Genomic DNA, 55,359 nt, shown 5'->3' on the forward strand with positions numbered 1-55,359 from the left:
CCGGCTCGCCGGCGCCCGGGCCGCCCCCGAAGGAACCCATTCGATCACGTCGCCGGTTGATCACCGTCCGAACAGGGTGGGGAATTTTACTTCGACACTTCTGGGGAAATTACGGCCGAGGTTGACACCTCTGGCGCTATCGGATACAGCAGAGCATGAGCCGTCGAGGAAATTGTTGGGATAACTCCCCGATGGAGAGGCTGTTCCGCAGCTTCAAGACCGAATGGCTACCGTCAGTGGGCTACATGTCGGCGCAGGAGGCACACCGGGACATCAGCCACTACCTGATGCACCGGTACAACTGGATACGGCCGCATCAGTTCAATGACGGACTGGCGCCGGCGGTTGCGGAAGAAAAACTTAACGCAGTGTCCGGGATCAGTTGACCACTACATCGGGCCGCGATCTACGCTTGAGTCGCGGTCGACGGTCCGCCGAGCCGTGTGCGTATCGCGGGGCCAAAGACGATCAAAAAGCGGTGCGATTCTTCTCGACGGTCACCCCTTGATCGTTCGGTAACGCGTAAATTTCCCCGATAAGCGGATAGGTAGCCTCACCTCCGTGGCCTAGGCCTTTTCCCATCGATGTGAAGGATGTGCTGTCGGCGTCGACGCCTAGAGCGCGTTTTGTGCGTACCGTATTCGGATCGCCGGGCAGAGAGTCTCCCGCAGATGGAGGCTGCAGTGTCGTGTTCCGGTCGTGAGTCCGGGGCAGCTCGAACACTGCCGGGCAGCGCACGTCGGATGTCGACGCTCCTGCGCCATCTATTCGCTTTCCAATGTCTTTGGGAGCGTGTGGCGTGACGGCGGCTCATCCGTGGAGCGCGGCGCCGACATTGGGAGCGCAGCTGGACGTGGCGGGCACCGTACGAACAGTTGTGATGTCTCGATGTACGCCGAAGATTCGCCGCGATGCCGATTCGATGCTGATGCTGAGCGGTTTGCACGACGAGACACAGCGATGCCGGCCGGCGGAACGTTCGACGCGGCGGTAGCAAGGCCAGAGAGAGGCTTGGACCAGGGCACGCGTCGCCAGCAGCGCGCGCAAGCAGGGCAGCGGGACGTGCAGAACCGTCGCGTTCATCCCTCGAGACGGCATCGAGCCATCGCTTCCCGATTCCGCTGTTGTGCCGCGAGAGAGCCGGCGCGTGCCGACCCACACATCAAGGAATCGAGCGCGGGCTGCAATCGTTGATGCTCCCCAACCGCGGAGCACGGCGCCGGTAACGGCGGTGCAGCCGAGAGTCATGCTGGCTGTCGAATCGTCCTGATCGGCCTCGAGCGGGCACCAAGCGTCTGCCGAAGCCGCGGCATGTCGCTGCATCACAAAGGAATGCCGTTACAGAGCAAGCGCGGCATATGAAGGAAGCAGGCTGGCGCGTGGAGATGGGCACCGGAGGGAGGCCGGCGATTCGGGACGATATCGTGCCCCCGGGAAAGTCGTCGAACGCAACAGGGTGATCGAATTCGGCAATGTGAGGCCGGTTCGCCCCGATTGCGGAAGGGGGCGCGAAAGCATTTGTCCCCATGTTGGCCTGGATCGGGGCAGGCAGCCTGCAGTGCCCGCTGCAAAGCCGCTATTTCCTGCAAGAAGCGCTGACGAACCTCCCGTGAACCCCCGACGCCCGGCTGGCCGAACACGCCCGGCACGAAATTTGCCGAAATTTTGTGTCTACCCGCTTGGCATTGTGCGAAAGAGGCCGTATGATGGCGGTCTTTCGTTTTTAGCGCAGATGCAGATCCGCGCTGAAGGCGGAGTCTGACGAAGATGTGGCGCCGGTCGGCAACATCTCGCGCTTGCCTTAGCCGGGCAAGGGCGGGGATCGGCGGGAAGCAGGAGTCGGGAAGAAAGTGAAAATAATCTTCCGGATGTGCTTGACAGGAGTGCGATGCACCCCCATAATCGTCAGTTCTCTACGGAGGGGTGCCCGAGTGGCTAAAGGGGGCAGACTGTAAATCTGTTGGCTTACGCCTACGTTGGTTCGAATCCAACCTCCTCCACCAAGATATCAGCGCAGTGAGCGGTAAGGAATCGTTAGTGGCCCGTGCGGGTGTAGCTCAATGGTAGAGCAGAAGCCTTCCAAGCTTACGACGAGGGTTCGATTCCCTTCACCCGCTCCAGACCGCTAAGTTGAAGCGTAGCGCCCATGTGGCTCAGTGGTAGAGCACTCCCTTGGTAAGGGAGAGGTCGGCAGTTCGATCCTGCCCATGGGCACCAGCAGTAAAAAGTCAGTGTCTTGTTTGCGCGCGGCGCAACCTGTGAAATTCCTTTTGGGAGTTGAAAATGGCCAAGGAAAAGTTTGAGCGGACCAAGCCGCACGTGAACGTTGGTACGATTGGTCACGTTGACCACGGCAAGACGACGCTGACGGCAGCGATCACGACGGTTCTGACGAAGAAGTTCGGCGGCGAAGCGAAGGCATACGACCAGATCGACGCGGCACCGGAAGAAAAGGCGCGCGGCATCACGATCAACACGGCACACGTCGAGTACGAAACGGCTAACCGCCACTACGCACACGTCGACTGCCCGGGCCACGCTGACTATGTGAAGAACATGATCACGGGCGCGGCGCAGATGGACGGCGCGATCCTGGTTTGCTCGGCAGCAGACGGCCCGATGCCGCAAACGCGTGAGCACATCCTGCTGGCGCGTCAGGTTGGCGTTCCGTACATCATCGTGTTCCTGAACAAGTGCGACATGGTGGACGACGCTGAACTGCTCGAGCTGGTCGAGATGGAAGTTCGCGAACTGCTGTCGAAGTACGACTTCCCGGGCGACGACACGCCGATCGTGAAGGGTTCGGCGAAGCTGGCGCTGGAAGGCGACACGGGCGAGCTGGGCGAAGTGGCGATCATGAGCCTGGCCGACGCGCTGGACACGTACATCCCGACGCCGGAGCGTGCAGTTGACGGCGCGTTCCTGATGCCGGTGGAAGACGTGTTCTCGATCTCGGGCCGTGGTACGGTGGTGACGGGTCGTGTCGAGCGCGGCATCGTGAAGGTCGGCGAGGAAATCGAAATCGTCGGTATCAAGCCGACGGTGAAGACGACCTGCACGGGCGTTGAAATGTTCCGCAAGCTGCTGGACCAAGGTCAGGCAGGCGACAACGTGGGTATCCTGCTGCGCGGCACGAAGCGTGAAGACGTGGAGCGTGGCCAGGTTCTGGCGAAGCCGGGTTCGATCACGCCGCACACGCACTTCACGGCTGAAGTGTATGTGCTGAGCAAGGACGAAGGCGGCCGTCACACGCCGTTCTTCAACAACTACCGTCCGCAGTTCTACTTCCGTACGACGGACGTGACGGGCTCGATCGAGCTGCCGAAGGACAAGGAAATGGTGATGCCGGGCGACAACGTGTCGATCACGGTGAAGCTGATCGCTCCGATCGCGATGGAAGAAGGTCTGCGCTTCGCGATCCGCGAAGGCGGCCGTACGGTCGGCGCCGGCGTCGTCGCCAAGATCATCGAGTAAGCCAGTTATTCGTTGATCGACAGTTTTGGGGCTGGCATCAGCCGGCCCCAACATGGTTTAGGGGTATAGCTCAACTGGCAGAGCGTCGGTCTCCAAAACCGAAGGTTGGGGGTTCGATTCCCTCTGCCCCTGCCAAAAATCGCCACGTGTCCCACGTGGCATTTGTTTTAAGGTGTTATGGCGAATCCATCCGTCGAAACTGTAAATACCTCCGGCGATAAGCTGATGCTGGCCCTGGGCGTATTGCTGGTGTTGGCCGGATTCGTGGGCTTCTTCTGGCTGTCCAATCAGCAGTGGTATGTCCGCGGTGCCGCGTTGGCGGTAGGTATCATCGCCGGCGTGGCCGTCGGGCTGATGTCCGCCCCTGGCAAGAGCCTCATCGCGTTTGCCAAGGATTCGTACAAGGAAGTCCGGAAGGTCGTATGGCCCACCCGCAAGGAAGCAACGCAAACCACACTCGTCGTGTTCGGTTTCGTGCTCGTGATGGCGATTTTCCTCTGGTTGAGCGACAAATCGATCGAATGGGTGATTTTCTCGGCGATTCTGGGTTGGAAATGATATGAGCGATACTCCGGCATCCCCGAGCGGAAAGCGTTGGTACGTCGTGCACGCCTACTCCGGTATGGAGAAGAGCGTGCAACGTGCGCTTCAGGAGCGCATCGAACGTGCTGGCATGCAGGACAAATTCGGTCAGATCCTGGTCCCGACCGAAGAAGTGGTCGAAGTCAAAGGCGGCCACAAGGCAGTGACCGAGCGTCGTTTCTTCCCCGGCTACGTGCTGGTGGAAATGGAAATGACGGACGAAACGTGGCACCTCGTGAAGAACACGGCGAAGGTCACCGGTTTCGTCGGCGGTGCGCGTAACCGCCCGACCCCGATTTCCCCGAAGGAAGTCGAGAAGATCATGTCGCAGATGCAGGAAGGCGTCGAAAAGCCGCGCCCGAAGACCCTGTTCGAAGTCGGCGAGATGGTGCGCGTCAAGGAAGGCCCGTTCACGGACTTCAACGGCACCGTCGAAGAAGTCAACTACGAAAAATCGCGTGTGCGTGTGTCGGTCACGATTTTTGGCCGATCCACCCCGGTCGAACTCGAATTCGGCCAGGTCGAAAAAGTTTGATCCCGATTCGGTGGGCAGCCTCGGCTGCCCACCTTCGCGCTTACGGCCCGCGTCATGGTCGTTGAGGAGCGTCAGTAGCCAGCGGCGAAAGCGCGTTATCACTCACCGAACGCCTTCTCCGGCGTTCCAATGAGGTTTCAAATGGCAAAGAAGATTATCGGCTTTATCAAGCTGCAGATCCCTGCAGGTAAAGCCAACCCGTCGCCGCCGGTCGGTCCGGCACTGGGCCAGCGCGGTCTGAACATCATGGAGTTCTGCAAGGCGTTCAACGCGCAGACTCAAGGCATGGAGCCGGGTCTGCCGGTGCCGGTGGTCATCACGGCATTCGCTGACAAGAGCTTCACGTTCGTGATGAAGACGCCGCCGGCGACCGTCCTGATCAAGAAGGCGGCGAAGGTGGACAAGGGCTCGAGCAAGCCGCACACCGACAAGGTCGGTTCGATCACGCGCGCTCAAGCCGAAGAAATCGCGAAGACCAAGATGCCGGACCTTACGGCAGCTGATCTGGACGCAGCCGTTCGCACCATCGCTGGTAGCGCACGCTCGATGGGTATCACTGTGGAGGGCGTGTAAATGGCTAAGATCTCCAAGCGCCGTCAGGCATTTGCCGCCAAGGTCGACCGTCAGAAGCTGTACGCGATCGAAGACGCACTGAGCCTCGTGAAGGAATGCGCGAGCGCGAAGTTCGACGAGTCGATCGACGTCGCAGTCCAGCTCGGCATCGATGCGAAGAAGTCGGACCAGGTCGTTCGTGGTTCGGTCGTTCTGCCGGCAGGTACGGGCAAGTCGGTTCGCGTTGCCGTGTTCGCGCAAGGCGAAAAGGCCGAGCAGGCTCGTGCAGCAGGCGCGGAAATCGTCGGTATGGAAGACCTGGCTGAGCAGATCAAGGCTGGCCAGATGGACTTCGACATCGTGATCGCTTCGCCGGACACGATGCGTATCGTCGGTACGCTCGGCCAGATCCTCGGCCCGCGCGGCCTGATGCCGAACCCGAAGGTCGGTACGGTCACGCCGGACGTCGCCACCGCCGTCAAGAACGCGAAGGCTGGTCAGGTGCAATTCCGTGTCGACAAGGCCGGTATCATCCACGCGACCATCGGCCGTGCATCGTTCGAGCCGACCGCGCTGCGTTCGAACCTGTCGGCGCTGATCGAAGCGCTGCAGAAGGCAAAGCCGGCAACGAGCAAGGGCGTGTACCTGCGCAAGATCGCACTGTCGAGCACGATGGGCGTCGGCGTGCGTGTCGACCAGGCTACGCTGGCAGCACAGTAAGCAAGTATTCGGACCGTTTCGTTCGCGAAGCGGCCCACATGGGCTTTGGGCGGTTGTTCGTGCAGCAGGGCGGACAACCGGTTATCAAAGACCGTTGGTGGGGCGCAGCAGTCGGGTGATCCCCTTAATTCAAGCCAACGCAGATGGCGAACCCGAAAAAGTTTTGCAGTGGTGAAGCCGCAGGCCGCGAAGCGATTCGCGGCGTGAGGTGGAAATACTCCTAACGAGGTCGGACGCCGTTGTTGAACGAGGTACGTGAGGTTTCGGCCATGCCGGCCATGCCGAACGTATCGTTTCTGGAGGCTAACCGTGCCGCTTAATAGAGAAGACAAGCAAGCCGTCGTCGCTGAGGTTTCCGCGCAAGTCGCGAAGGCCCAGACCGTTGTGCTGGCTGAGTATCGTGGAATTGCGGTTGGCGATCTGACCAAGCTGCGCGCGCAAGCGCGTGAGCAAAAGGTTTACCTGCGCGTGTTGAAGAACACGCTGGCGCGTCGCGCCGTCGAAGGTACGCCGTTTGCTCCGCTGGCAGAGCAGATGACTGGTCCGTTGATCTACGGCATCTCGGAAGATGCAATTGCTGCTGCTAAGGTCGTCAACGACTTCAGCAAGAGCAATGACAAGTTGGTCATCAAGGCTGGTTCGTTCGATGGCAAGGTGATGGACAAGGCTGGCGTGCAAGCGCTGGCAAGCATCCCGAGCCGCGAAGAACTGCTCTCGAAGCTGCTGTTCGTTATGCAAGCGCCTGTTTCGGGCTTCGCGCGTGCTCTGGCCGCGCTGGCCGAGAAGAAGCAAGCGGAAGCTGCATAAGCGAACGTGCATCAGCGTTACTGATCGCTGGCTGTATCCGAATTCAATTTAGGAGTATTTCAAATGGCAATCGCAAAAGAAGACATCCTGGCAGCAGTCGAAGGGATGACCGTTCTGGAACTGAACGAACTGGTCAAGGCGTTCGAAGAGAAGTTTGGCGTGTCGGCAGCTGCAGTGGCAGTCGCTGGCCCGGCAGGCGGCGGCGCTGCTGCTGCTGCAGAAGAGAAGACCGAATTCACGGTCGTCCTGGCTGAAGCCGGCGCCAACAAGGTTTCGGTCATCAAGGCCGTTCGCGAACTGACGGGCCTGGGCCTGAAGGAAGCGAAGGACCTGGTTGACGGTGCACCGAAGCCCATCAAGGAAGGCGTCGACAAGGCTGCTGCTGAAGAAGCCAAGAAGAAGCTGGAAGAAGCTGGCGCGAAGGTCGAAGTCAAGTAAGTTTCGGCGCGCTGTGCGAAGGCTGGCGGTATTTTCACCGCCGGCCTTTTTGTGCTTTGTGGGGACGTTATTCTGGCACTCATTCGGGAGCCCGAATAATCGGCCCCAGAAGCCAAAGAAAACCGCCTGATCGTTGTGATGAATCACGCACGATTGGCGGTTCTCTTTGTCTTCTGAAGCGACTGCAGAAGGCAAGTTTGGTCGGGTAGCGGGCAACACAGGCATCCGCTGCCGTCAGCCAGCGGTTGGTAGCGGCCAACCACCAAGCTTCTCGGCTCGTTCAAGCCGTCGAACGGCCATCGGGTCTCAGTCGGTGAACACTCGGGTTTGAAACGTCCAGGTATTCCGCCTCGATAGCACCCGCCGTGATTCGGAGATCGTATGCAATATTCCTTCACCGAGAAGAAGCGCATTCGCAAGAGTTTCGCGAAGCGCCCCATCGTTCACCAAGTTCCGTTCTTGCTGGCTACTCAGCTTGAATCATTCAGCACGTTTCTGCAAGCCGATGTGCCCGCGACGCAACGTAAGCCCGAGGGTTTGCAGGCCGCGTTCACGTCGGTATTTCCCATTGTTTCGCACAACGGTTTCGCGCGCCTCGAGTTCGTGAGCTATGCGCTGTCCTCGCCGGCATTCAACATCAAGGAATGCCAGCAGCGAGGCCTGACGTACTGCTCCGCGCTGCGCGCGAAGGTCCGCCTCGTCATCCTCGACAAGGAATCGCCGAACAAGCCGGTCGTCAAGGAAGTGAAGGAGCAGGAAGTGTACATGGGCGAAATTCCGCTCATGACGCCGACGGGCTCGTTCGTCATCAACGGCACCGAGCGTGTCATCGTCTCGCAGCTGCATCGTTCGCCTGGCGTGTTCTTCGAACACGACAAGGGCAAGACGCACAGCTCGGGCAAGCTGCTGTTCTCGGCACGGATCATTCCGTACCGCGGTTCGTGGCTCGACTTCGAATTCGATCCGAAGGACATCCTGTACTTCCGCGTCGACCGTCGCCGCAAGATGCCGGTCACGATCCTGCTGAAGGCCATCGGCCTGACGCCGGAACAGATCCTCGCGAACTTCTTCGTGTTCGACAATTTCACGCTGATGGACGAAGGCGCGCAACTCGAGTTCGTGCCCGAGCGCCTGCGTGGTGAAGTCGCGCGTTTCGACATCACGGATCGTGATGGCAAGGTCATCGTCCAGAAGGACAAGCGGATCAACGCGAAGCACATTCGCGACCTCGAAGCCGCGAAGACCAAGTTCATCTCGGTGCCGGAAGACTATCTGCTCGGCCGCGTGCTGGCGAAGAACGTCGTCGACGGCGACACCGGCGAAGTGATCGCGAGCGCGAACGACGAAGTCACGGAAAGCGTGCTCGAGAAGCTGCGCGAAGCGGGCATCAAGGACATCCAGACGCTCTACACGAACGATCTGGATCAGGGCCCGTACATCTCGTCGACGCTGCGTGTCGACGAAACGACCGACAAGACGGCCGCGCGCATCGCGATCTACCGCATGATGCGTCCGGGCGAGCCGCCGACCGAAGAAGCGGTCGAGGCCCTGTTCAACCGTCTGTTCTACAGCGAAGAAGCGTACGACCTGTCGAAGGTCGGCCGCATGAAGTTCAACCGCCGCGTCGGCCGTGACGAGATCGTCGGCCCGATGACGCTGCAGGACGACGACATCCTCGCGACGATCAAGATCCTCGTCGAGCTGCGCAACGGCAAGGGCGAAGTGGACGACATCGACCACCTCGGCAACCGTCGCGTGCGTTGCGTCGGCGAACTGGCGGAAAACCAGTTCCGCGCCGGTCTCGTGCGTGTCGAGCGCGCGGTCAAGGAACGCCTCGGCCAGGCCGAAAGCGAAAACCTGATGCCGCACGACCTGATCAACTCGAAGCCGATTTCGTCGGCGATTCGCGAGTTCTTCGGCTCGTCGCAGCTGTCGCAGTTCATGGACCAGACCAACCCGCTGTCGGAAATCACGCACAAGCGCCGTGTTTCCGCACTGGGCCCGGGCGGTCTGACGCGCGAACGCGCAGGCTTCGAAGTCCGCGACGTGCACCCGACCCACTACGGCCGCGTGTGCCCGATCGAAACGCCGGAAGGTCCGAACATCGGCCTGATCAACTCGCTCGCGCTGTACGCGCACCTGAACGAGTACGGCTTCCTCGAGACGCCGTACCGCAAGGTCGTGGACAGCAAGGTGACCGATCAGATCGACTACCTGTCGGCGATCGAGGAAGGCCGCTACATGATCGCTCAGGCGAACGCCGCGATCGACGAAGACGGCCGACTCATCGACGAACTCGTGTCGTCGCGCGAAGCCGGCGAAACGATGATGGTCACGCCGGACCGTATCCAGTACATGGACGTCGCGCCGTCGCAGATCGTGTCGGTGGCCGCATCGCTGATTCCGTTCCTCGAGCACGATGACGCGAACCGCGCGCTGATGGGCTCGAACATGCAGCGTCAGGCCGTGCCGTGTCTGCGTCCGGAAAAGCCGGTCGTCGGTACGGGCATCGAGCGCACCTGCGCGGTCGACTCGGGTACGACGGTCCAGGCGTTCCGCGGCGGTGTGGTCGACTACGTCGACGCAGGCCGTATCGTGATTCGCGTGAACGACGACGAAGCAGTCGCGGGTGAAGTCGGTGTCGACATCTACAACCTGATCAAGTACACGCGTTCGAACCAGAACACGAACATCAACCAGCGTCCGATCGTGAAGATGGGCGACAAGGTCTCGCGCGGCGACGTGCTGGCCGACGGCGCCTCGACGGACCTGGGCGAGCTCGCGCTCGGCCAGAACATGCTGATCGCGTTCATGCCGTGGAACGGCTACAACTTCGAGGATTCGATCCTGATCTCGGAGAAGGTGGTCGCGGACGATCGCTACACGTCGATCCACATCGAAGAGCTGAACGTCGTTGCACGCGACACGAAGCTCGGGCCGGAAGAAATCACGCGCGACATCTCGAACCTGGCGGAAGTCCAGCTCGGCCGTCTCGACGAATCGGGCATCGTGTACATCGGTGCTGAAGTCGAAGCAGGCGACGTGCTGGTCGGCAAGGTCACGCCGAAGGGCGAGACCCAGCTGACGCCGGAAGAGAAGCTGCTGCGCGCGATCTTCGGCGAGAAGGCTTCGGACGTGAAGGACACGTCGCTGCGCGTGCCGTCGGGCATGAGCGGCACCGTGATCGACGTCCAGGTGTTCACGCGTGAAGGCATCCAGCGCGACAAGCGTGCGCAACAGATCATCGACGACGAACTGAAGCGCTACCGTCTCGACCTGAACGACCAGCTGCGCATCGTGGAAGGCGACGCATTCCAGCGTCTCGCCCGCATGCTCGTGGGCAAGGTCGCGAACGGCGGTCCGAAGAAGCTCGCGAAGGGCACGAAGATCGACCAGGCTTACCTGGAAGATCTCGACCACTACCACTGGTTCGACATCCGCCTCGCGGACGACGAAGCAGCGGCATCGCTCGAAGCGATCAAGAACTCGATCGAAGAGAAGCGTCACCAGTTCGATCTCGCGTTCGAAGAAAAGCGCAAGAAGCTCACGCAAGGCGACGAACTGCCGCCGGGCGTGCTGAAGATGGTCAAGGTGTACCTCGCGGTGAAGCGCCGTCTGCAGCCTGGCGACAAGATGGCAGGCCGTCACGGTAACAAGGGTGTCGTGTCGAAGATCGTCCCGATCGAAGACATGCCGTACATGGCCGATGGCCGTCCGGCAGACGTCGTGCTGAACCCGCTCGGCGTGCCGTCGCGGATGAACGTGGGTCAGGTTCTGGAAGTGCACCTCGGCTGGGCCGCGAAGGGCCTCGGCTGGCGTATCGGCGAAATGCTGCAGCGTCAGGCGAAGATCGAGGAACTGCGCACGTTCCTGACGAAGATCTACAACGAGTCGGGCCGCCAGGAAGATCTGGAAAGCTTCACCGACGACGAGATCCTCGAACTCGCGAAGAACCTGCGCGAAGGCGTGCCGTTCGCGACGCCGGTGTTCGACGGTGCGACCGAGGAAGAAATGGGCAAGATGCTCGACCTCGCGTTCCCGGACGACATCGCCGAACAGCTCGGCATGAACCCGTCGAAGAACCAGGTCCGTCTGTACGACGGCCGCACGGGTGAAATGTTCGAACGTCGCGTGACGCTCGGCTACATGCACTACCTGAAGCTGCACCACCTGGTCGACGACAAGATGCACGCGCGTTCGACCGGCCCGTACTCGCTCGTCACGCAGCAGCCGCTGGGTGGTAAGGCGCAGTTCGGTGGCCAGCGTTTCGGTGAAATGGAAGTGTGGGCACTCGAAGCGTACGGCGCGTCCTACGTGCTGCAGGAAATGCTGACGGTGAAGTCGGACGACGTGACCGGCCGGACGAAGGTGTACGAAAACCTCGTCAAGGGCGACCACGTGATCGATGCAGGCATGCCGGAATCCTTCAACGTGCTCGTGAAGGAAATCCGCTCGCTCGGTATCGATATCGATCTCGACCGCAATTAATCGGACTACGGAGAGAAAGCAATGAAAGCTCTGCTCGATCTATTCAAGCAAGTCCAACAGGAAGAAGTTTTCGACGCGATCAAGATCGGTCTGGCCTCGCCCGACAAGATCCGTTCGTGGTCGTTCGGCGAAGTGAAGAAGCCGGAGACCATCAACTACCGTACGTTCAAGCCGGAACGCGATGGTCTGTTCTGCGCGAAGATCTTCGGGCCGATCAAGGACTACGAGTGCCTGTGCGGCAAGTACAAGCGCCTGAAGCACCGCGGCGTGATCTGCGAGAAGTGCGGCGTCGAAGTGACGCTGGCGAAGGTGCGTCGCGAACGGATGGGCCACATCGAGCTGGCCTCGCCGGTCGCGCACATCTGGTTCCTGAAGTCGCTGCCGTCGCGTCTGGGCATGGTGCTCGACATGACGCTGCGCGACATCGAACGCGTGCTGTACTTCGAAGCGTACGTGGTGATCGAACCGGGCATGACGCCGCTGAAGGCGCGGCAGATCATGACCGAGGAGGATTACTACAACAAGGTCGAGGAATACGGCGACGAATTCCGTGCCGAAATGGGCGCGGAAGGCGTGCGTGAACTGCTGCGCGCGATCAACATCGACGAGCAGGTCGAGACGCTGCGCACCGAGCTGAAGAACACGGGCTCGGAAGCGAAGATCAAGAAGTACGCGAAGCGCCTGAAGGTCCTCGAGGCATTCCAGCGTTCGGGCATCAAGCCCGAGTGGATGATCCTCGAAGTGCTGCCGGTGCTGCCGCCGGAACTGCGTCCGCTCGTGCCGCTGGACGGCGGCCGTTTCGCGACGTCGGACCTGAACGACCTGTATCGCCGCGTGATCAACCGTAACAACCGGTTGAAGCGTCTGCTCGAGCTGAAGGCGCCTGAAATCATCGTCCGCAACGAAAAGCGGATGCTGCAGGAAGCCGTCGACTCGCTGCTCGACAACGGTCGTCGCGGCAAGGCGATGACGGGCGCGAACAAGCGTCCGCTGAAGTCGCTCGCCGACATGATCAAGGGCAAGGGCGGTCGTTTCCGTCAGAACCTGCTGGGCAAGCGCGTCGACTACTCGGGCCGTTCGGTCATCGTGGTCGGCCCGACGCTGAAGCTGCACCAGTGCGGCCTGCCGAAGCTGATGGCGCTCGAGCTGTTCAAGCCGTTCATCTTCAACAAGCTGGAAGTGATGGGGGTAGCTACGACCATCAAGGCTGCGAAGAAGGAAGTCGAGAACCAGACGCCGGTGGTGTGGGACATCCTCGAAGAGGTGATCCGCGAGCACCCGGTGATGCTGAACCGTGCGCCGACGCTGCACCGTCTCGGTATCCAGGCGTTCGAGCCGGTGCTGATCGAAGGCAAGGCAATCCAGCTGCACCCGCTCGTCTGCGCGGCGTTCAACGCCGACTTCGACGGTGACCAGATGGCCGTTCACGTGCCGCTGTCGCTCGAAGCGCAGATGGAAGCGCGCACGCTGATGCTCGCGTCGAACAACGTGCTGTTCCCGGCCAACGGCGATCCGTCGATCGTGCCGTCGCAGGATATCGTGCTGGGTCTGTACTACGCGACCCGCGAAGCGATCAACGGCAAGGGCGAAGGCCTGTCGTTCACGGGCGTGTCGGAAGTCATCCGCGCGTACGAGAACAAGGAAGTCGAGCTGGCCTCGCGCGTCAACGTGCGGATCACCGAAATGGTCCGCAACGAGGACACGTCGGAAGGCGCGCCGGAATTCGTGCCGAAGATCACGCTGTACGCGACGACCGTCGGCCGCGCGATCCTGTCGGAGATCCTGCCGCACGGCCTGCCGTTCTCGGTGCTGAACAAGCCGCTGAAGAAGAAGGAAATCTCGCGCCTGATCAACACGGCATTCCGCAAGTGCGGTCTGCGCGCGACGGTGGTGTTCGCCGACCAGCTGATGCAGTCGGGTTTCCGTCTCGCAACGCGTGCCGGCATCTCGATCTGCGTGGACGACATGCTCGTGCCGCCGCAGAAGGAAACGATCGTCGGCGACGCCGCGAAGAAGGTGAAGGAGTACGACCGCCAGTACATGTCGGGTCTCGTCACCGCGCAGGAACGCTACAACAACGTGGTCGACATCTGGTCGGCGACGTCGGAAGCGGTCGGCAAGGCGATGATGGAGCAGCTGTCGACGGAGCCGGTGATCGATCGCGACGGCAACGAGACGCGCCAGGAGTCGTTCAACTCGATCTACATGATGGCCGACTCGGGCGCCCGGGGTTCGGCGGTTCAGATTCGTCAGCTGGCTGGTATGCGAGGCCTGATGGCGAAGCCGGACGGCTCGATTATCGAGACGCCGATTACCGCGAACTTCCGCGAAGGTCTGAACGTGTTGCAGTACTTCATCTCGACCCACGGTGCACGTAAGGGTCTGGCTGATACGGCACTGAAGACCGCGAACTCGGGTTACCTGACGCGTCGTCTGGTCGACGTCACGCAGGATCTGGTCGTGGTGGAAGACGATTGCGGCACGTCGAACGGCGTGGCGATGAAGGCGCTGGTCGAAGGCGGTGAAGTCGTCGAAGCGCTGCGCGACCGTATCCTCGGCCGCGTCGCGGTCGCGGACGTCGTGAATCCGGAAACGCAGGAAACGCTGTACGAATCGGGCACGCTGCTCGACGAAACGGCGGTCGAGGAAATCGAACGCCTCGGCATCGACGAAGTGCGCGTGCGCACGCCGCTGACCTGCGAAACGCGTTACGGCCTGTGCGCAGCCTGCTACGGCCGCGACCTCGGCCGCGGCTCGCTCGTGAACGTCGGCGAAGCAGTCGGCGTGATCGCGGCGCAATCGATCGGTGAACCGGGCACGCAGCTGACGATGCGTACGTTCCACATCGGTGGTGCGGCATCGCGTGCGGCAGTGGCTTCGTCGGTCGAAGCGAAGAGCAACGGTATCGTCCGCTTCACGGCGACGATGCGCTACGTCACGAACGCGAAGGGCGAGCAGATCGTCATTTCCCGTTCGGGCGAAGCGATGATCACCGACGACTTCGGTCGCGAGCGCGAGCGTCACAAAGTGCCGTACGGCGCGACGCTGCTGCAGCTCGACGGCGCGACCATCAAGGCCGGCACGCAGCTCGCCACGTGGGATCCGCTGACGCGCCCGATCATCACCGAGTACGGTGGTACGGTGAAGTTCGAGAACGTCGAGGAAGGCGTGACCGTCGCGAAGCAGATCGACGACGTGACCGGCCTGTCGACGCTGGTCGTGATCGACGTGAAGCGCCGCGGTTCGCAGGCTTCGAAGAGCGTGCGTCCGCAGGTGAAGCTGCTCGACGCGAACGGCGAGGAAGTGAAGATTCCGGGCACGGAGCACGCAGTGCAGATCGGCTTCCAGGTCGGCGCACTGATCACCGTGAAGGATGGTCAGCAGGTGCAGGTCGGTGAAGTGCTCGCACGTATCCCGACGGAAGCGCAGAAGACGCGTGACATTACCGGCGGTCTGCCGCGGGTGGCGGAACTGTTCGAAGCGCGTTCCCCGAAGGATGCCGGCATTCTCGCGGAAGTCACCGGTACGACGTCGTTCGGCAAGGACACGAAGGGCAAGCAGCGTCTCGTCATCACGGACCTCGAGGGCAACCAGCACGAGTTCCTGATCGCGAAGGAAAAGCAGGTTCTGGTTCACGATGCACAGGTCGTCAACAAGGGCGAAATGATCGTGGACGGTCCGGCCGATCCGCACGACATCCTGCGTCTGCAGGGTATCGAGGCGCTGTCGCGCTACATCGTCGACGAAGTGCAGGACGTGTACCGTCTGCAGGGCGTGAAGATCAACGACAAGCACATCGAGGTGATCGTTCGCCAGATGCTGCGTCGTGTGCAGATCACCGACAACGGTGATACGCGCTTCATCCCGGGCGAACAGGTCGAACGTTCCGACATGCTGGACGAGAACGATCGCATGATCGCCGAGGGCAAGCGCCCGGCTTCGTACGACAACGTGCTGCTCGGTATCACGAAGGCATCGCTGTCGACCGACTCGTTCATCTCCGCGGCATCGTTCCAGGAAACGACCCGCGTGCTGACCGAAGCGGCGATCATGGGCAAGCGCGACGATCTGCGCGGCCTGAAGGAAAACGTGATCGTCGGCCGTCTGATTCCGGCCGGTACGGGTCTCGCGTTCCACAAGGCACGCAAGGCGAAGGAATCGTCGGATCGCGAGCGTTTCGACCAGATCGCAGCGGAAGAGGCATTCGACTTCGGCACGCCGAGCGCGCCGGCGGAAGAGCCGCAACACCCGGCAGCCGAGTAAGCGCGGGGCGGCGCAAGCCGCGTTGCCTTGCTATCATCGCTGTCACCGAAACCGCCCGGTTCTGCCGGGCGGTTTTTTTTCATCCTTCGTTCACGCGCATCACGTGCCTGCGCAGCGCCGCGGCACATGCCCGGCGATCGCGTCCGATCCGGCCGCGGCAGGCCCGTGATGCACGCGAACGAACCCTGACCGAACGGCCAACATCGCGCGATTCGCCACGCGTCGCGCGAGCGGGTTGTTAAAATTGCGGTCATCGCTTAGCCGTCCCAGTTCTCATTCATGTCCCGCGCCCTCGAAATACTCGACGAAGTCTTTGGTTATTCCGCCTTTCGCGGCCAGCAGGGCGAGATCGTCGAGCACGTCGCCGGCGGCGGCGATTGCCTCGTGCTGATGCCGACCGGCGGCGGCAAGTCGCTGTGCTACCAGATTCCCGCGCTGCTGCGCCGCGAGGCCGGGCAGGGCGCCGGCATCGTCGTGTCGCCGCTGATCGCGCTGATGCAGGACCAGGTCGCCGCGTTGAGCGAAGTCGGCGTGCGCGCGGCCTACCTGAATTCGACGCTGTCGGGCGCCGAGGCCGCGGCCACCGAGCGCGCGCTGCGCGAAGGCGAAATCGACCTGCTGTACGTCGCGCCGGAGCGCTTGATGACGGGGCGCTTCCTCGAGCTGCTCGAGCGCGCGAAGATCGGCCTGTTCGCAATCGACGAAGCGCACTGCGTGTCGCAATGGGGGCACGATTTCCGCCCGGAATACATCCAGCTGTCGGTGCTGCACGAGCGCTTCCCGTCCGTGCCGCGCATCGCGCTGACCGCCACGGCCGATGCGATCACGCGCGACGAGATCATCCATCGTCTCGCGCTCGACGACGCGCGCGTGTTCGTGTCGAGCTTCGACCGTCCGAACATCCGTTACCGGATCGTCGAAAAGGACAACGCGCGCGCGCAGCTGCTCGACTTCATCCGCGCCGAGCACACGAATGCCGACGGCACGACCGATGCGGGTGTCGTCTATTGCCTGTCGCGCCGCAAGGTCGAGGAAACGGCTGAATGGCTGAAGGCGCAGGGCGTGCGCGCGCTGCCGTATCACGCGGGGATGGAATTCGAGGTGCGGCAGAAGCACCAGGAAATGTTCCAGCGCGAGGAAGGCATCGTGATGTGCGCGACGATCGCGTTCGGCATGGGCATCGACAAGCCCGACGTGCGCTTCGTCGCGCACCTCGATTTGCCGAAGAGCGTCGAAGGCTATTACCAGGAAACCGGCCGCGCCGGCCGCGACGGGATGCCCGCGAACGCGTGGATGGCGTATGGGCTGGGCGACGTCGTCCAGCAACGCAAGATGATCGACGAGTCCGATGCGGACGACGCGCACAAGCGCGTGCAGACGTCGAAGCTCGATGCGCTGCTCGGGTTGTGCGAGACGATCTCGTGCCGCCGCGTGCGGCTGCTGAACTACTTCGGCGAGGCGAGCCAGCCGTGCGGCAACTGCGACACGTGCCTCGAGCCGCCCGCGTCGTGGGATGCGACGCGCGAGGCGCAGATGGCGCTGTCGTGCGTGTTCCGCGCGCAGCGCGCGAGCGGCTTCAATTTCGGTTCGAGCCACCTGATCGAGATCCTGCGCGGCGGGCGTACCGAAAAGGTGTTGCAGCGCGGCCACGACCAGCTCAGCACGTTCGGCATCGGCGCGGCGCTGTCCGAACCCGAGTGGCGCGCGATTTTCCGGCAGCTCGTCGCGTACGGCTACCTGGCGGTCGACCATGGCGGCTTCGGCGCGCTGATGCTGACCGAGGCCGCGAAGCCCGTGCTGAAGAACGAGGAAAAAGTCACGCTGCGCCGCTACGTGAAGCCGCAGCGCACCCGCCAGTCGTCGAGCCGCAGCGGCACGCGCGTCGACCCGACGGCCGGCATGGGCGCCCGCGAGCGTGCGCGGTGGGACGCGCTGCGCGCATGGCGCGCGGAAACCGCGAAGACGGACGGCGTGCCGGCCTACGTGATCTTCCACGACGCGACGCTCGCCGAAATCGCACGCAACGCGCCGGAGACGATCGACGACCTGCGCCACATTCCCGGCATGGGCGTGCGCAAGCTCGAGCGCTTCGGCGACGAGATCATCGACGTCGTCGAATCGGCCTGACACAGCGTTCCGACCCCTCACGTAAACCGCGCGATCGGCCGGCAGATCACGCAAGCCGTTGACTTAGTTGGCATTTCCGGAATATCATGCTGGGTTCCGGTATTCGGTGGGCCGAGTCGCGTTCAATAGTTCGCGCCCGATTCGCCGGTTCGGAAGTCAACTGTGCGTCGATTCTCGCTTTGCCCGAAATCGGCGTGCAGATTTTGTTCAATTTCAGGAATAAACAATGCCAACCATCAACCAACTGGTTCGCAAAGGCCGTCAGTCGGAAACGACGAAGAGCAAGAGCCCGGCCCTGCAGGACTGCCCCCAGCGTCGCGGCGTGTGCACCCGTGTGTACACGACGACGCCGAAGAAGCCGAACTCGGCACTCCGTAAGGTCGCCAAGGTTCGTCTGACGAACGGCTTCGAAGTGATTTCGTACATCGGCGGTGAAGGCCACAACCTGCAGGAACACTCGGTTGTGCTGATCCGCGGCGGCCGTGTGAAGGACTTGCCGGGTGTGCGTTACCACATGGTTCGCGGCTCGCTGGATACCCAGGGCGTCAAGGACCGTAAGCAAGCGCGCTCGAAGTACGGCGCGAAGCGTGCAAAGGCTGCCAAGTAAGCAGTTTTTGATCAGGGATCGCCGCAGGGCGGTCAAGGCGGGAGTGCCGGATTGCCGGTGCTGTCGAGTAAGTGGTCACCCGGCCAAGCTGGTTAGTCGTGAAGATGTGATCGGGTTTGTTGGTGGCCGCGGAGCTGAATCCAGCTCCAACTGAACAAGTAAAGGAAGAATCATGCCGCGTCGTCGCGAAGTCCCCAAGCGGGAAGTGTTGCCGGATCCGAAGTTCGGCAACGTTGATGTTGCCAAGTTCATGAACATGCTGATGCTGTCCGGCAAGAAGTCGGTCGCAGAGCGCATCGTTTATGGCGCATTCGAACAAATCCAGACCAAGGGTGGCAAGGACCCGCTGGAAGTGTTCACGGTTGCGCTCAACAACGTGAAGCCGGTGGTCGAAGTGAAGAGCCGTCGCGTTGGTGGTGCCAACTATCAAGTTCCGGTCGAAGTGCGCCCGTCGCGTCGTATGGCATTGGCGATGCGCTGGCTGCGTGAGGCTGCGAAGAAGCGTAGCGAGAAGTCGATGGCCCTGCGCCTGGCAGGTGAACTCTCCGAAGCGGCCGAAGGCCGTGGCGGCGCGATGAAGAAGCGCGACGAAGTTCACCGCATGGCAGAAGCCAACCGCGCGTTCTCGCATTTCCGTTTCTAAGCGCCTGGCTGGGCTGTTTGCGGAAATAAATTCCGGGCGGGTGCGCTTTTCAGGCGCCTCGCCCGTTTGTGTTGAGGCGTGATGCAGCAGGGCTGCGTCACGTCATCCCAGTAGAGGATCAAAGTGGCTCGCAAGACTCCTATCGAGCGCTACCGCAATATCGGTATTAGCGCTCACATCGACGCCGGCAAAACGACGACGACCGAGCGCATTCTGTTTTACACCGGTGTGAACCACAAGATCGGTGAAGTCCACGACGGCGCAGCCACGATGGACTGGATGGAGCAGGAACAGGAACGTGGCATCACGATCACGTCCGCTGCTACCACGGCCTTCTGGAAGGGCATGGGCGGCAACTATCCGGAACACCGCATCAACATCATCGACACCCCGGGCCACGTCGACTTCACGATCGAAGTGGAGCGTTCGATGCGCGTGCTCGACGGCGCGTGCATGGTGTACTGCGCAGTGGGCGGCGTGCAGCCGCAGTCGGAAACGGTGTGGCGTCAGGCGAACAAGTACAAGGTGCCGCGTCTCGCGTTCGTCAACAAGATGGACCGTACCGGCGCGAACTTCTTCAAGGTCTACGACCAGCTCCGTCTGCGCCTGAAGGCGAACCCGGTTCCGGTCGTGGTGCCGATCGGCGCGGAAGAAAACTTCAAGGGCGTCGTCGACCTGATCAAGATGAAGGCGATCATTTGGGACGAAGCGTCGCAAGGCACGAAGTTCGACTACGTCGACATCCCGGCCGAGCTCGCGGAGACCTGCAAGGAATGGCGCGAAAAGATGGTCGAAGTGGCTGCCGAAGCCAGCGAAGACCTGATGAACAAGTACCTGGAAGAAGGCGATCTGCCGGAAGCCGACATCGTCAAGGCGCTGCGTGATCGTACGATCGCGTGCGAAATCCAGCCGATGCTGTGCGGTACCGCGTTCAAGAACAAGGGCGTGCAGCGTATGCTCGACGCCGTGATCGACTTCCTGCCGTCGCCGGTCGACATCCCGCCGGTCAAGGGCGAACTCGAAAACGGTGAAGAAGCAGAGCGCAAGGCATCGGACGAAGAGAAGTTCTCGTCGCTCGCGTTCAAGATCATGACCGACCCGTTCGTCGGCCAGCTGATCTTCTTCCGTGTGTACTCGGGCGTCGTCAACTCGGGCGACACGCTGCTGAACTCGACCAAGGGCAAGAAGGAACGCCTCGGTCGTATTCTGCAGATGCACGCGAACCAGCGTGAAGAAATCAAGGAAGTCCGCGCAGGCGACATCGCTGCTGCGGTCGGCCTGAAGGAAGCAACCACGGGCGACACGCTGTGCGACCCGGCGAACCCGATCGTTCTCGAACGCATGGTGTTCCCGGAGCCGGTGATTTCGCAGGCGGTCGAGCCGAAGACCAAGGCTGACCAGGAAAAGATGGGCCTCGCCCTGAACCGTCTGGCTCAGGAAGACCCGTCGTTCCGCGTGCAGACCGACGAAGAGTCGGGCCAGACCATCATTTCGGGCATGGGCGAGCTCCACCTCGAAATTCTGGTCGACCGGATGAAGCGTGAATTCGGCGTGGAAGCGACCGTCGGCAAGCCGCAGGTTGCGTACCGCGAAACGATCCGTTCGACGGCGAAGGATGTCGACGGCAAGTTCGTCAAGCAGTCGGGTGGTCGCGGCCAGTACGGTCACGCGGTCATCACGCTCGAGCCGAACGAACAAGGCAAGGGCTACGAGTTCTTCGACGAGATCAAGGGTGGTGTGATTCCGCGTGAATACATCCCGGCGGTCGACAAGGGTATCCAGGACACGCTGAAGTCGGGCGTGCTGGCTGGCTTCCCGGTCGTCGACGTGAAGGTTCACCTGACGTTCGGTTCGTACCACGACGTTGACTCGAACGAAAACGCGTTCCGCATGGCCGGTTCGATGGCGTTCAAGGAAGCGATGCGCAAGGCGAATCCGGTCGTCCTCGAGCCGATGATGGCTGTCGAAGTCGAGACGCCGGAAGACTACATGGGCAACGTGATGGGCGACCTGTCGGGCCGTCGCGGTATCGTCCAGGGCATGGAAGACATGGTTGGCGGCGGCAAGATCGTTCGCGCCGAAGTGCCGCTGTCGGAAATGTTCGGCTACTCGACGTCGCTGCGCTCGCTGACGCAAGGTCGTGCAACGTACACGATGGAGTTCAAGCACTACGCTGAAGCTCCGCGCAACGTTGCCGAAGCGATCATCAGCGCGAAGTCGAAGTAAATCTGTAGCTACCAACTGATTATTTTTTGAAAGAAGAGAATCATGGCAAAAGAAAAGTTTGAGCGGACCAAGCCGCACGTGAACGTTGGTACGATTGGTCACGTTGACCACGGCAAGACGACGCTGACGGCAGCGATCACGACGGTTCTGACGAAGAAGTTCGGCGGCGAAGCGAAGGCATACGACCAGATCGACGCGGCACCGGAAGAAAAGGCGCGCGGCATCACGATCAACACGGCACACGTCGAGTACGAAACGGCTAACCGCCACTACGCACACGTCGACTGCCCGGGCCACGCTGACTATGTGAAGAACATGATCACGGGCGCGGCGCAGATGGACGGCGCGATCCTGGTTTGCTCGGCAGCAGACGGCCCGATGCCGCAAACGCGTGAGCACATCCTGCTGGCGCGTCAGGTTGGCGTTCCGTACATCATCGTGTTCCTGAACAAGTGCGACATGGTGGACGACGCTGAACTGCTCGAGCTGGTCGAGATGGAAGTTCGCGAACTGCTGTCGAAGTACGACTTCCCGGGCGACGACACGCCGATCGTGAAGGGTTCGGCGAAGCTGGCGCTGGAAGGCGACACGGGCGAGCTGGGCGAAGTGGCGATCATGAGCCTGGCCGACGCGCTGGACACGTACATCCCGACGCCGGAGCGTGCAGTTGACGGCGCGTTCCTGATGCCGGTGGAAGACGTGTTCTCGATCTCGGGCCGTGGTACGGTGGTGACGGGTCGTGTCGAGCGCGGCATCGTGAAGGTCGGCGAGGAAATCGAAATCGTCGGTATCAAGCCGACGGTGAAGACGACCTGCACGGGCGTTGAAATGTTCCGCAAGCTGCTGGACCAAGGTCAGGCAGGCGACAACGTGGGTATCCTGCTGCGCGGCACGAAGCGTGAAGACGTGGAGCGTGGCCAGGTTCTGGCGAAGCCGGGTTCGATCACGCCGCACACGCACTTCACGGCTGAAGTGTATGTGCTGAGCAAGGACGAAGGCGGCCGTCACACGCCGTTCTTCAACAACTACCGTCCGCAGTTCTACTTCCGTACGACGGACGTGACGGGCTCGATCGAGCTGCCGAAGGACAAGGAAATGGTGATGCCGGGCGACAACGTGTCGATCACGGTGAAGCTGATCGCTCCGATCGCGATGGAAGAAGGTCTGCGCTTCGCGATCCGCGAAGGCGGCCGTACGGTCGGCGCCGGCGTCGTCGCCAAGATCATCGAGTAATATCGACGATCCGCGGATCCCGGTGGGGTCCGCGATTCCCGCGGTACGCCGTTGTACCGCCGAAACCGGGTGCCCAGCTTGTGCTGGCGCCCGGTTTTGTTTTTGCGGCCGCGCGTTGCGCGGTTTTTGCGGCCGCGCGTTGCGCGGGCCGAGAAACACGCCACACTGCTCCAGAATTTCGTGTAGAATCGCGGGCTTAGCAGTGGAAGTACCGTCCGGAACCTGATGCTTCGCTCCCCGCTGGTGTCATGTTTCACGTTCTTTTAGTGTCCGGCGATGCAATATCGCCTCGCTCTTTTCAAGGAATTGTCATGCAGCAACAGAAAATCCGCATTCGCCTGAAGGCTTTCGACTATCGTCTGATCGATCAATCGGCTGCCGAAATCGTCGATACCGCGAAGCGGACTGGCGCAATCGTCCGTGGCCCGGTGCCGCTGCCGACGCGCATCCAGCGTTTTGACATCCTGCGTTCGCCGCACGTCAACAAGACGTCGCGCGATCAGCTCGAAATCCGTACCCACCAGCGCCTGATGGACATCGTCGACCCGACGGACAAGACCGTCGACGCGCTGATGAAGCTCGACCTGCCGGCTGGCGTCGACGTGGAAATCAAGCTGCAGTAAGGCTTTCGGCGCCGACCGGCGTGCCGGATGGCGCTAAGTCTTTGTATTGCTTGCGGAAATCGAGAAGTCGGGCTATACTGCTTGGCTTTTCGCGTATTCGCGTAAAAAAGTTGGGCCTTGCGTGCCCGGCATTTTGTAAATCAGCCCCGACCAATCGCAGTCGGGAATGGAGAAAATGATGAGCCTTGGACTCGTAGGTCGCAAGGTTGGCATGACCCGTATCTTCACGGCGGAAGGGGATTCGATTCCCGTCACCGTGCTGGACGTGTCGGACAACCGCGTGACGCAGATCAAGACTGTTGAAACCGACGGCTACACGGCCGTGCAGGTTGCATTCGGCTCCCGCCGCGCATCGCGCGTGACGAAGCCGCTGGCAGGTCATCTCGCCAAAGCCGGTGTCGAAGCCGGTGAAATCCTCAAGGAATTCCGCATTGACGCGGCCAAGGCAGCCGAGCTGTCGAATGGCGCCGTGGTCGGTGCAGATCTTTTCGAAGTGGGCCAGAAGGTCGACGTGCAAGGCGTGTCGATCGGTAAGGGCTACGCCGGTACGATCAAGCGTTACAACTTCTCCTCCGGCCGTGCCACGCACGGTAACTCGCGCTCGCACAACGTGCCGGGCTCGATCGGTATGGCGCAGGATCCGGGTCGTGTTTTCCCGGGTAAACGCATGACGGGTCACATGGGTGACGTGACGGTGACGGTGCAGAACCTCGAAATCGCTCGTATCGACGCAGAGCGCAAGCTGCTGCTCGTGAAGGGTGCGATTCCGGGCGCGAAGGGCGGCAAGGTCTTCGTGACGCCGGCCGTCAAGACCAAGGGGGCGAAATAATGGAACTCAAGCTCCTGAACGAAAATGGTCAGGAAGGTGCAGTGGTCAACGCATCGGACGTCGTGTTCGGTCGTGACTACAACGAAGCGCTGATCCACCAGGTCGTCGTCGCTTACCAGGCGAATGCTCGCCAGGGTAACCGCGCACAGAAGGACCGTGAGCAAGTCAAGCACACGACCAAGAAGCCGTGGCGCCAGAAGGGTACGGGCCGCGCTCGTGCCGGTATGTCGTCGAGCCCGCTGTGGCGTGGCGGTGGTCGTATCTTCCCGAATTCGCCGGAAGAAAACTTCTCGCACAAGGTCAACAAGAAGATGCATCGCGCAGGTCTCTGCTCGATCTTCTCGCAGCTGGCCCGTGAAGGCCGTCTGTCGGTCGTCGAGGACATCATCCTCGAAGCGCCGAAGACCAAGCTGCTGGCCGACAAATTCAAGACCATGGGTCTCGACTCCGTGCTGATCATCACCGACACGGTCGACGAGAACCTGTACCTGGCTTCGCGCAACCTGCCGCACGTGGCGATTGTCGAGCCGCGCTACGCTGACCCGCTGTCGCTGATCTACTTCAAGAAAGTGCTGGTCACGAAGGCTGCGGTCGCCCAGATCGAGGAGTTGCTGTCATGAGCGAGATTCGCAAGAACGATCATCGTTTGATGCAGGTCCTGCTCGCACCGGTGATCTCGGAAAAGGCGACGCTGGTTGCCGACAAGAACGAGCAAGTCGTGTTCGAAGTCGCACCGGATGCCACGAAGCAGGAAGTGAAGGCGGCTGTCGAGCTGCTGTTCAAGGTTGAAGTTGATTCCGTCAACGTGCTGGTTCAGAAGGGCAAGCAAAAGCGCTTTGGCCGTTCGATGGGCCGCCGCAAGGACGTGAAGAAGGCGTACGTCTGCCTGAAGCCCGGCCAGGAAATCAACTTTGAAGCGGAGGCCAAGTAATCATGGCAATCGTTAAAGTTAAGCCGACATCGCCGGGTCGCCGCGCGATGGTCAAGGTGGTCAACAAGAACCTGCACCAGGGCAAGCCGTTCGCGGCACTGCTCGACTCGCAGAGCTCGACCGCCGGCCGTAACAACAACGGTCGTATCACCACGCGTCACAAGGGTGGTGGTCACAAGCAACACTACCGTATCGTCGATTTCCGTCGCACGAAGGACGGCATCCCGGCAAAGGTCGAACGTCTCGAGTACGACCCGAACCGCAGCGCGAACATCGCGCTGGTGCTCTACGCAGACGGCGAACGTCGCTACATCATCGCCCCGAAGGGCCTGACCGTCGGCCAACAGCTGATGTCGGGTTCGGAAGCGCCGATCCGTGCAGGCAACACGCTGCCGATCCGCAACATTCCGGTCGGTACGACGATCCACTGCATCGAGATGCTGCCGGGCAAGGGCGCGCAAATGGCGCGTTCGGCTGGCACGTCGGCCATGCTGCTGGCGCGCGAAGGCGTCTACGCGCAGGTTCGTCTGCGTTCGGGCGAAATCCGCCGCGTGCACATCGAGTGCCGTGCAACGATCGGTGAAGTCGGCAACGAAGAGCACAGCCTGCGCCAGATCGGCAAGGCTGGCGCGAACCGCTGGCGCGGTATCCGCCCGACGGTGCGTGGCGTTGCGATGAACCCGGTTGATCACCCGCACGGTGGTGGTGAGGGCAAGACGGCTGCAGGTCGCGACCCGGTGAGCCCGTGGGGTACGCCGGCTAAGGGTTACCGCACCCGCAGCAACAAGCGCACGACGACGATGATCGTCCAGCGCCGTCACAAGCGTTAAGGAGTAGGCAATGGCACGTTCTGTTAAAAAAGGTCCGTTCTGCGACGCCCATTTGCTGAAGAAAGTTGAGGCGGCTGCAGCTTCGCGCGACAAAAAGCCGATCAAGACCTGGTCGCGTCGCTCGACGATTCTGCCGGATTTCATCGGCCTGACGATCGCTGTTCACAACGGCCGTCAACACGTTCCGGTGTACATCTCGGAAAACATGGTCGGCCACAAGCTTGGCGAGTTCGCACTGACCCGTACGTTCAAGGGTCACGCAGCCGACAAGAAGGCCAAGAAATAAGGGGCAATCAAGATGGAAGTGAAAGCAATTCATCGCGGTGCCCGCATCTCGGCGCAAAAAACGCGCCTTGTGGCTGACCAGATCCGCGGTTTGCCGGTCGACAAGGCGCTGAACGTTCTGACGTTCTCGCCGAAGAAGGCGGCTGGCATCGTGAAGAAGGTTGTGCTGTCGGCAATCGCGAATGCGGAGCACAACGAAGGCGCTGATATCGACGAGCTCAAGATCAAGAGCATCTACGTCGACAAGGCTGCATCGCTCAAGCGTTTCACCGCGCGCGCAAAGGGCCGCGGTAACCGCATCGAGAAGCAATCCTGTCACATCACTGTGACGGTCGGGAATTAAGGAGCCATACGATGGGACAGAAAATTCATCCGACTGGCTTCCGCCTGGCTGTCAGCCGCAATTGGGCTTCGCGTTGGTACGCGAACAACAACAATTTCGCGGCGATGCTGCAGGAAGACATCGGTGTTCGTGAATACCTGAAGAAGAAGCTGAAGAACGCTTCGGTCGGTCGGGTCGTCATCGAGCGTCCGGCGAAGAACGCGCGCATCACGATTTACAGCTCGCGTCCGGGCGTGGTCATCGGCAAGAAGGGCGAGGATATCGAACAGCTGAAGACGGAACTGCAACGCCGCATGGGCGTGCCGGTTCACGTCAACATCGAAGAAATCCGCAAGCCGGAAACCGATGCTCAGCTGATCGCTGACTCGATCACGCAACAGCTCGAGCGCCGGATCATGTTCCGTCGCGCGATGAAGCGTGCGATGCAGAACGCGATGCGTCTGGGTGCCCAAGGCATCAAGATCATGAGCGCAGGCCGTCTGAACGGTATCGAAATCGCTCGTACGGAGTGGTATCGCGAAGGTCGCGTGCCGCTTCACACGCTGCGTGCTGATATCGACTACGCGACTTCGGAAGCGAAGACGACTTACGGGATCATCGGCGTCAAGGTGTGGGTCTACAAGGGCGATACGCTCGGCCGCAACGACGCACCGGTGGTGGAAGAAGTAGCCGAAGACAAGCGTCCGCGTCGCAATGCGCGTCCGGGCGACCGTCGTCCGCGCCGTGACGGCGAAGGCGGCGCTCCGGGTGCTCGTCGTGGCGCACCGCGCCGTGGCGCCGGCAAGCCCGAAGACGGCAAGACTGGAGAATAACGATGCTGCAACCGAAACGCAGAAAGTATCGTAAAGAGCAGAAGGGTCGTAACACCGGCAAGGCGACGCGCGGCAACGCAGTGTCGTTCGGTGAATTCGGCCTGAAGGCGATCGGTCGCGGTCGTTTGACCGCACGTCAGATTGAAGCGGCGCGTCGTGCAATGACGCGTCACATCAAGCGTGGCGGCCGTATCTGGATCCGGATCTTCCCGGACAAGCCGATTTCGCAGAAGCCGGCCGAAGTGCGTATGGGTAACGGTAAGGGTAACCCGGAGTACTACGTCGCCGAGATTCAGCCGGGCAAGATGCTCTATGAAATGGACGGCGTAACCGAAGAACTGGCACGCGAAGCGTTCCGTCTGGCTGCAGCCAAGCTGCCGCTGAAGACGGCATTCATCGTGCGCCAGCTCGGCGCCTAAGGAGAAAACATGAAGGCTTCCGAACTTCTCCAGAAAGACCAGGCCGCGCTCAACAAGGAGCTGGCGGACCTGCTGAAGGCGCAATTCGGCCTGCGCATGCAACTCGCGACCCAGCAGCTCACGAACACGAGCCAGCTGAAGAAGGTTCGTCGCGACATCGCACGTGTGCGGACCGTCATGACTCAGAAGGCGAACCAGAAATGAACGATAGCGTGAAAACCTCGCTGAAGCGGACGCTGGTCGGTCGGGTCGTCAGCAACAAGATGGACAAGACCGTCACCGTGCTGATCGAGCACCGCGTCAAGCACCCGATCTACGGCAAGTATGTCGTGCGTTCGAAGAAGTACCACGCGCACGATGAAGCGAACACCTACAACGAAGGCGATCTCGTCGAAATTCAGGAAACGCGTCCTGTTTCGAAGACGAAGGCCTGGACGGTGTCGCGCCTCGTCGAAGCCGCTCGCGTCATCTAAGCGGGCAGCGCAGTAGGCAGTAACGGGCACTTCTCCACGAAGTGCTTGAAATCGCAAAGTTTTTGCTTGCGTGACCGGGATTATTTGTTATAATCCCGGTCTTCCCTCTTTATGGGAGCCCCGTCGCGGGCGAAGTTGGTGGGGGAAGCGGACTGGCGCCTGCCTGTCCGAAAGATTCACCGAATTGCGATGGCGGGTTTCGTTTGCCGTCGCTGCTGTTCCAACCCAAGCAGCCGATTGGCTGACGGGACCAAGACTGACCGAATGCATCATGGTGGTGCATCCGGATTAAGTTGGGAAAGACAAACCATGATCCAGACCGAATCTCGGCTCGAAGTAGCCGACAACACGGGTGCACGTGAAGTCCTGTGCATCAAGGTGCTCGGCGGCTCGAAGCGTCGTTATGCCGGCATTGGCGACATCATCAAGGTGAGCGTCAAAGAGGCAACGCCGCGCGGGCGCGTGAAGAAAGGCGAAATTTACAACGCCGTGGTGGTCCGCACCGCCAAGGGCGTGCGCCGTCAAGACGGCTCGCTGATCAAGTTCGACGGCAACGCCGCTGTGCTTTTGAATAACAAGCTCGAGCCGATCGGCACCCGTATCTTCGGGCCGGTGACGCGTGAGCTGCGTAGCGAACGATTCATGAAGATCGTTTCGCTGGCGCCGGAAGTGCTGTAAGGAGTCGCGATGAACAAGATTCGCAAAGGTGACGAAGTCATCGTCGTCACTGGCAAGGACAAGGGCAAGCGCGGCGTCGTGCTGGCTGTCGGTGCTGAACATGTGACGGTTGAAGGTATCAACCTCGTCAAGAAGCATGTGAAGCCGAACCCGATGAAGGGTACGACGGGCGGCGTGGAAGCGAAGACGATGCCCCTGCATATTTCGAACGTCGCACTGGTCGACGCGAATGGCAAGGCGTCGCGTGTTGGCATCAAGGTCGAGGAAGGCAAGAAGGTTCGCTTCCTGAAGACGACCGGTGCCGTACTGAGCGCCTGACGCAGCGGAGTAAAAAATGGCTCGTTTTCAAGAGTTTTACAAAGAAAAGGTTGTGCCCGGCCTGATCGAGAAGTTCGGTTACAAGTCGGTCATGGAAGTGCCGCGCATCACCAAGATCACGCTGAACATGGGTCTTGGCGAAGCGATCGCTGACAAGAAGATCATCGAGAACGCCGTTGGCGACCTCACGAAGATCGCTGGCCAGAAGCCGGTCGTCACGAAGGCCCGCAAGGCAATCGCAGGCTTCAAGATCCGCCAGGGTTACCCGATCGGCGCGATGGTGACGCTGCGTGGCCGCGCGATGTACGAATTCCTCGACCGTTTCGTGACGGTTGCCCTGCCCCGCGTGCGTGACTTCCGCGGCGTGTCGGGTCGTGCTTTCGATGGCCGTGGCAACTACAACATCGGTGTGAAAGAGCAGATCATTTTCCCCGAAATCGATTACGACAAGATCGACGCACTGCGTGGGCTGAACATCAGCATCACGACGACTGCGAAGACCGACGACGAAGCAAAGGCTCTGCTCGCCAGCTTCAAGTTCCCGTTCAGAAACTGAGGTTACCGTGGCTAAACTGGCACTGATCGAACGTGAAAAGAAGCGCGCCCGCCTGGTCGCGAAGTTCGCAGCAAAGCGCGAAGCGCTGAAGGCGATCGTCGAAGACCAAAGCAAGTCGGAAGAAGAGCGCTACGAAGCACGCCTGGAGCTGCAGCAACTGCCCCGCAACGCAAACCCGACCCGCCAGCGTAACCGCTGCGCGATCACGGGCCGTCCGCGTGGCACGTTCCGTAAATTCGGCCTCGCGCGTAACAAGATTCGTGAAATCGCATTCCGTGGCGAGATTCCTGGCCTGACCAAGGCGAGCTGGTAATAGGAGAAACGTAAATGAGCATGAGTGATCCTATCGCCGATATGCTGACTCGCATCCGCAACGCGCAGATGGTCGAGAAGGTATCGGTCGCGATGCCCTCGTCGAAGGTCAAGGTTGCAATCGCGCAAGTCCTGAAGGACGAAGGTTATATCGACGATTTCGCCGTGAAGGCGGAAGGTGCGAAGTCCGAACTGAATATCGCGCTGAAGTACTACGCAGGTCGCCCGGTCATCGAACGCCTCGAGCGCGTGTCGAAGCCTGGTCTGCGCGTGTACCGCGGCCGTAACGACATTCCGCAGGTCATGAATGGCCTCGGTGTGGCAATCGTGTCGACGCCGAAGGGCGTGATGACCGACCGCAAGGCGCGCGCTACCGGCGTCGGCGGCGAAGTCATCTGCTACGTCGCTTAAAGCCGAGGAGAGAGAAACATGTCTCGAGTAGGTAAGAGCCCGATCGCGCTGCAAGGCGCGGAAGTCAAGCTGGCCGACGGTGCAATCACCGTCAAGGGCCCGCTGGGCACCATCACGCAAGCGATCAATCCGCTCGTGAACGTGGCGAACAACGACGGCACGCTGAATCTGTCGCCGGTCGACGAAAGCCGCGAAGCAAATGCACTGTCGGGCACGATGCGCGCGATCATCGCGAATGCCGTGCACGGCGTGACCAAGGGTTTCGAGCGCAAGCTGACGCTGGTTGGCGTCGGTTACCGTGCGCAAGCGCAAGGCGACAAGCTGAACCTGTCGCTGGGTTTCTCGCACCCGGTGGTGCACCAGATGCCGGAAGGCGTCAAGGCTGAAACCCCGACGCAAACCGAAATCGTGATCAAGGGGATCAACAAGCAACAAGTCGGTCAAGTGGCTGCGGAAGTCCGCGGTTACCGTCCGCCGGAGCCGTACAAGGGCAAGGGCGTGCGTTATGCCGACGAGGTTGTGATCCTCAAAGAAACGAAGAAGAAGTAAGGGTGCGCAATCATGGATAAGACTCAATCTCGCCTGCGCCGCGCTCGCCAGACGCGTATCAAGATCGCTGAGCTGCAGGTCGCGCGTCTCGCCGTGCATCGCACGAACACGCACATCTACGCTCAAGTGTTCTCGCCCTGCGGCACCAAGGTGCTGGCCAGCGCGTCGACGCTCGAAGCGGAAGTGCGCGCAGAACTGGCCGACAAGTCGGGCAAGGGCGGCAACGTCAATGCCGCGACGCTGATCGGCAAGCGTATTGCCGAAAAGGCAAAGGCTGCCGGCATCGAATCCGTCGCCTTCGACCGCTCGGGCTTCCGCTACCACGGCCGCGTCAAGGCGCTGGCTGAGGCAGCTCGCGAAGCTGGGCTCAAGTTCTAAGGAAGGAATTCGTCATGGCAAAGATGCAAGCGAAAGTTCAGGCTGACGAGCGCGACGACGGCCTTCGCGAAAAGATGATTTCGGTCAATCGCGTGACCAAGGTCGTGAAGGGTGGCCGTATTCTCGGCTTCGCCGCACTGACCGTGGTTGGCGACGGTGATGGCCGCATCGGTATGGGCAAGGGCAAGGCGAAGGAAGTGCCGGTCGCTGTCCAGAAGGCAATGGAACAAGCTCGCCGCAACATGTTCAAGGTGCCGCTCAAGAACGGCACGCTGCAACACGAAGTGCACGGCAAGCACGGCGCATCCGCTGTCCTCCTCGCTCCGGCGAAGGCAGGTACGGGCGTGATCGCCGGCGGCCCGATGCGCGCAGTGTTCGACGTGATGGGCGTTCAGAACGTCGTGGCGAAGAGCCACGGTTCGACGAACCCGTACAACCTCGTTCGCGCCACGCTGGACGGCCTGCGCAAGCAGTCGACCCCGGCAGACATCGCGGCGAAGCGCGGCAAGTCCGTCGAAGAAATTTTGGGCTAAGCCCGGGTGGTCACCATGTCTGAAAAAACTGTCAAGGTTCAGCTCGTCAAGAGCCTGATCGGGACCCGCGAATCGCACCGCGCGACCGTGCGTGGCTTGGGCCTGCGCCGACTCAACTCGGTTAGCGAGCTGCAGGACACGCCGGCGGTCCGCGGCATGATCAACAAGGTCTCGTACCTCGTTAAGGTCATCGCGTAAGCGGCCCTACGGATCAAGGAGTTGATATGGAATTGAATAACCTGAAGCCGGCAGCTGGCGCCAAGCACGCCAAGCGTCGCGTCGGTCGTGGCATCGGTTCGGGCCTCGGCAAGACGGCTGGCCGTGGTCACAAGGGTCAGAAATCGCGTTCGGGCGGCTTCCACAAAGTCGGTTTCGAAGGCGGTCAGATGCCGCTGCAACGTCGTCTGCCGAAGCGCGGCTTCACGTCGCTGACGAAGGAATTCGTCGGTGAAGTGCGCCTGGGCGACCTCGAGAAGCTGCCGGTCGACGAGATCGATCTGCTCGCACTGAAGCAAGCCGGCCTGGTCGGCGAGCTGACGAAGAGCGCAAAGATCATCGCGACGGGCGAACTGAAGCGCAAGATCGTCGTGAAGGGTCTCGGTGCCACCAAGGGTGCGCGCGCTGCGATCGAAGCGGCTGGCGGTTCGTTCGCCGAGTGACACGCGTAGCGCGTCGTCACTTGCATTCATCGGAGAAGGTACTTGGCTAACAGCCCGAGTCTTGCAAAACCCGGTCGAAGCACGGCGAAATTCGGCGATCTGCGCCGGCGAGCGATGTTCCTGCTCCTGGCGCTGATCGTCTATCGCATCGGCGCGCACATTCCCGTGCCGGGCATCGATCCGGATCAACTGGCAAAGCTGTTCCAGAGCCAGGCGGGCGGCATCCTGGGCATGTTCAACATGTTCTCGGGTGGCGCGCTTTCCCGCTTCACGATCTTTGCGCTGGGGATCATGCCGTACATCTCGGCGTCGATCATCATGCAGTTGCTGGCGATCGTTTCGCCGCAGCTCGAGGCGCTGAAGAAGGAAGGGCAGGCAGGGCAACGGAAGATCACGCAGTACACGCGGTATTTCACCGTGGTGCTCGCGACCTTCCAGGCATTCGGTATCGCGGCTGCGCTGGAAAACCAGCCGGGCCTCGTCACCGATCCCGGCATGCTGTTCCGTCTGACGACGGTCGTGACGCTGGTAACGGGCACGATGTTCCTGATGTGGCTCGGTGAGCAGATTACCGAGCGTGGTCTGGGCAACGGTATCTCGATCATCATCTTCGGCGGGATCGCAGCAGGGTTCCCGAATGCCGTGGGTGGGTTGTTCGAGCTGGTGCGTACGGGTTCGATGAGCATCATTTCGGCGATCATCATCGTCGTTCTGATCGCCGCGGTGACTTACCTGGTCGTGTTCATCGAACGCGGTCAGCGCAAGATCCTCGTGAACTACGCAAAGCGTCAGGTCGGCAACAAGATCTACGGTGGGCAGTCGTCGCATCTGCCGCTGAAGCTGAACATGTCGGGCGTGATTCCGCCGATCTTTGCATCGTCGATCATTCTGTTCCCGGCAACGATTCTCGGCTGGTTCAGTACCGGTCAGCCGACAGGAAGCTGGATTTCCAATACGTTGCATAACGTTGCGGAAGCGCTGAAGCCGGGCCAGCCGGTCTATGTGCTGCTGTACACGCTGGCAATCGTGTTTTTCTGCTTCTTCTACACCGCACTGGTGTTCAACAGCAGGGAGACCGCAGACAACCTGAAGAAGAGCGGCGCGTTTGTTCCGGGCATCCGTCCGGGCGATCAGACCGCACGATATATCGACCGCATCCTCACGCGTCTGACGCTGGCCGGTGCGATCTACATCGTCTTCGTGTGTCTGCTGCCGGAATTCCTGGTGCTGCGCTGGAACGTGCCGTTTTATTTTGGTGGAACGTCGCTGCTGATCATTGTCGTCGTCACGATGGACTTTATGGCGCAGGTGCAGTCGTACGTTATGTCGCAACAGTATGAGTCACTGCTCAAGAAGGCTAACTTCAAGGGCGGCAACATCCCGATGCGTTGAAAGGACTATGGCCAAAGACGATGTAATCCAGATGCAGGGTGAGGTGATTGAAAACCTCCCGAATGCGACCTTCCGCGTGAAGCTGGAAAACGGCCATGTCGTGTTGGGGCATATTTCCGGGAAGATGCGGATGCACTACATCCGCATCCTGCCGGGCGACAAGGTGACGGTTGAATTGACGCCTTACGATCTGTCTCGTGCGCGGATCGTGTTCCGGGCGAAGTGATTTGAAAAAAGGGTATTATCATGAAAGTGATGGCATCGGTTAAGCGCATTTGCCGCAATTGCAAGATCATCAAGCGCAAAGGCGTCGTTCGCGTGATCTGCAGCTCGGATCCGCGCCACAAGCAGCGCCAAGGCTGACCGCGCGTTTGTTTGCGCTTTTTGTTTGAGGAAAAACAATGGCTCGTATCGCAGGGGTTAACATCCCGAATCACCAGCATACCGAGATCGGCCTGACGGCTATCTTCGGTATCGGCCGCACCCGTTCGCGCAGCATCTGCGTGGCAGCTGGCGTCGATTTTTCGAAGAAGGTCAAGGATCTGACCGACGCAGACCTGGAAAAGCTGCGTGAAGAAGTAGGCAAGTTTGTCGTCGAAGGCGATCTGCGCCGTGAAGTGACGATGAACATCAAGCGCCTGATGGACCTCGGTTGCTACCGCGGCGTCCGTCATCGCAAGGGCCTGCCGATGCGCGGTCAGCGTACGCGTACGAACGCACGTACCCGCAAGGGTCCGCGTCGTGCAGCGCAAGCGCTGAAGAAGTAAGCGGAACTGACAGTTACAGGAAAACGTAATGGCTAAGGCTTCGAACACCGCGGCGCAACGCGTTCGCAAGAAGGTTAAGAAGAACGTCGCTGAAGGCGTGGTTCACGTTCACGCGTCGTTCAACAACACGATCATCACGATCACCGATCGCCAAGGCAACGCTCTGGCATGGGCGACGTCGGGCGGTCAGGGCTTCAAGGGCTCGCGCAAATCGACGCCGTTCGCTGCTCAGGTCGCAGCCGAGTCGGCTGGCCGCGTCGCGATGGAATACGGCGTGAAAAATCTGGAAGTGCGGATCAAGGGCCCGGGCCCGGGTCGCGAGTCGGCAGTGCGCGCACTGCACGGCCTCGGCATCAAGATCACCGCGATTTCGGACGTCACCCCGATTCCGCACAACGGCTGCCGCCCGCCGAAGCGTCGTCGTATCTAAGGATGTGCTGGCACGTTCGTGCTAGCGCATTGCCTGTCGCCGCTCAGCGTCGACGGGCGTTGCTTTTTTGATTGACTAAGCCCACCGTTCGCCCCAAAGGGAGCGGACTAGCGCGGATTTCGATCCGCGTGACTGATTGATAAAGGAATGCAAAGTGGCACGTTATATCGGCCCCAAAGCCAAGCTGTCCCGCCGTGAAGGCACCGACCTGTTCCTGAAGAGCGCACGCCGCTCGCTCGCCGACAAGTGCAAGCTCGACAGCAAGCCGGGTCAGCACGGCCGTACCTCGGGCGCACGTACGTCCGACTACGGTACGCAGCTGCGCGAAAAGCAGAAGGTCAAGCGTATCTACGGCGTGCTGGAGCGTCAGTTCCGTCGTTACTTCGCCGAAGCCGATCGCCGCAAGGGCAACACGGGTGAAAACCTGCTGCAACTGCTCGAGTCGCGCCTCGACAACGTCGTGTATCGCATGGGCTTCGGCTCGACCCGCGCTGAAGCGCGTCAGCTGGTGAGCCACAAGTCGATCACCGTGAACGGCGTCGTCGCGAACGTCCCGTCGCAGCAAGTGAAGGCGGGTGACGTCGTCGCGATCCGCGAAAAGGCGAAGAAGCAGGCGCGTATCGTCGAAGCGCTGTCGCTGGCCGAGCAAGGCGGCATGCCGAGCTGGGTTGCAGTCGATGCGAAGAAGTTCGAAGGCACGTTCAAGCAAATGCCGGAACGCGCTGAAATCGCAGGCGACATCAACGAAAGCCTGATCGTCGAATTGTATTCGCGTTAATCCGATTGACGGCCGAGGTACCCCGATTGCGTTGCGCAAGGAGGGGCCTCGGCTGTTTATTTTCTGGTTGTTACCGGTCAGCCTTATCGGTGTAACGAGCCGAGGGTATTGAAAAGGAAAGCCCATGCAAACCAGTTTGCTGAAACCCAAGATCATCGCCGTGGAATCGCTGGGCGAGAACCACGCGAGGGTGGTCATGGAACCGTTCGAACGCGGTTACGGCCACACCTTGGGCAATGCGCTTCGCCGCGTGCTGCTGTCGTCGATGGTAGGCTACGCGCCGACCGAAGTCACGATCGCAGGCGTGGTGCACGAGTACTCGACGCTGGATGGCGTGCAGGAAGACGTCGTCAACCTGCTGCTGAACCTGAAGGGCGTGGTGTTCAAGCTGCATAACCGTGACGAAGTGACGGTTACGCTGCGCAAGGAAGGCGAAGGCGTCGTGACGGCCGGCGATATCGAGCTGGCTCATGATTGCGAAGTCATCAACCCGAATCACGTGATTGCGCACCTGTCGAAGGGTGGCAAGCTCGACGTTCAGATCAAGATCGAAAAGGGTCGCGGCTACGTGCCCGGCAACGTCCGTCGCTACGGCGAAGACACGGCCAAGATCATCGGCCGCATCGTCCTCGACGCCTCGTTCTCGCCGGTTCGCCGCGTGAGCTACGCGGTTGAAAGCGCACGTGTCGAGCAGCGTACCGACCTCGACAAGCTCGTGATGAACATCGAGACGAGCGGCGTGATCACGCCGGAAGAGGCGATCCGCCAGTCGGCCCGCATCCTGGTCGACCAGCTGTCCGTGTTCGCGGCGCTGGAAGGCACGGAAACGGCAGCCGAAGCGCCGTCGCGTGCACCGCAGATCGATCCGATCCTGCTGCGTCCGGTGGACGATCTCGAGCTGACGGTTCGTTCGGCGAACTGCCTGAAGGCCGAGAACATCTACTACATCGGCGATCTGATCCAGCGCACGGAAAACGAGCTGCTGAAGACGCCGAACCTCGGTCGCAAGTCGCTCAACGAGATCAAGGAAGTGCTCGCTTCGCGCGGTCTCACGCTGGGCATGAAGCTCGAGAACTGGCCGCCGGCTGGTCTCGACAAGTAAGTCCGGTTGTTGCTGTAGTTGGCAAAGATGCGGATTTTCCTTTAAAATCCGCATCTTGCTTTTTTTCGTTACCGGCCCGTGCACCCTCCGAGGTGCGATAGAAGAGCTGGATCAAAACTTTGAATCAAGGAAACTGAAATGCGCCATCGTCATGGTCTGCGGAAACTGAACCGCACGAGCAGCCACCGTCTGGCTATGCTCCGTAACATGTCCAACTCGCTGATCGAGCACGAAGTCATCAAGACGACGCTGCCGAAGGCGAAGGAACTCCGTAAAGTCGTCGAGCCGCTGATCACGCTCGGCAAGAAGCCGTCGCTGGCAAACCGTCGCCTGGCGTTCAACCGCCTGCGCGATCGTGACTCGGTGGCGAAGCTGTTCGACGTGCTCGGTCCGCGTTTCGCGAACCGTCCGGGCGGCTACCTGCGCGTGCTGAAGTTCGGCTTCCGCGTGGGCGACAACGCACCGATGGCACTGGTCGAACTGCTCGACCGTCCGGAAGTCGACGAAACGGAAAACGTGCAAGAAGCAGAGTAAGCTTCCGGTACGCAGCAGGATCTGAAAAGGGGCCGAGCGAATGCTTGGCCCTTTTTGTTTTTGGGATGTCGGCTGCGATCGATTGTCGCAGGCCGGTGCCGGCAGCGTCGCGCGGGCTGCGTTACGATACGGGGCAACCGGTGCGGCCCCTGAACGGGGTGACCGGCGCCGGCAGGAGCCGGCAGACCAGCGAGGAGGGCGCGGATGATAGTGGTGCTGATGCTGACGACGGTGCCCGATGCGGCGACGGCTGCGGCGCTTGCCGACGGCGCGCTCGACGCGCGGCTGGCCGCATGCGTATCGGAGCTCGGCACGATCAAGTCGCGCTATCACTGGCAGGGCAAGGTCGAAACGGCCGAAGAGATCCAGTTGCTGTTCAAGACGAGCCCCGTGCGGGCGCTCGAACTGGAGCGATTTATTGTCGCGCATCATCCTTACGAGACGCCTGAAATCGTCTCGTGGCAAACGACGGCATCGGCCGCGTATGGCCAGTGGGTGACCAACGAAACTCAACGTCTATTTCATGTTTAACGGTATGGCGCTTTCGGTGCGCGTGCGCGCGCTGCGGTTTCTTGCGGTCCTGTTGTCGTTCGTGTTCGTGCTGGGCGGTCTGTCCGTCGCGCGCGCGGCCGACGATTTCCTCGATCCGTCGGTCGCGTTCAAGTTCAGCGCGAGCGAGTCGCCGGGACAGGTGGACGTCCGCTTCAAGATCGCCAACGGCTATTACATGTATCGCGAGCGGTTCGCGTTCGCGGTGAAGAGTGGCCAGGCGACGCTCGGCGAGCCGCAATTCCCGGCCGGCCACGTGAAGTTCGACCAGACGTTCCAGAAGGACGTCGAGACCTATCGCGACGAAGTCGTCGTTCACGTGCCGGTGAAGCAGGCGGCCGGGCCGTTCGAGCTCGCGGTGACGTCGCAAGGCTGCGCGGACGAAGGGATCTGCTATCCGCCGGCCGAGCACGTGATGAAGGTCGATGGCGCCGCACTCGGCGCCGCATCGTCGTCCGGCGACACGGCTGCCGCGGGAAGCTGGTTCGACAAGGTCACGAGCGCCGATTTCGCGCAGTCGCTGCTCGAAGGCCACGGCTTCTTCACGATCGTCGCGCTCTACTTCGTCGCGGGCGTCGTGCTGAGCCTGCTGCCGTGTTCGTATCCGATGATTCCGATCGTGTCCGCGATCATCATCGGCCAGGGCACGCGCGCGACGCATGCGCGTGGCTTTGCGTTGTCGTTGACCTACGTGGTCGGCATGGCGCTGGTCTACACGGTGCTCGGCATCGCCGCCGCGCTGGTTGGCCAGAGCCTCGGCGCGTGGCTGCAGAATCCGTGGGTGCTTGGCGCGTTCGGCGTGCTGCTGACCGCGTTTGCAGTGTCGCTGATCTCGGGCAAGGACATCGCGTTGCCGGAGCGCTGGCAGAACGGCGCGGCCGAGGCATCGAGCGCGCGCCAGGGCGGCCACTTCGTCGCGGTCGCGGCGATGGGCGCGTTGTCGGCGCTGGTCGTCGGCGCGTGCATGACGGCGCCGCTGTTCGCGGTGCTCGCGTTCATCGCGCATACCGGCAACGCGTTGCTCGGCGGCGCGGCGCTGTTCGCGATGGGGCTCGGCCTCGGCGTGCCGCTGCTGGTGGTCGGCGTCGGGGCCGGGACGGTGCTGCCGCGCGCCGGCGCGTGGATGGACGGCGTGAAGGTGTTCTTCGGCATCGTGCTGCTCGCGGCCGCGCTGTGGATCGTGTGGCCGGTGCTGGCCGGCGGGCTGAAGATGGTGCTCGCGGCGTTGTGGCTGCTGATCGCGGCGGCGGCGCTCGGCCTGTTCACGCCGAACGCCGGCGCCGCGTCGATCTGGCGTCGCCTGGGCCGCGGCGTGGGCGCCGCGCTCGCGATCTGGGCCGCGACGCTGCTCGTGGGCCTGGCTGCGGGCTCGACCGATCCCGTCAAGCCGCTGGCCGTGCTGGCGGCGCGTACGGTGGCGTCCGGCGGTGCGGCGACGGCCAGTGCGGCTGCTGCGGACGGCCCGGCGTTCGCGCCGGTGCGCTCCAGCGGCGAGCTCGACGCGTTGCTGAAGACGTCGGGCCGGCCCGTGATGCTCGACTTCTATGCCGACTGGTGCGTGAGCTGCAAGGAGATGGAGCATCTGACGTTCACCGACGCGCGCGTGCAGGCGCGGCTCGCGCGGCTTCACCTCGTGCGCGCGGACGTCACCGCGAACAACCCGGACGATCAGGCGCTGCTCAAGCGCTTCAACCTGTTCGGGCCGCCGGGCATCATCTTCTTCGATCGCAACGGCAACGAGATCGGCCGGGTGGTCGGCTATCAGGCGGCCGACACGTTCCTGCGCAGCCTCGATCGGGCGGCCGTGCCGACGGTATGACGATGGCTTGCCGGGGCGAACCGGCGAATCGCAGATTCGGGCCGGCTGACAGCTTCGATCGGCGATAAACAAAAAACGGCGGGATACCGAAGTGTCCCGCCGTTTTTGCTGATGCGCGCCGGTGTGCGATCAGCGCTGCGCTTTCAGCAGACGCGCGGCATCGAGCGCGAAGTACGTGAGCACGCCGTCGGCGCCCGCGCGCTTGAACGCGAGCAGCGATTCGAGCACGACCTTGTCGTGGTCGAGCCAGCCGTTCATCGCGGCGGCCTTCAGCATCGCATATTCACCGCTCACCTGGTACACGTAGGTCGGGAAGCGGAACTCGTCCTTCACGCGGCGCACGATGTCGAGATACGGCATGCCGGGCTTGACCATCACCATGTCGGCGCCTTCGTCGATGTCGAGGCGTACTTCGCGCAGCGCTTCGTCGCTGTTCGCCGGATCCATCTGGTAGGTCATCTTGTTGCCCTTGCCCAGATTGGATGCCGAACCGACCGCATCGCGGAACGGGCCGTAGAACGCCGATGCGAACTTCGCCGAATAGGCCATGATCCGCGTATGGATATGGCCGTCGCTTTCCAGCATCTCGCGGATCGCGCCGATGCGGCCGTCCATCATGTCCGACGGCGCGACGATGTCGACGCCGGCTTCCGCCTGCGCGCGCGCCTGTTCGATCAGGATCTCGATCGTGTCGTCGTTGATCACGTAGCCGTTCTCGTCGAGCACGCCGTCCTGGCCGTGGCTCGTGTACGGATCGAGCGCGACGTCGGTCAGCACGCCGAGCTCGGGGAAGCGCTTCTTCAGCTCGCGCACGGCGCGCGGAATCAGGCCTTCGGGATTGGCCGCCTCGCGGCCGTCGGGCGTCTTCAGCGACGGCTCGATGGCCGGGAACAGCGACAGCACGGGCACGCCGAGTTCGACGCACTGCTCGGCGACCTGCATCAGCAGGTCGACCGACACGCGCTCGACGCCGGGCATCGACGGGATGGGCTGGCGTTGCTGGGTGCCTTCGACGACGAACACCGGGTAGATCAGGTCGTCGGTGGTCAGGCGGTTTTCGCGCATCAGGCGGCGGGAGAAGTCGTCGCGGCGCATCCGGCGCGGACGATGAAGCGGATGGAAGCTCATGGCGATTTGGCAGAAATCAGGGCAAGAAGACCTTACGGAACCCTTAGGTCATTTTCGAGATCGTTGGTATATGATAGCGATCGAGCGGCACGCGTTGCGTGCAGCTCCCCGCTTCTCCTCCCTGAGCGGGTGCCTGTCGTTTTTCGATTAGGCTGTTTGACCCGCCGTTCAACGGCGGGTTTTTTTATGAGCCGGCCGAATCCGCAGGTGCCGTCAGGTGCGCGCAGCCGATCCCAGCCGCGCGTTGCCCGCTCATTGTGCTACAGGCTCGCTTTTTTCGTCGGCGACGGACGGCCGCAGCCAGCTCTCGATCAGTTCATGGGCCTCGTCGAGCCCCGTACGCTTCAGCGCCGAGAACAGCTGGACCGTCAGCTTGCCCTTCACGCCCTGGTCGCGATACGCGTCGAGCCCCTTCTGCGTGTTGCGCAGCGCATTGATGCTTTCCTGGCGCGTCAATTTGTCGCACTTCGTCAGCAGCGTGTGGATCGGCTTGCCGGTCGGCGCGAACCACTCGATCATGCGTCGATCGAGATCGGTCAGCGGACGGCGCGAATCCATCATCAGGATCAGGCCGCAAAGCTGCGAGCGCGTCGCGAGATAGGACGACAGCAGCATTTCCCAGTGCGCCTTCGCGGCACCGGGCACTTCCGCGTAGCCGTAGCCGGGCAGGTCGACGAGGTTCGCGACGGGCTCGGCGGCGGGGCCGACGGAGAAGTAGTTGATATGCTGCGTGCGGCCGGGCGTCTTGGACGCAAAGGCCAGCCGCTTCTGGTTGCACAGCACGTTGATCGCCGTCGACTTGCCGGCATTCGAGCGGCCCGCGAACGCGATTTCCGGCTGGACCGTCGGCGGCAGGTCGCGCAGATGGTTGACGGTCGTGTAGAAGCGGGCTTGATGGAGCAGAAAGGCCATGGGAACCGGAAGGACGGGCGGCGCGAGCCGCTTGGTGGAGGCGGGGTAGCCCCGATAGGCGCGGGAGCTTTCAGCACGATATTGTACAATACGGCGGTTTTACCGAAGGCCAACGGGCGCCTGCCTCGCGCTTTTATGTGGCTTCTGCGGTAGACTGAACGCCGTCGTTTTTTGCAGAACCTCAAATTCCCACAAGACGAAACAGGGTGTGCGAATGAATCGACTGTGCAAGTCTCTGATGGTGCTTCAGGTTGCAGCAGGGTTCGTAGGTTTCGTAGCGGAGGCAAACGCGGCAGATGCGGCGAAGCCGGATCTGGATCGCGGCAAGGCGATTGCCGGGCAGGTCTGCGCGTCGTGTCACGGCGCCGACGGCAATAGTGCGTCGGGCAGTTTCCCGAAGCTCGCCGGCCAGCATCCCGAATATCTGGTCAAGCAGTTGAACGACTTCAAGACGCAGCCGGGCGCGAAGGGGCCGGTGCGTAACAACGCGGTGATGGTCGGATTCGCAAGCGCGTTGAGCGCGGACGACATGCGCAACGTCGCCGCGTACTACGGGTCGCAGACGACGAAGCTCGGTACCGCACGCAATGCGGCGACCGTGCCGGTCGGCCAGAAGATCTATCGCGGCGGCATCGCGGAGAAGGGCGTACCAGCCTGCGCGAGCTGCCACGGGCCGACGGGGCAGGGGATCCCGGTCCAGTACCCGCGTCTGTCGGGGCAATGGGCCGATTACACGGTCGCGCAGTTGACCGCGTTCCAGCAGGGTGCCGGCGCGCGCAACAACAACGAGGCGATGCATCAGATCGCGTCGCGGCTGTCGGATACCGAGATCAAGGCCGTCGCCGATTACATCGCGGGTCTGCGTTGAGCGGTCAACCGCGCATGGAATGACCGGCCGCCCGAAGGGCGGCCGGAGTCAGAACAAGAAAAGGGTGGGGCACCGCTGTTCGCGGTCGCCTTGCCCTTTTTTGTTGGCACTCGCCGGGCCGTCCCGAGCGTGCCGATCGCCCGTTGGGGCGCAGCGAACATAGTGAGTGTGGGGGCTGTTTCCCCTGAGTCGGAGTTTGAATGAGCGTTACCACGTCGGGGTTGCAGTCGAAGTCGAGTCAGGGTGCGTCGAAACGCGCGGTCGAGCTGCTCAGCTCGATGCGCTTTGCGATCGCGCTGCTGGTGGTGCTGTCGATCGCGAGCATCATCGGCACGGTCCTGACCCAGGACGATCCGTATCCGAACTACGTGAACCAGTTCGGGCCGTTCTGGGCGGACATCTTCCGCTCGCTGGGCCTGTACAACGTGTACAGCGCGTGGTGGTTCATGCTGATCCTGATCTTCCTCGTCGTGTCGATCTCGCTGTGCGTGATCCGCAATGCGCCGAAGATGCTCGCCGATGCGAAGAGCTGGAAGGACAAGGTCCGCGAAGGCAGCCTGCGCGCGTTCCACCACAAGGCCGAGTACACGGCGTCCGGTACGCGCGCGACGGTCGCGGCGACGCTCGCCACGTTCGTCACGAAGGCCGGCTACAAGCACGTCGTGCGTGAAACCGACGGCGCGACGCTGATCTCCGCGAAGCGCGGCGCGATGACCAAGTGGGGCTACATTTCCGCCCACCTCGCGATCGTCGTGATCTGTATCGGCGGCCTGCTCGACAGCAACCTGCCGATCAAATTCCAGATGTGGATGTTCGGCAAGAGCCCGGTCAACACGAGCGCGACGATCAGCGAGATTTCGCCCGACCATCGCCTGTCCGCGTCGAACCCGACGTTCCGCGGCTATGCGTGGGTGCCGGAGGGCCAGTTCGTGTCGACCGCGATCCTGAACCAGCCGAGCGGCTCGTTGATCCAGGATCTGCCGTTCTCGATCCAGCTCGACAAGTTCATCGTCGATTACTACACGACGGGCATGCCGAAGCTGTTCGCGAGCGACATCGTCGTGATCGATCGCGAGACCGGCCGGAAGATCCCGGCGCGGGTCGAGGTCAACAAGCCGTTCACGTACAAGGGCGTGTCGATCTACCAGTCGAGCTTCCAGGACGGCGGCTCGCAAATGCAGATGACGGCCTACCCGATGACGGGCAGCCATGCGGCGACCGTTCCCGTGAAGGGCACGATCGGCAGCTCGGCGCCGCTGCAGGTCCCGGGCGCCGACGGCGACACGATCGAGTTCTCCGATTTCCGCGCGATCAACGTCGAAAACATGGCCGACGCGAACGGCAAGCCGGACGTGCGCGGTGTTGCGACGACCAGCTCGCTGAAGGAAGTATTCGACGAGCGGCTCGGCTCGGGCGCGAAGACGTCGAAGCCGACGCAGCTCCACAACATCGGCCCGTCGGTGCAGTACAAGATTCGCGGCAAGGACGGCCAGGCGCGCGAATTCAACAACTACATGCTGCCCGTCGACATGAACGGCGAACGCGTGTTCCTCGCCGGCGTGCGCGCGAGCCCGAACGATCCGTTCCGTTACATGCGGATCCCGGCCGACAGCCAGGATTCGATCGGCGAATGGATGCGCCTGCGCGCCGCGCTCGAGGATCCGGCCGTGCGCACCGAAGCCGCCGCGCGCTTCGCGCAGCGCTCGCTGCCGGGCGACGCGTCGCTGCGCGGCCGCCTGCAGGACAGCGCGTCGAAGGTGCTGACCCTGTTTGCGGCGAGCGACGACAGCGTCGGCCGCGGCGCGGATGGCCAGCCGGTCGGCGGCTTTCAGGCGGTGGCGACCTTCATCGACCGCTCGGTGCCGAAGGGCGAGCAGGAGAAGGCCGCGAGCCTGTTGCTGCGGATGCTCGAGGGCTCGATGTGGGAGGTCTGGCAGATCGCGCGCGAGCGTGCCGGCGAGCCGGCCGCGCAGCAGGGCACCGACACGATCCGCTTCGTGCAGAACGCGATCAACGCGCTATCCGACAGCTTCTTGTATGGATCGCCGGTCTATTTGCAGCTTGATTCCTTCAAGCAGGTGCAAGCTTCGGTATTTCAGCTGACGCGCGCACCCGGCAAGAATCTGGTGTATCTTGGCAGCCTGTTGCTGGTCGCCGGCATCTTCTCGATGTTCTACGTGCGCGAGCGGCGACTCTGGTTCTGGCTGAAGGACGCCGGTTCGGGCGTCGATGTGGTGATGGCAATGTCCACGGCCCGCAAGACCTTCGATTTCGAGAAAGAATTCGTGCAGACGCGCGACGCGGCCGGCGCCGCCTTGCGCGCCGCACCTCGCGATGCCGCGCCCGCCGGTGCGGCTTCGACGGCCCGCCCGCCTGTCGGCGGCGGTTCCGATTCCGAGAATTCCACCCGGTAACATCATGGATCTCACGCAAGTTTCCTCTTCCCGTACGGCGTCGGCCCCGGCGCCGGCATCGTCGCCGTTGTTCGACGAGCGTCCGTTCCTCGCGCGCCTGTCGCTGTTCGACTGGCTGTTCGCCCTGGCGCTCGTGGCGGGCGCGGGCTATGCGCTCGTGCACTACAACGCGCACATGGATTACTACGACAAGGCGGTGATGATCGGCACCGTGCCGGCGCTCGTCGCGCTCGGCTGGCGCTGGAAGCCCGCGCGGCTGATGATGGCGTCGATCTCCGTGCTGTCGCTGTTGTCGATCCAGATCTACCAGGGCGATCTCGCCCGCGCCGATTCGGCGTTCTTCCTCAAGTACTTCCTGTCGAGCCAGTCGGCGATCCTGTGGATGAGCGCGATGTTCGTGCTCGCGACGATCTTCTACTGGATCGGGCTGCTCGCGCGCGCCGAAACGGGCGCCGCGATCGGCCAGAAGCTCACGTGGGTCGCCGTGCTGATGGGCTTCACGGGGCTGATGGTGCGCTGGTACGAGTCCTACCTGATCGGTGCGGACGTCGGGCACATCCCCGTATCGAACCTCTATGAAGTGTTCGTCCTGTTCAGCCTGATCACGGCGCTGCTTTATCTGTATTACGAAGGCCACTACGGCACGCGTTCGCTCGGCGCGTTCGTGCTGCTGGTCATCAGCGCGGCGGTCGGCTTCCTGATGTGGTACTCGGTCGCGCGCGATGCGCAGCAGATCCAGCCGCTCGTGCCGGCGCTGCAAAGCTGGTGGATGAAGATCCACGTGCCGGCGAACTTCATCGGCTACGGCAGCTTCGCGCTGTCGGCGATGGTGTCGGTCGCGTACCTGATGAAGGAGCGCGGGATCCTCGCGGATCGCCTGCCGACGCTGGAGGTGCTCGACGACGTGATGTACAAGTCGATCGCGGTCGGTTTCGCGTTCTTCACGATCGCGACGATCCTCGGCGCGCTGTGGGCGGCCGAAGCGTGGGGCGGCTACTGGAGCTGGGACCCGAAGGAAACCTGGGCGCTGATCGTGTGGCTGAACTACGCGGCGTGGCTGCACATGCGGCTGATGAAGGGCCTGCGCGGCGCGGTGGCCGCCTGGTGGGCGCTCACCGGCCTGCTGGTCACGACGTTCGCGTTCCTCGGCGTCAACATGTTCCTGTCCGGGCTGCACAGCTACGGCAAGCTGTAAGATTTCCGCCGCTCGTCCGACCATAGACCGCCGGTGCACTGCGTGCCCGGCGGTTTTCTTTTGTAATGGGCGGGCGAACCGGGCGTCGAACGGCGTGCGACGGGCCGGGTCGAACGCTGATGAAGCATGCGCGTCGCGCATGCGGGAGGAACTGCACGATGTGGATCAAACGCCCTTTGCGTAACGTACTGACCGGCGCGGATATCGCGCCGAGCGAGATCACGCCGCGCGCGGTATTCGAGAATCGGCGGCGCGTGTTGCAGGCGGCCGGCCTCGCGGCCGCGGGTGGCCTGTTCGGCACCAGCGGCGCGGCGCTCGCCGCGTATGCGTCACCCGACGCGCGGGCGGCGAAGCTCGCGGCAAAAACCAACCCGACATTCGTCGCCATCGACAAGGTGACGCCGTTCAAGGACATCACGTCCTACAACAACTTCTACGAATTCGGCACCGACAAGAGCGATCCGGCGCAGAACGCGGGCACGTTGCGGCCGCGCCCGTGGCGCGTGAGTGTCGAAGGCGAGGTGCAGCACCCGAAGGTGTTCGATCTCGACGAGTTGCTGAAGCTCGCGCCGCTCGAGGAGCGCGTGTACCGGCTGCGCTGCGTCGAGGGCTGGTCGATGGTGATCCCGTGGATCGGCGTGCCGCTGTCCGAGCTGATCAAGCGCGTGCAGCCGACTGGCAACGCGAAATACGTGCAGTTCGTCACGCTGGCCGATCCGTCGCAGATGCCGGGCCTGTCGACGCCCGTGCTCGACTGGCCGTATTCGGAAGGGCTGCGCATGGACGAGGCGATGAATCCGCTGACGCTGCTGACGATGGGCGTCTACGGGCAGGTGCTGCCGAACCAGAACGGTGCGCCGGTGCGGATCGTCGTGCCGTGGAAATACGGGTTCAAGAGCGCGAAGTCGCTCGTGAAGATCCGCTTCGTCGACAAGCAGCCGAAGACGAGCTGGAACACGTACGCGGCGAACGAGTACGGCTTTTATTCAAACGTGAACCCGAACGTCGATCATCCGCGCTGGAGCCAGGCGACCGAGCGGCGCATCGGCGAGGACGGCTTCTTCACGCCGAAGCGCAAGACGCTGATGTTCAACGGCTACGGCGACTTGGTCGCATCGATGTATCAGGGCATGGACCTGAAAAAGAATTTCTGAGCGCGACCGTGAGAAACGACATGCATCCTTCGACGCTCACACCCGCGCGCGCCGCGGGCGCCGGGCAGGCCGCCCGCACGGCGCGTGCCGGGGCGAACCGTCCTGCCGCGCCGCGCTGGCTCGCGCCGGCCAAGGTGCTGGTGTTCGCGGCCGGCCTCTACCCGCTCGCGCGCATCGTGCTGTTCGGGCTGACCGACCGGCTCGGCGCGAACCCGATCGAATTCATCACGCGTTCGACCGGTTTGTGGACGCTCGTCCTGTTGTGCATCACGCTGGCCGTCACGCCGCTGCGGCGCATCACGGGCTTCGCGCCATTGCTGCGCTTTCGTCGGATGATCGGGCTGTTCGCGTTCTTTTACGCGACGCTGCACTTCACGACCTACCTGTGGTTCGATAAGTGGTTCGACGTCGTCGCGATCCTGAAGGATGTCGGCAAGCGCCCGTTCATCACGGTCGGTTTCGCGGCGTTCGTGCTGCTGATTCCGCTCGCCGCGACGTCGCCGCGCGCGATGGTGCGCCGGCTCGGTCGCCACTGGGCGACGCTGCACAGCGCAATCTACGCGATCGCGCTGTTCGGCGTGCTGCACTTCTGGTGGATGCGGGCGGGCAAGCACGATCTTGCGCAGCCGAAGCTCTACGCGGCGATCGTCGCCGCGCTGCTCGGCTGGCGGCTGGTGACGTGGGGCTGGCGCCGCGTGCGCGCGTGACGGCGCGGCCGCTGAAAAACAAAAGGCGATGACCGGGAAGTCATCGCCTCGTTTCGTGCGCCGCGCGGGCGGCAGTGCGTCGTTACTTCGTCGCGGCCGGGCCCGATGCCGGGGCGGGCATGGTCGATGTGCTCGACAGTTCGGGCGACAGCGTGAGCGGCGAGCCGGACGTGTCGGGCGACTCGTCGGACGACGCGTTTTCGTCGGTCGGTTTCACGTCCGACGGCGGCGTATTCTGCGGCTGGATCGGCTTGGGCATCGGAGGCACGGTGGGCAGATAGAGCGCGCCGCTTTGACCGCAGCCGGCAAGAATCGCCAAAGCCGCTACAATCGCGCTCATCCGGAAAACGACTCGCATGATCGTCCCTGAACAATTTAACCGATAGAGTTTAGCATGTCCGATACTGAATACCTGGCCCGTGCAGAGGCCGTGCTGGCGGCCGTCGAGCGTACCGTGGACGTCGCGAACGACGGCGATCACGACATCGATCTGGAACGCAATGGCAGCGTGCTGACGCTGACGTTCGAGAACGGCTCGAAGATCATCGTCAACCTGCAGCCGCCGATGAAGGAGGTGTGGATCGCCGCGAAGGCCGGCGGATTCCACTACCGTTTCATCGACGGCGAATGGCGCGATACGCGCACGGGCACCGAGTTCTTCTCGGCGCTCACCGACTACGCGACCCAGCAGGCCGGCCTGCCGATCACGTTCAGCGCGTAACGGCGGGAGCGCAGCGCTCCGCGCGTCGTGCCCAAAGAAAAAGCGCCCCGCGGGGCGCTTTTTTCATGGCCGGGCCGCGGGTCAGTGGCCGCGGAACAGGTTCATGATGTCCTGCTTCTCCTGCTCGTCGACGTGCGGCACGGCCTCGTCGACGTTCTGCGCAGCGGGCGCCTGCGGCACGCCGACCGTCGACACGAAGCCGTGGCCCGGCGTGAACTCGGTGAAGTACAACTCGCCGCCGAGCGATTCGACGCCTTCCGGCACCGTCGGCTTGAATTCCGGCACGCCCTTCAGCGCAGCGCCCATGTAGTCGATCCAGACCGGCAGCGACAGGCCGCCGCCGGTTTCGCGATCGCCGAGGCTGCGCGGATTGTCATAGCCGATCCATGCGATCGCGGCGAGCGTGTGCTGGTAGCCGGCGAACCACGCGTCGTGCGAGTCGTTCGTCGTGCCGGTCTTGCCCGCGAGATCGGTGCGCTTCAGCACGTTGGTCCGCGCGCCCGTGCCGCGCTGCGCGACGCTCTGCAGCAGGCTGTTCATCACGTAGGCGTTGCGCGCGTCGATCGCGCGCGGCGCGTTCTGCTCGGCGACGAGCGGCTGCGCGCGCGCGACGACCGCGCCGTTCGGATCGGTGACTTCGGCGATCAGGTACGGATTGACGCGATAGCCGCCGTTCGCGAAGACCGAATACGCGCCGGCCATCTGCAGCGGCGTGACCTGGCCGGCGCCGAGTGCCATCGGCAGGTAGGCCGGATGGCGCTCGGCGTCGAAGCCGAAGCGCGTGATGTATTGCTGCGCGTATTTCGTGCCGATGTGATTCAGGATCCGGATCGACACGAGGTTGCGCGAGCGCTGCAGCGCGGTGCGCATCGACATCGGGCCTTCGAAGCCGCCGCCGTAGTTCTTCGGCTCCCACGGCTGGCCGCCGGTTTCCGCGGCGCTGAAATACAGCGGGCCGTCGTTGATCACGGTGGCGGGCCCGAGGCCCTTGTCGAGCGACGCCGAGTAGATGAACGGCTTGAACGACGAACCGGGCTGCCGCCACGCCTGCGTGACGTGGTTGAACTTGTTCTTGTTGTAGTCGAAGCCGCCGACGAGCGAGCGGATCGCCCCGTCCTGCGGGACGATCGACAGGAACGCGCCTTCGACCTGCGGCAACTGCGTGATCGACCATTTGCCGGCGTCGTTCTTCACGACCCGGACGATCGCGCCGGGGCGGATGCGCCGGTTCGGCTGCGCGTTGGCCGACAGCGCGCCCGACGCGAAGCGCAGGTTGTCGCCCTCGATCGTCGCCGTGCTGCCGTCGATGAACGCCACCGTGATCTGGCGCGGGCTCGCGGCCGTCACGACCGCGGCGATCAGCTCGCCGTTGTCGGGATGCTCGAGCAGCGCGTCGTCGATCGCCTGTTCGCGATCGTCGGCGCCGGCCGGCAGTTCGATGAAGCCTTCCGGCCCGCGATAGCCGTGGCGGCGCTCGTAATCCATGATGCCCTTGCGCAGCGCGGTGTACGCGACCTGCTGGTCCGCGGAGTCGATCGTCGTGACGACGTTGAAGCCGCGCGTGTAGGTTTCCTCGCGATACTGCGCATACATCATCTGTCTGACCATTTCCGCGACGTACTCGGCGTGCACGCTGAAATCGCGGCCCGGACCCTTGACGACGAGCGGCTGCGCGGCGGCTTCGTCGTACTGTTCGCGCGTGATGAAGTTCAGCTCGAGCATCCGCTGCAGGATGTATTCCTGGCGCACCTTCGCGCGCTTCGGATTCACGACCGGGTTATACGCGGACGGCGCCTTCGGCAGCCCCGCGAGCATCGCGGCTTCCGCGAGCGTGATGTCCTTCAGATCCTTGCCGAAATAGACGCGCGCCGCGCTCGCGAAGCCGTACGCACGCTGGCCGAGATAGATCTGATTCATGTAGACCTCGAGAATCTGATCCTTCGTCAGCGCGCGCTCGATCCGGTACGCGAGCAGCATTTCGTAGATCTTGCGCGTGTAGGTCTTCTCGCTCGACAGGAAGAAGTTGCGCGCGACCTGCATCGTGATCGTGCTCGCGCCCTGCGACGCGTGGCCGTTCGTCAGCGCGACGAAGCCGGCGCGGATGATGCCGGTGAGGTCGACGCCGCCGTGATCGTAGAAGCGCGCGTCCTCGATCGCGAGGATCGCCTTCTTCAGCGAGTCGGGCACGTCCTTGAAATGAACGACGTCGCGGCGCTCCTCGCCGAATTCGCCGATCAGCACGTGATCGGACGTATAGATGCGCAGCGGTACCTTCGGCCGATAGTCGGTCAGCGCGTCGAGCGACGGCATGTTCGGCCAGGCCACGACGAGCGCATAGCCGAGCACGAGGCCGCCGGCCACGACGAGGGCCACGCACATCGCGGCGAAGCCGAGCAGGACTTTTTGCCACCAGGGCCGCTTCTTCGGCTCCGGGGCGGGAGGCGGGGACGTAGGAGTCGTGGATTGCATAGGCATACCGGAAAACAGTCCCGCGATTATAGCTGCCCGGTAAGACCGGTCCTGACGCGGGGGCCGCCCGTCGGAAAGCCGCGGGTCGGCGTGCCGTCAGCATAGTCCGCGCATGGCCACCGCGAGCGGATGCTGGCCGTTTGGCCGACTGTCGGCCGCATGCGCCGCTTTGCAGAATCAGGTCTCGGAAACGCGGCGTGGGCCGCGACGATCTCGGGAGGCTGGGATGGCAGGACGATGGGTGGCGCGGTTTGCACAGGGCAGGCACCGGTCGACGGGAATCGACGTCGGTGCGCACGAGGTGAGGGTGGCCGTGCTGAGCCGGCGCGGCAGGGACGCGGACGTGCGCGTCGAGGGGCTCGAGCGGGAGCCGGTCGGGTTGGCGGGCGGGCCGGAAGACGCACGCTGGGCGGCGGTCGCGCGATCGCTGGCGGCGGCCGTGTCGCGGCTGTCGGCGGCCGAGGTGCGGTGCGACGCGCGCGGCGTGATGGCGCTGCACGATGACGAGATGCGCACCGCGACGCTCGATCTGGCCGGGCGCGGCGACATTCCGGACGCCGCGCGGCAGGCGGCCGAACGCATCTCGGGGCTGGCGCCGGACAGTCTCGCGTTCGACTGGCGGCACTACGGCGGCGTGCGATCCGGCGAGATCGCGGTGGCGGTGGCGCCGCTGGCGTTGCTCGAGCGGCGCATCGACGTGGCCGCGCAGGCCGGTATCGACCTGACCGTGATCGACGGCGAGTCGGCCGCCGTGCTGCGTGCGCTGCGCTATGCCGCGCAGTTCGAACTCGACGCGCAGGGTGCCTACGCCGCGCTGTGGTTCTGCGACGCGGGCGTGCGCGGCTGGCGAATCGAGGGTTCGTCGGCTATCCCGGTGCTGACGCTGTCCGGCACGTTGCCGGAAGCACTGCCCGATGCGTTGCGGCGGCGCGCGCTCGGGGCCGTCCATTGCGTATTCGTCGCCGGGGACGAGCGATGTATCGCCCGCTTCGACACGTCCGTCGCCGAGATCGGCGACGTGCTCGGCACGGCGGTGGTCCCGTTCGACTGCACGGGCTGGGACGGACAGCCGTGCGCGCGCGCCGGCATGCCGGGCGGCCCGGCGTTTGCCGTCGCATTCGGGCTGGCGTTGCGCGGGGTGCGGGAATGACGGCCGCTCACGTGTCGGCAAGCGAAGGCGCGGCGGCGGCCGAGCAGGCGATACTCGGCGACTTCAACCTGCTGCCGTACCGCGAGCGATTGGCGCAGGCGTTGCGGCGTCGCCGGGTCGCGCAGTGCGGTGTGGCGATGCTGCTCGGCGTGCTCGGTGCGGGGCCGTGGACGGGCGCCGCCGTGTTGTCGCGGTGGCGGGTGGATGCCGAGCGCGCCAGCGTGGAGACGCGGCTGCGGCAGTTGCAGCCCCAGGTGGCGGCTGCGACGCGTGCGGTCGATGCCGCCGCCGCCATCGCGCGACGCGACGCACAGGCGGCTGCGCTGGCCGCGCCTTACCGGCGCATGGCGGGGCTGTTGGCGACCTTGAAGCAGGTGCGCGCCGATCGTATCCGGCTCGACGCGCTGCGCATGACGTCGACCGGCGCGGTGCTCGAAGCGCGCGCCGAGAGTTACCGGGCCGCTGCGCGATGGCTCGCCGCGATGGCGCGCGAGCAGCGCGACTGGCGGATCGATATAGAGACGTTGAAGCCGGCCTCGGATGCGCCGGCTCCCACGGCCGGGATGCCGTTCCGCTTCTCGGTGCAGTTGCGCTGGCACGACCCGATGGCGTCGCGGACGATGTCGGGAGGCGGCGCATGACGACGCTCGTGCATCGGCCGGCGCTGGGTGGCGGCGTCGGGCCAGGCGGCATGCCGCGCGTGTCGCCGGCGGCCGCGCATGCCGCGGGTTGCGTGCTGGCATTCGCGGCCGTGCTGGGCGGCGGCATTCATCTGGCGAATGCGGCCGACTGGAGCGGGCTTGCCCATAGTCGCGCGTTGCTCGCCGCAGCGCAGGCGCGCGCGGCCGACGCGCAACGCGTGCTCGCTTCCGCTGGACAACGACGCGACGGGCATCGTGCGTTGATGCGCGACGATCGTTTGCCGCATGCGCCGGAATGGGCCGCGCTGATGCTGGAACTGGCCGATCTCGCCGCGTCGAGCGGGCTGAGCGGCGTATCGGTCGAACCGCAGCGCGCCGATGGCGCGGCACCGGACGGCCGGCGCACCGTGCACATCGCCGCCGATGGTGGTTTTCGCGCGCTGCTGCACATGGTTGGCGGCCTGGCGCGGTTCCCGGTGCTGGCCGTACCGTCGGCGCTGCGTATCGAGCGTGGCACGTCGGCGGCGCGGGTCGACATGTCCGTCGACGTGTTTCCGGCGCTGCCGGCGACCACGACCGCGGACGGCAACACGCCGGTTCGCGTCGCTGCGCCCGACGCCGATCCGTTCGGCGACGCCGGCGCGGCCGAAGCGGCGGGTCACGCAGCCCGCTTCGCCGGCACGATTCGCGACGCGCGGGCCGGCCTCGCGTTGTTCGACGACGGCGACGGCGCGTTCACGGCCGTCGCGCCTGGCGACGTACTGGGTGCCGCGCGCGTGGTGCGCATCGATCGCGCGGCCGTGACGCTTGCGACGGCGGACGGCTCGCAGCGGCTCGTCCTGGACGACGGAGGTCGGCCATGACGAAACACCGTTGTTGGGTGCTTGCCCTCTGGGCCGGCGTGACGGCGGCCGACGCAAGCGCGTCGTTGCCGCCGCTGCCGGCGGTCTGGCCCGCCGGGTCGACGGATGTGTCGGTGCCGGGTCTGCCGCTGCGCGTGGCCGACGGCGTGGATAGTGCGGCAACGGAAGACGCCGGCCCGCCACCGTTCGATCAGGCGGCGCGCGCGGCACGGCAGACGGAAACCGCCGCACCGGGCCCCGCGCTGGAGGGACCGCCGATCCCGCTGGCGCCGCCGGCCCGGATGAGCGACGCCGCGGCCCGCCAACCGGGCGATGCGGACGACGCACGGCGGATCTCGCTGAATCTGCAGGGCGTCGGGCTCGCGGCGGCATTCGACGCGATCGCGCGGTTCACCGGGCTCAATATCGTCGTCGGCGAGCAGGTGCGCGGCACGGTCACGTTGCGTCTGAACAATGTTCGCTGGCGCGAGGCGTTCGACACGCTGCTCGACATGCACGGGCTTGCGATGTCCCGGCGCGGCAACGTGATCTGGGTCACGCCGGCAGCCGAGCTGGCTGCGCGCGAACGCGAGCGCTTCGACATGCACGCGCGGGCCGCCGATCTCGAGCCGCTGGCGAGCCGTACCTTCATGCTGCACTATCCGCGCGCGCAGGACGTACAACGGCTGCTGGCCGGCGCGACCGGCCAGCGCCTGCTGTCGAAGCGCGGCGCCGCGGCGGCCGATCCGCGGACCAACCTGCTGTTCGTCACCGATCTCGCACCGCGTATCGTGCAGATCGCCGGCCTGATCGACGCGATCGACCGGCCGTCGCGGCAGGTCCGGATCGAGGCCCGCATCGTCGAAGGCGAGCAGGGTTTCTCGCGCAACCTCGGCGCACGTGTCGCGCTGCGTGCGCAGGGGCGGCCGCCGTCAGCCGAGGGCACGTCGTTCACGGCGGACGCGCGCAGCGCACTCGACCTTGCCGCGCGGCCGCTCGGCGGTTTCGACGCGGCCACCGCCGGCTTCACGCTGTTCGCCGCGCCGCTCAGCCGCGTACTCGACATCGAGCTCAGCGCGCTGGAGGCGCAGGGCCGGGGCCAGATCGTTTCGCGTCCGCGGGTGGTGACGGCCGATCGCGTCAAGGCCATCGT

General features: G+C 63.1%; 59 protein-coding genes, 4 tRNA genes and 1 pseudogene (1 of these 64 only partly in view). 60 read left to right on the forward strand and 4 right to left on the reverse strand.

The genetic code is table 11. The annotated features are described in order from the left end of the window. Window positions 1–128: 128 nt before the first annotated feature. The 50 genes and pseudogenes from H0X91_RS15805 to dsbD all read left to right on the forward strand — a co-directional run. Window positions 129–386 (forward strand): annotated as a pseudogene (locus tag H0X91_RS15805) (integrase core domain-containing protein); the annotation flags it as partial. 1,531 nt (window positions 387–1,917) lie between these two features. Further along, window positions 1,918–2,003, forward strand: a tRNA-Tyr gene (locus H0X91_RS15810). 43 nt (window positions 2,004–2,046) lie between these two features. Beyond that, window positions 2,047–2,120: transfer RNA gene (locus tag H0X91_RS15815), tRNA-Gly, on the forward strand. A 22-nt stretch (window positions 2,121–2,142) separates the two neighbouring features. Then, window positions 2,143–2,217: transfer RNA gene (locus tag H0X91_RS15820), tRNA-Thr, on the forward strand. 66 nt (window positions 2,218–2,283) lie between these two features. After that, window positions 2,284–3,474, forward strand: a complete 1,191-nt coding sequence (tuf, locus tag H0X91_RS15825; protein ID WP_006482910.1) for an elongation factor Tu — start codon at window positions 2,284–2,286, stop codon at window positions 3,472–3,474. Window positions 3,475–3,533: 59 nt separating this feature from the next. Continuing rightward, window positions 3,534–3,609: transfer RNA gene (locus H0X91_RS15830), tRNA-Trp, on the forward strand. 42 nt (window positions 3,610–3,651) lie between these two features. Further along, complete coding sequence (gene secE / locus H0X91_RS15835; RefSeq protein ID WP_034201094.1) at window positions 3,652–4,032, forward strand: preprotein translocase subunit SecE; 381 nt, start codon at window positions 3,652–3,654, stop codon at window positions 4,030–4,032. A gap of 1 nt (window position 4,033) precedes the next feature. Next, the gene (nusG, locus tag H0X91_RS15840) at window positions 4,034–4,591 is read left to right on the forward strand and encodes a transcription termination/antitermination protein NusG (protein ID WP_006400672.1); all 558 of its coding nucleotides are present in this window, start codon (window positions 4,034–4,036) and stop codon (window positions 4,589–4,591) included. 141 nt (window positions 4,592–4,732) lie between these two features. Continuing rightward, window positions 4,733–5,164 (forward strand): 50S ribosomal protein L11, encoded by a 432-nt coding sequence (gene rplK, locus H0X91_RS15845; RefSeq protein WP_006477201.1) that lies wholly within the window; start codon window positions 4,733–4,735, stop codon window positions 5,162–5,164. Beyond that, complete coding sequence (rplA, locus tag H0X91_RS15850) at window positions 5,165–5,863, forward strand: 50S ribosomal protein L1 (protein WP_006482906.1); 699 nt, start codon at window positions 5,165–5,167, stop codon at window positions 5,861–5,863. A gap of 309 nt (window positions 5,864–6,172) precedes the next feature. Continuing rightward, window positions 6,173–6,670: a 50S ribosomal protein L10 gene (rplJ, locus tag H0X91_RS15855; protein ID WP_006482916.1), complete on the forward strand. Its 498-nt coding sequence runs from the start codon at window positions 6,173–6,175 to the stop codon at window positions 6,668–6,670. Window positions 6,671–6,733: 63 nt separating this feature from the next. Continuing rightward, the gene (rplL, locus tag H0X91_RS15860; RefSeq protein WP_006482911.1) at window positions 6,734–7,108 is read left to right on the forward strand and encodes a 50S ribosomal protein L7/L12; all 375 of its coding nucleotides are present in this window, start codon (window positions 6,734–6,736) and stop codon (window positions 7,106–7,108) included. A 381-nt stretch (window positions 7,109–7,489) separates the two neighbouring features. After that, window positions 7,490–11,596, forward strand: a complete 4,107-nt coding sequence (rpoB, locus tag H0X91_RS15865) for a DNA-directed RNA polymerase subunit beta (protein WP_006482874.1) — start codon at window positions 7,490–7,492, stop codon at window positions 11,594–11,596. A 21-nt stretch (window positions 11,597–11,617) separates the two neighbouring features. Next, window positions 11,618–15,859: a DNA-directed RNA polymerase subunit beta' gene (gene rpoC, locus H0X91_RS15870; protein ID WP_006482896.1), complete on the forward strand. Its 4,242-nt coding sequence runs from the start codon at window positions 11,618–11,620 to the stop codon at window positions 15,857–15,859. Window positions 15,860–16,138: 279 nt separating this feature from the next. Further along, a complete protein-coding gene (recQ, locus tag H0X91_RS15875; RefSeq protein WP_006493356.1) occupies window positions 16,139–17,986 on the forward strand; it encodes a DNA helicase RecQ in 1,848 nt (615 codons plus the stop codon). A gap of 226 nt (window positions 17,987–18,212) precedes the next feature. Then, window positions 18,213–18,593 (forward strand): 30S ribosomal protein S12, encoded by a 381-nt coding sequence (gene rpsL, locus H0X91_RS15880; protein WP_006400662.1) that lies wholly within the window; start codon window positions 18,213–18,215, stop codon window positions 18,591–18,593. Between the two features lie 172 nt (window positions 18,594–18,765). Further along, window positions 18,766–19,236, forward strand: a complete 471-nt coding sequence (rpsG, locus tag H0X91_RS15885; RefSeq protein WP_006477195.1) for a 30S ribosomal protein S7 — start codon at window positions 18,766–18,768, stop codon at window positions 19,234–19,236. Window positions 19,237–19,359: 123 nt separating this feature from the next. Then, window positions 19,360–21,462, forward strand: coding sequence for an elongation factor G (gene fusA / locus H0X91_RS15890; RefSeq protein ID WP_006482929.1), 2,103 nt, complete (start codon window positions 19,360–19,362; stop codon window positions 21,460–21,462). Between the two features lie 42 nt (window positions 21,463–21,504). Continuing rightward, window positions 21,505–22,695, forward strand: a complete 1,191-nt coding sequence (gene tuf, locus H0X91_RS15895) for an elongation factor Tu (protein WP_006482910.1) — start codon at window positions 21,505–21,507, stop codon at window positions 22,693–22,695. Window positions 22,696–23,006: 311 nt separating this feature from the next. Then, a complete protein-coding gene (rpsJ, locus tag H0X91_RS15900; RefSeq protein WP_004199280.1) occupies window positions 23,007–23,318 on the forward strand; it encodes a 30S ribosomal protein S10 in 312 nt (103 codons plus the stop codon). 178 nt (window positions 23,319–23,496) lie between these two features. Continuing rightward, on the forward strand, window positions 23,497–24,147 hold the full coding sequence (gene rplC, locus H0X91_RS15905; RefSeq protein WP_006482922.1) for a 50S ribosomal protein L3: 651 nt from the start codon (window positions 23,497–23,499) through the stop codon (window positions 24,145–24,147). Beyond that, the gene (gene rplD / locus H0X91_RS15910) at window positions 24,147–24,767 is read left to right on the forward strand and encodes a 50S ribosomal protein L4 (protein ID WP_006477192.1); all 621 of its coding nucleotides are present in this window, start codon (window positions 24,147–24,149) and stop codon (window positions 24,765–24,767) included. The genes rplC and rplD overlap by 1 nt, the downstream gene beginning before the upstream one ends. Then, window positions 24,764–25,078, forward strand: a complete 315-nt coding sequence (gene rplW, locus H0X91_RS15915) for a 50S ribosomal protein L23 (protein WP_004199275.1) — start codon at window positions 24,764–24,766, stop codon at window positions 25,076–25,078. The genes rplD and rplW overlap by 4 nt, the downstream gene beginning before the upstream one ends. 2 nt (window positions 25,079–25,080) lie before the next feature. Next, window positions 25,081–25,908 (forward strand): 50S ribosomal protein L2, encoded by an 828-nt coding sequence (rplB, locus tag H0X91_RS15920; RefSeq protein WP_006482900.1) that lies wholly within the window; start codon window positions 25,081–25,083, stop codon window positions 25,906–25,908. A 10-nt stretch (window positions 25,909–25,918) separates the two neighbouring features. Next, window positions 25,919–26,194: a 30S ribosomal protein S19 gene (rpsS, locus tag H0X91_RS15925; RefSeq protein WP_004199273.1), complete on the forward strand. Its 276-nt coding sequence runs from the start codon at window positions 25,919–25,921 to the stop codon at window positions 26,192–26,194. Window positions 26,195–26,206: 12 nt separating this feature from the next. Further along, window positions 26,207–26,536: a 50S ribosomal protein L22 gene (rplV, locus tag H0X91_RS15930; RefSeq protein WP_004199272.1), complete on the forward strand. Its 330-nt coding sequence runs from the start codon at window positions 26,207–26,209 to the stop codon at window positions 26,534–26,536. An 11-nt stretch (window positions 26,537–26,547) separates the two neighbouring features. Beyond that, complete coding sequence (gene rpsC, locus H0X91_RS15935; protein ID WP_006482899.1) at window positions 26,548–27,348, forward strand: 30S ribosomal protein S3; 801 nt, start codon at window positions 26,548–26,550, stop codon at window positions 27,346–27,348. Between the two features lie 2 nt (window positions 27,349–27,350). Continuing rightward, a complete protein-coding gene (gene rplP, locus H0X91_RS15940; protein WP_006482873.1) occupies window positions 27,351–27,767 on the forward strand; it encodes a 50S ribosomal protein L16 in 417 nt (138 codons plus the stop codon). Window positions 27,768–27,776: 9 nt separating this feature from the next. Next, the gene (gene rpmC, locus H0X91_RS15945) at window positions 27,777–27,971 is read left to right on the forward strand and encodes a 50S ribosomal protein L29 (RefSeq protein ID WP_006400652.1); all 195 of its coding nucleotides are present in this window, start codon (window positions 27,777–27,779) and stop codon (window positions 27,969–27,971) included. Beyond that, entirely contained in the window at window positions 27,968–28,240 is a 273-nt protein-coding gene (rpsQ, locus tag H0X91_RS15950; RefSeq protein WP_006477189.1) for a 30S ribosomal protein S17, read from the forward strand. The genes rpmC and rpsQ overlap by 4 nt, the downstream gene beginning before the upstream one ends. Window positions 28,241–28,549: 309 nt before the next feature. After that, window positions 28,550–28,918 carry a 50S ribosomal protein L14 gene (rplN, locus tag H0X91_RS15955; RefSeq protein ID WP_006482918.1) on the forward strand — a complete coding sequence of 123 codons (369 nt, stop codon included), beginning with the start codon at window positions 28,550–28,552 and terminating at the stop codon, window positions 28,916–28,918. Window positions 28,919–28,927: 9 nt separating this feature from the next. Continuing rightward, window positions 28,928–29,236, forward strand: coding sequence for a 50S ribosomal protein L24 (gene rplX, locus H0X91_RS15960; RefSeq protein ID WP_006477187.1), 309 nt, complete (start codon window positions 28,928–28,930; stop codon window positions 29,234–29,236). 16 nt (window positions 29,237–29,252) lie between these two features. Continuing rightward, on the forward strand, window positions 29,253–29,792 hold the full coding sequence (gene rplE / locus H0X91_RS15965; protein WP_006482882.1) for a 50S ribosomal protein L5: 540 nt from the start codon (window positions 29,253–29,255) through the stop codon (window positions 29,790–29,792). 7 nt (window positions 29,793–29,799) lie between these two features. Further along, window positions 29,800–30,105: a 30S ribosomal protein S14 gene (rpsN, locus tag H0X91_RS15970; protein ID WP_006482884.1), complete on the forward strand. Its 306-nt coding sequence runs from the start codon at window positions 29,800–29,802 to the stop codon at window positions 30,103–30,105. Window positions 30,106–30,119: 14 nt separating this feature from the next. Next, window positions 30,120–30,515, forward strand: a complete 396-nt coding sequence (rpsH, locus tag H0X91_RS15975) for a 30S ribosomal protein S8 (protein WP_006477185.1) — start codon at window positions 30,120–30,122, stop codon at window positions 30,513–30,515. A gap of 18 nt (window positions 30,516–30,533) precedes the next feature. Next, complete coding sequence (gene rplF, locus H0X91_RS15980) at window positions 30,534–31,064, forward strand: 50S ribosomal protein L6 (RefSeq protein WP_006477184.1); 531 nt, start codon at window positions 30,534–30,536, stop codon at window positions 31,062–31,064. Between the two features lie 12 nt (window positions 31,065–31,076). Further along, a complete protein-coding gene (gene rplR / locus H0X91_RS15985) occupies window positions 31,077–31,442 on the forward strand; it encodes a 50S ribosomal protein L18 (RefSeq protein WP_006477183.1) in 366 nt (121 codons plus the stop codon). 14 nt (window positions 31,443–31,456) lie between these two features. Then, entirely contained in the window at window positions 31,457–31,975 is a 519-nt protein-coding gene (gene rpsE / locus H0X91_RS15990) for a 30S ribosomal protein S5 (protein WP_006482895.1), read from the forward strand. Window positions 31,976–31,990: 15 nt separating this feature from the next. After that, a complete protein-coding gene (gene rpmD, locus H0X91_RS15995; protein ID WP_006400644.1) occupies window positions 31,991–32,173 on the forward strand; it encodes a 50S ribosomal protein L30 in 183 nt (60 codons plus the stop codon). Between the two features lie 26 nt (window positions 32,174–32,199). Continuing rightward, window positions 32,200–32,634: a 50S ribosomal protein L15 gene (gene rplO / locus H0X91_RS16000; RefSeq protein ID WP_006482880.1), complete on the forward strand. Its 435-nt coding sequence runs from the start codon at window positions 32,200–32,202 to the stop codon at window positions 32,632–32,634. 42 nt (window positions 32,635–32,676) lie between these two features. After that, a complete protein-coding gene (gene secY, locus H0X91_RS16005) occupies window positions 32,677–34,026 on the forward strand; it encodes a preprotein translocase subunit SecY (protein ID WP_006482915.1) in 1,350 nt (449 codons plus the stop codon). 7 nt (window positions 34,027–34,033) lie between these two features. Further along, on the forward strand, window positions 34,034–34,252 hold the full coding sequence (infA, locus tag H0X91_RS16010) for a translation initiation factor IF-1 (RefSeq protein WP_004521905.1): 219 nt from the start codon (window positions 34,034–34,036) through the stop codon (window positions 34,250–34,252). A 20-nt stretch (window positions 34,253–34,272) separates the two neighbouring features. Continuing rightward, window positions 34,273–34,389 carry a 50S ribosomal protein L36 gene (gene rpmJ / locus H0X91_RS16015; RefSeq protein WP_004199844.1) on the forward strand — a complete coding sequence of 39 codons (117 nt, stop codon included), beginning with the start codon at window positions 34,273–34,275 and terminating at the stop codon, window positions 34,387–34,389. Between the two features lie 38 nt (window positions 34,390–34,427). Continuing rightward, the gene (gene rpsM, locus H0X91_RS16020) at window positions 34,428–34,793 is read left to right on the forward strand and encodes a 30S ribosomal protein S13 (protein ID WP_006400641.1); all 366 of its coding nucleotides are present in this window, start codon (window positions 34,428–34,430) and stop codon (window positions 34,791–34,793) included. A gap of 28 nt (window positions 34,794–34,821) precedes the next feature. Continuing rightward, window positions 34,822–35,223 carry a 30S ribosomal protein S11 gene (gene rpsK, locus H0X91_RS16025; protein WP_004197937.1) on the forward strand — a complete coding sequence of 134 codons (402 nt, stop codon included), beginning with the start codon at window positions 34,822–34,824 and terminating at the stop codon, window positions 35,221–35,223. 154 nt (window positions 35,224–35,377) lie between these two features. Then, a complete protein-coding gene (gene rpsD, locus H0X91_RS16030) occupies window positions 35,378–36,001 on the forward strand; it encodes a 30S ribosomal protein S4 (protein WP_006477177.1) in 624 nt (207 codons plus the stop codon). Window positions 36,002–36,125: 124 nt separating this feature from the next. Further along, the gene (locus H0X91_RS16035) at window positions 36,126–37,103 is read left to right on the forward strand and encodes a DNA-directed RNA polymerase subunit alpha (RefSeq protein ID WP_006477176.1); all 978 of its coding nucleotides are present in this window, start codon (window positions 36,126–36,128) and stop codon (window positions 37,101–37,103) included. A 138-nt stretch (window positions 37,104–37,241) separates the two neighbouring features. Next, entirely contained in the window at window positions 37,242–37,637 is a 396-nt protein-coding gene (rplQ, locus tag H0X91_RS16040) for a 50S ribosomal protein L17 (protein ID WP_006477175.1), read from the forward strand. A 204-nt stretch (window positions 37,638–37,841) separates the two neighbouring features. Next, window positions 37,842–38,168, forward strand: coding sequence for a divalent-cation tolerance protein CutA (gene cutA / locus H0X91_RS16045; RefSeq protein ID WP_006494457.1), 327 nt, complete (start codon window positions 37,842–37,844; stop codon window positions 38,166–38,168). After that, window positions 38,161–40,005 carry a protein-disulfide reductase DsbD gene (gene dsbD, locus H0X91_RS16050; RefSeq protein WP_034201090.1) on the forward strand — a complete coding sequence of 615 codons (1,845 nt, stop codon included), beginning with the start codon at window positions 38,161–38,163 and terminating at the stop codon, window positions 40,003–40,005. The genes cutA and dsbD overlap by 8 nt, the downstream gene beginning before the upstream one ends. Window positions 40,006–40,134: 129 nt before the next feature. Here the strand turns inward: dsbD and hemB are convergent, their stop codons facing one another. Next, complete coding sequence (hemB, locus tag H0X91_RS16055) at window positions 40,135–41,133, reverse strand: porphobilinogen synthase (protein WP_006482872.1); 999 nt, start codon at window positions 41,131–41,133, stop codon at window positions 40,135–40,137. 252 nt (window positions 41,134–41,385) lie between these two features. Further along, window positions 41,386–42,045 carry a ribosome biogenesis GTP-binding protein YihA/YsxC gene (yihA, locus tag H0X91_RS16060; protein WP_006477171.1) on the reverse strand — a complete coding sequence of 220 codons (660 nt, stop codon included), beginning with the start codon at window positions 42,043–42,045 and terminating at the stop codon, window positions 41,386–41,388. Between the two features lie 214 nt (window positions 42,046–42,259). Between yihA and H0X91_RS16065 the strand changes: the two genes are divergently transcribed. The 5 genes from H0X91_RS16065 (at window position 42,260) to msrQ (ending at window position 48,383) form a co-directional block, all read left to right on the forward strand. Further along, window positions 42,260–42,913: a c-type cytochrome gene (locus H0X91_RS16065; RefSeq protein WP_012492295.1), complete on the forward strand. Its 654-nt coding sequence runs from the start codon at window positions 42,260–42,262 to the stop codon at window positions 42,911–42,913. Between the two features lie 200 nt (window positions 42,914–43,113). Then, window positions 43,114–45,327 carry a cytochrome c biogenesis protein ResB gene (locus tag H0X91_RS16070; protein WP_006494455.1) on the forward strand — a complete coding sequence of 738 codons (2,214 nt, stop codon included), beginning with the start codon at window positions 43,114–43,116 and terminating at the stop codon, window positions 45,325–45,327. Window positions 45,328–45,331: 4 nt separating this feature from the next. Beyond that, a complete protein-coding gene (ccsB, locus tag H0X91_RS16075) occupies window positions 45,332–46,522 on the forward strand; it encodes a c-type cytochrome biogenesis protein CcsB (RefSeq protein WP_006482903.1) in 1,191 nt (396 codons plus the stop codon). A 158-nt stretch (window positions 46,523–46,680) separates the two neighbouring features. Continuing rightward, window positions 46,681–47,676, forward strand: a complete 996-nt coding sequence (gene msrP / locus H0X91_RS16080; protein ID WP_006491738.1) for a protein-methionine-sulfoxide reductase catalytic subunit MsrP — start codon at window positions 46,681–46,683, stop codon at window positions 47,674–47,676. 20 nt (window positions 47,677–47,696) lie between these two features. Further along, a complete protein-coding gene (gene msrQ / locus H0X91_RS16085; protein WP_006482924.1) occupies window positions 47,697–48,383 on the forward strand; it encodes a protein-methionine-sulfoxide reductase heme-binding subunit MsrQ in 687 nt (228 codons plus the stop codon). Window positions 48,384–48,465: 82 nt separating this feature from the next. On the opposite strand, the gene lptM is transcribed toward msrQ, so the two are convergent. After that, on the reverse strand, window positions 48,466–48,741 hold the full coding sequence (lptM, locus tag H0X91_RS16090; RefSeq protein WP_006491729.1) for an LPS translocon maturation chaperone LptM: 276 nt from the start codon (window positions 48,739–48,741) through the stop codon (window positions 48,466–48,468). 36 nt (window positions 48,742–48,777) lie between these two features. Here lptM and cyaY point away from each other — a divergent pair, with 36 nt between their 5' ends. Then, window positions 48,778–49,104: an iron donor protein CyaY gene (gene cyaY, locus H0X91_RS16095; RefSeq protein ID WP_006482891.1), complete on the forward strand. Its 327-nt coding sequence runs from the start codon at window positions 48,778–48,780 to the stop codon at window positions 49,102–49,104. Between the two features lie 81 nt (window positions 49,105–49,185). Here the strand turns inward: cyaY and H0X91_RS16100 are convergent, their stop codons facing one another. After that, window positions 49,186–51,573 carry a penicillin-binding protein 1A gene (locus H0X91_RS16100; protein WP_102898887.1) on the reverse strand — a complete coding sequence of 796 codons (2,388 nt, stop codon included), beginning with the start codon at window positions 51,571–51,573 and terminating at the stop codon, window positions 49,186–49,188. A gap of 226 nt (window positions 51,574–51,799) precedes the next feature. Between H0X91_RS16100 and H0X91_RS16105 the strand changes: the two genes are divergently transcribed. The 4 genes in view from H0X91_RS16105 to pilQ are tightly spaced (each overlapping or abutting the next) and all read left to right on the forward strand, a layout consistent with a single transcriptional unit that may run on beyond the window. Continuing rightward, window positions 51,800–52,723 carry a hypothetical protein gene (locus H0X91_RS16105; protein ID WP_062911053.1) on the forward strand — a complete coding sequence of 308 codons (924 nt, stop codon included), beginning with the start codon at window positions 51,800–51,802 and terminating at the stop codon, window positions 52,721–52,723. Continuing rightward, the gene (locus tag H0X91_RS16110; RefSeq protein WP_062911052.1) at window positions 52,720–53,364 is read left to right on the forward strand and encodes a hypothetical protein; all 645 of its coding nucleotides are present in this window, start codon (window positions 52,720–52,722) and stop codon (window positions 53,362–53,364) included. The genes H0X91_RS16105 and H0X91_RS16110 overlap by 4 nt, the downstream gene beginning before the upstream one ends. Then, window positions 53,361–54,227 (forward strand): hypothetical protein, encoded by an 867-nt coding sequence (locus H0X91_RS16115; protein ID WP_062911051.1) that lies wholly within the window; start codon window positions 53,361–53,363, stop codon window positions 54,225–54,227. The genes H0X91_RS16110 and H0X91_RS16115 overlap by 4 nt, the downstream gene beginning before the upstream one ends. Continuing rightward, on the forward strand, window positions 54,224–55,359 hold the 5' portion of the coding sequence (gene pilQ / locus H0X91_RS16120) for a type IV pilus secretin PilQ (RefSeq protein WP_062911050.1). It continues 490 nt past the right edge of the window; 1,136 of the gene's 1,626 nt are visible here — the first part of the coding sequence; its start codon is at window positions 54,224–54,226; its stop codon lies beyond the right edge, outside the window. Before H0X91_RS16115 ends, pilQ begins: the two co-directional genes overlap by 4 nt.

Origin of the sequence: Burkholderia sp. 9777_1386, assembly GCF_015712265.1 — a bacterium.
In the GTDB taxonomy this organism is placed as follows: domain Bacteria; phylum Pseudomonadota; class Gammaproteobacteria; order Burkholderiales; family Burkholderiaceae; genus Burkholderia; species Burkholderia cenocepacia.

Coding starts and splice junctions, on each gene's coding strand:
- rpsE (WP_006482895.1), top strand. CDS start 31,457: ATGGCAAAGATGCAAGCGAAAGTTCAGGCTGACGAGCGCGACGACGGC.
- rplD (WP_006477192.1), top strand. CDS start 24,147: ATGGAACTCAAGCTCCTGAACGAAAATGGTCAGGAAGGTGCAGTGGTC.
- recQ (WP_006493356.1), top strand. CDS start 16,139: ATGTCCCGCGCCCTCGAAATACTCGACGAAGTCTTTGGTTATTCCGCC.
- rplC (WP_006482922.1), top strand. CDS start 23,497: ATGAGCCTTGGACTCGTAGGTCGCAAGGTTGGCATGACCCGTATCTTC.
- rpsL (WP_006400662.1), top strand. CDS start 18,213: ATGCCAACCATCAACCAACTGGTTCGCAAAGGCCGTCAGTCGGAAACG.
- rplW (WP_004199275.1), top strand. CDS start 24,764: ATGAGCGAGATTCGCAAGAACGATCATCGTTTGATGCAGGTCCTGCTC.
- H0X91_RS16070 (WP_006494455.1), top strand. CDS start 43,114: ATGAGCGTTACCACGTCGGGGTTGCAGTCGAAGTCGAGTCAGGGTGCG.
- rpsQ (WP_006477189.1), top strand. CDS start 27,968: ATGAACGATAGCGTGAAAACCTCGCTGAAGCGGACGCTGGTCGGTCGG.
- rpsK (WP_004197937.1), top strand. CDS start 34,822: ATGGCTAAGGCTTCGAACACCGCGGCGCAACGCGTTCGCAAGAAGGTT.
- tuf (WP_006482910.1), top strand. CDS start 2,284: ATGGCCAAGGAAAAGTTTGAGCGGACCAAGCCGCACGTGAACGTTGGT.
- H0X91_RS16110 (WP_062911052.1), top strand. CDS start 52,720: ATGACGGCCGCTCACGTGTCGGCAAGCGAAGGCGCGGCGGCGGCCGAG.
- rplN (WP_006482918.1), top strand. CDS start 28,550: ATGATCCAGACCGAATCTCGGCTCGAAGTAGCCGACAACACGGGTGCA.
- rpsG (WP_006477195.1), top strand. CDS start 18,766: ATGCCGCGTCGTCGCGAAGTCCCCAAGCGGGAAGTGTTGCCGGATCCG.
- rpmC (WP_006400652.1), top strand. CDS start 27,777: ATGAAGGCTTCCGAACTTCTCCAGAAAGACCAGGCCGCGCTCAACAAG.
- yihA (WP_006477171.1), bottom strand. CDS start 42,045: ATGGCCTTTCTGCTCCATCAAGCCCGCTTCTACACGACCGTCAACCAT.
- hemB (WP_006482872.1), bottom strand. CDS start 41,133: ATGAGCTTCCATCCGCTTCATCGTCCGCGCCGGATGCGCCGCGACGAC.
- rpsH (WP_006477185.1), top strand. CDS start 30,120: ATGAGCATGAGTGATCCTATCGCCGATATGCTGACTCGCATCCGCAAC.
- cutA (WP_006494457.1), top strand. CDS start 37,842: ATGATAGTGGTGCTGATGCTGACGACGGTGCCCGATGCGGCGACGGCT.
- rplP (WP_006482873.1), top strand. CDS start 27,351: ATGCTGCAACCGAAACGCAGAAAGTATCGTAAAGAGCAGAAGGGTCGT.
- tuf (WP_006482910.1), top strand. CDS start 21,505: ATGGCAAAAGAAAAGTTTGAGCGGACCAAGCCGCACGTGAACGTTGGT.
- rplR (WP_006477183.1), top strand. CDS start 31,077: ATGGATAAGACTCAATCTCGCCTGCGCCGCGCTCGCCAGACGCGTATC.
- H0X91_RS16065 (WP_012492295.1), top strand. CDS start 42,260: ATGAATCGACTGTGCAAGTCTCTGATGGTGCTTCAGGTTGCAGCAGGG.
- rplL (WP_006482911.1), top strand. CDS start 6,734: ATGGCAATCGCAAAAGAAGACATCCTGGCAGCAGTCGAAGGGATGACC.
- rplE (WP_006482882.1), top strand. CDS start 29,253: ATGGCTCGTTTTCAAGAGTTTTACAAAGAAAAGGTTGTGCCCGGCCTG.
- rpoB (WP_006482874.1), top strand. CDS start 7,490: ATGCAATATTCCTTCACCGAGAAGAAGCGCATTCGCAAGAGTTTCGCG.
- nusG (WP_006400672.1), top strand. CDS start 4,034: ATGAGCGATACTCCGGCATCCCCGAGCGGAAAGCGTTGGTACGTCGTG.
- rpsJ (WP_004199280.1), top strand. CDS start 23,007: ATGCAGCAACAGAAAATCCGCATTCGCCTGAAGGCTTTCGACTATCGT.
- rplX (WP_006477187.1), top strand. CDS start 28,928: ATGAACAAGATTCGCAAAGGTGACGAAGTCATCGTCGTCACTGGCAAG.
- rplO (WP_006482880.1), top strand. CDS start 32,200: ATGGAATTGAATAACCTGAAGCCGGCAGCTGGCGCCAAGCACGCCAAG.
- rplF (WP_006477184.1), top strand. CDS start 30,534: ATGTCTCGAGTAGGTAAGAGCCCGATCGCGCTGCAAGGCGCGGAAGTC.
- infA (WP_004521905.1), top strand. CDS start 34,034: ATGGCCAAAGACGATGTAATCCAGATGCAGGGTGAGGTGATTGAAAAC.
- msrQ (WP_006482924.1), top strand. CDS start 47,697: ATGCATCCTTCGACGCTCACACCCGCGCGCGCCGCGGGCGCCGGGCAG.
- rpmJ (WP_004199844.1), top strand. CDS start 34,273: ATGAAAGTGATGGCATCGGTTAAGCGCATTTGCCGCAATTGCAAGATC.
- H0X91_RS16115 (WP_062911051.1), top strand. CDS start 53,361: ATGACGACGCTCGTGCATCGGCCGGCGCTGGGTGGCGGCGTCGGGCCA.
- lptM (WP_006491729.1), bottom strand. CDS start 48,741: ATGCGAGTCGTTTTCCGGATGAGCGCGATTGTAGCGGCTTTGGCGATT.
- H0X91_RS16035 (WP_006477176.1), top strand. CDS start 36,126: ATGCAAACCAGTTTGCTGAAACCCAAGATCATCGCCGTGGAATCGCTG.
- msrP (WP_006491738.1), top strand. CDS start 46,681: ATGTGGATCAAACGCCCTTTGCGTAACGTACTGACCGGCGCGGATATC.
- rpsC (WP_006482899.1), top strand. CDS start 26,548: ATGGGACAGAAAATTCATCCGACTGGCTTCCGCCTGGCTGTCAGCCGC.
- rplV (WP_004199272.1), top strand. CDS start 26,207: ATGGAAGTGAAAGCAATTCATCGCGGTGCCCGCATCTCGGCGCAAAAA.
- rplB (WP_006482900.1), top strand. CDS start 25,081: ATGGCAATCGTTAAAGTTAAGCCGACATCGCCGGGTCGCCGCGCGATG.
- dsbD (WP_034201090.1), top strand. CDS start 38,161: ATGTTTAACGGTATGGCGCTTTCGGTGCGCGTGCGCGCGCTGCGGTTT.
- cyaY (WP_006482891.1), top strand. CDS start 48,778: ATGTCCGATACTGAATACCTGGCCCGTGCAGAGGCCGTGCTGGCGGCC.
- secE (WP_034201094.1), top strand. CDS start 3,652: ATGGCGAATCCATCCGTCGAAACTGTAAATACCTCCGGCGATAAGCTG.
- rplQ (WP_006477175.1), top strand. CDS start 37,242: ATGCGCCATCGTCATGGTCTGCGGAAACTGAACCGCACGAGCAGCCAC.
- rplA (WP_006482906.1), top strand. CDS start 5,165: ATGGCTAAGATCTCCAAGCGCCGTCAGGCATTTGCCGCCAAGGTCGAC.
- rpsS (WP_004199273.1), top strand. CDS start 25,919: ATGGCACGTTCTGTTAAAAAAGGTCCGTTCTGCGACGCCCATTTGCTG.
- rpmD (WP_006400644.1), top strand. CDS start 31,991: ATGTCTGAAAAAACTGTCAAGGTTCAGCTCGTCAAGAGCCTGATCGGG.
- rplK (WP_006477201.1), top strand. CDS start 4,733: ATGGCAAAGAAGATTATCGGCTTTATCAAGCTGCAGATCCCTGCAGGT.
- rpsM (WP_006400641.1), top strand. CDS start 34,428: ATGGCTCGTATCGCAGGGGTTAACATCCCGAATCACCAGCATACCGAG.
- ccsB (WP_006482903.1), top strand. CDS start 45,332: ATGGATCTCACGCAAGTTTCCTCTTCCCGTACGGCGTCGGCCCCGGCG.
- rpoC (WP_006482896.1), top strand. CDS start 11,618: ATGAAAGCTCTGCTCGATCTATTCAAGCAAGTCCAACAGGAAGAAGTT.
- H0X91_RS16105 (WP_062911053.1), top strand. CDS start 51,800: ATGGCAGGACGATGGGTGGCGCGGTTTGCACAGGGCAGGCACCGGTCG.
- H0X91_RS16100 (WP_102898887.1), bottom strand. CDS start 51,573: ATGCAATCCACGACTCCTACGTCCCCGCCTCCCGCCCCGGAGCCGAAG.